Origin of the sequence: uncultured Georgenia sp., from assembly GCF_937958535.1 — a bacterium.
Classification (GTDB): Bacteria; Actinomycetota; Actinomycetes; order Actinomycetales; family Actinomycetaceae; genus Oceanitalea.
The window spans coordinates 1-57,472 of record NZ_CALGNQ010000033.1 but is presented as its reverse complement, the minus strand read 5'-3'; the positions used below and the strand labels follow the sequence as shown (position 1 = coordinate 57,472).

The following is a 57,472-nucleotide window of genomic DNA, read 5'->3' as shown; positions in this document are numbered from 1 at the left end:
CGCGCAGGGCGGCGACGTGGCCCTGGGCCTGGACGTCGTACTGGGCGGAGCGGATCGTGCCGTCCGGGTCGATGACGAAGGTGGAGCGGTGGACACCGTCGAAGGTCCGTCCGTCGACCGTCTTGGGCCCCCACGTGCCGTAGGCCTCGGCCACGGCGTGGTCGGCGTCGGAGAGCAGCGGGAAGGTGAGGTGCTCGGCGGCGGCGAAGGCCCGGAGGTCGGGGATCGGGTCGGTGGAGACCCCCAGCACGGTGTAGCCGGCCCCCTTGAGCGAGGCGAGGTTGTCGCGGAAGTCGCAGGCCTCGGTGGTGCAGCCGGGGGTACCGGCCTTCGGGTAGAAGTACACGACGACGCCCTCGCGTGCCTCGGCCAGGACGTCGGCCAGGGCGACGGTGCTGCCGTCGGCGGCGGGCAGGGTGAAGTCGGGGGCGGTGTCGCCGGGGCTGAGCCGGGTCATCGGCGGTCCTCCTCGTGGGACGGGACGGTCTGGACGGTGCGCTCCGCGCGGTGGAGCAGGGTGCCGGCGGGGGTTTCGGTGACCTCCCGGCCGCGCAGCAGGGTGCGCCGTACCGCGCCGGTGAGCTCGCGGCCGGCGTAGGGGGTGACCGGGTTGCGGTGGTAGAGCCGCGCCGGGTCGACCACCACGCGCTCGTCGGGGGCGAAGACGACGAGGTCGGCGTCGCGGCCGGGGGCGATGGCTCCCTTGCGGGACAGTCCGACGAGGTCGGCGGTGCCGGCGGACATCCACTGTACGACCGACTCCAGCGGCACTCCCCGGCGGCGGGCCTCGGTCCACACGACCGCGAGGCCGAGCTGGAGGGAGGCGACCCCGCCCCACGCCGTGCCGAAGTCGCCGGTGTCCAGCGCCTTGAGGTCGGGGGTGGACGGGGAGTGGTCGGTGACGACGACGTCGATGACACCGTCGAGCAGGCCCTGCCACAGCCGGTCGCGGTTGTCGGTGCCGCGGATGGGCGGGCAGCACTTGTAGGAGGTCGCGCCGTCGGGCACGTCCTCGGCGCAGAGCGTGAGGTAGTGGGGGCAGGTCTCCACGGTGACCCGCACGCCGTCGGCGCGGGCCGCCGCGACGAGCGGCAGGCAGTCGGCGTCGGACAGGTGGAGGATATGGGCCCGGCCGCCCGTGGCGCGGGCCGCCTCGAGCACGAGGGCGACGGCCGAGGACTCCGCCGCCGGGGGCCGGGAGGCGAGGAAGTCGGCGTAGCGGCGGCCGTGCGGCTGCGGGGCGCCGGCGACGGTGGCCGGGTCCTCGGCGTGGACGATGAGCAGGGCGCCCAGGTCGGTGAGCGTCTCCAGGGTGGTGCGCAGCTCCGCGGGCGACAGGTGCCCGAACTCGGGCACCCCGGAGTCGATGAGGAAGCACTTGAAACCGAAGACGCCGGCCTCGTGCAGCGGGGCCAGGTCGGCGTTGTTGCCGGGCACCGCCCCGCCCCAGAAGCCGACGTCGACGTGGGCCGAGCGCGCCGCCCGCTCCCGCTTGACCTCCAGGTTCGCCACGGTGGTGGTCGGGGGGATGGAGTTGAGCGGCATGTCGATGATCGTCGTCACCCCGCCGGCGGCGGCCGCGCGGGTGGCGGAGGCGAAGCCCTCCCACTCGGTACGGCCCGGCTCGTTGACGTGGACGTGGGTGTCGACCAGACCGGGCAGGAGCACCTCGTCGGCGGCGAGCTCGAGGGTGTCGCTGCCGCGCAGTCCCGCACCGAGCGGGGTGACGGCGGTGATCCGCCCGCCGTCGACGCCGACCTCGACGCCGCGAACCCCCTCCGGGGTGACGGCGCGGGCGGCGCGGACGACGAGGTCGTGGTCGGTGCTCATGGCGTCTCCGTGGGGACGAGGTGCTCGGTGGCGATGGTGGCCGCGAGGCGCTCGAGCAGCGGCCCGGCCGCGGCGATGGAGCGGGTGGTGTCCGGCTCGAGCGTGCTCAGAGCGTAGACGGACCGCAGGCCCGCGGCGCGGGCCTGGGCGGCGGTGAGCGTGGACCGGCCGCAGACGGCGACCGTGGGGACCCCGGCCCGGGCGGCGGCGCGCGCCACCCCGACCGGGGCCTTGCCGTGGAGCGACTGCTCGTCGAGGCTGCCCTCGCCGGTGACGACGAGGTCGGCCCCGGCGAGGCGGTCGGCGAAGCCGGTGAGCGCGAGGACCTCCTCGATCCCCGGTCGGCGGTCGGCGCCGAGGAGGAGGCAGGCGTACCCCACTCCCCCGGCGGCGCCCGCGCCGGGGGCCTGCGCCAGGTCGCGCGCGCCGGGGACCCCGGCGCGCTCCAGGGCGGTGACGAACGCCGCGAGCCCCGCCTCCAGCGCGGCGACCCCGGCCGGGTCGGCCCCCTTCTGTGGTGCGTAGACGGCCGCGGCCCCGTCCGGGCCGAGCAGCGGGTTGTCCACGTCACTGGCCAGCCTCACGGTCGCCTCGGCCAGGCCGGGGTGGAGTCCGGTGAGGTCGACGGCGACGACGTCGCGCAGGTGGGCGCCGCCGTCGGGCAGCGGCCCGTGGGGGCCGGTGAGGCGGGCGCCGAGCGCGGCGAGCATCCCCGCCCCGCCGTCGGTGCTCGCCGACCCGCCGATCCCGACGACGACGGTCCGGGCCCCTGCGTCCAGGGCGTGGGCGATGAGCTCGCCCACGCCGCGGGAGGTGGCCGCCCCGGCCGTCGCCGGCGTGGGGTCGACCATCTCCAGCCCGCTCACCGCGGCCATCTCCACCACGGCCGTGTCGCCGCGGCGCGCGTACCGGGTGGCGACGGGCACCCCGAGCGGTCCGGTGGCCCGGAGCTCGACCGGCGTGTAGCCGGCGGCGAGGGCGGCGGCGACCGTGCCCTCGCCGCCGTCGGCCACGGGCAGCTCGTCCACGGTGGTGCCGGGCGCGGCGCGGCGCAGGCCGGCGGCGAGGTGGGCCGCGACCTGGGCCGCGGTGAGCGAGCCCTTGAACTTGTCGGGGGCGAGCAGGACGTGGGTCATGTCAGTCGAGCAGGGCGATGGCGGTGGGTGAGTCGGAGGCCGACAGGGCGAGGTCCTCGAACTCGTTGACGCCGTCGAGCTCCACCCCCATGGCGATGTTCGTGACCCGTTCGAGGATGACCTCGACGACCACCGGCACCCGCAGCTCCTCGGCCATGGCCTGGGCGGTGAGCAGGGCGGGCTGGAGGTCCTCGGGGTCCTTGACCCGCAGCGCCCGGCAGCCCAGCCCCTCGGCGACCTTGACGTGGTCCACGCCGTAGCCGTCGGTCTCCGCGGAGTTGATGTTCTCGAAGGCGAGGGAGACCTGGTAGTCCATGTCGAAGGCGCGCTGCGACTGCCGGATGAGGCCGAGGTAGGCGTTGTTGACGACGACGTGGACGTAGGGCAGGTGGTGCTGCGCCCCGACGGCCAGCTCCTCGATCATGAACTGGAAGTCGTAGTCGCCGGACAGCGCCACGACGTTCTTCCCCGGCAGCGCGGTGGCCACCCCGAGGGCGGCCGGGCCGGTCCAGCCCAGCGGCCCCGCCTGGCCGGCGTTGATCCAGTGGCGGGAGGCGTAGGTGTGGAGGAACTGGGCGCCGGCGATCTGCGACAGCCCGATCGTCGTGACGTAGACGGTGTCGCGGCCGAAGGCCCGGTTCATCTCCTCGTAGACCCGCTGCGGCTTGATCGGCACCTGCGTGAAGTGGGTCTTGCGGTACATCGTGCGCTTGCGCTCCTGGGCACCGGCCACCCACGCCGACCAGTCCGGCAGGCTGCCGGCCGCGCGCCGCTCCCGGGCCACCTCCAGCGCGGTGCGCAGGAATGCCCCGGCGTCGGAGACCACCCCGTAGTCGGGGGCGAAGACGCGCCCGATCTGGGTGGGCTCGATGTCGACGTGGACGAAGGTGCGGCCGCGCCGGTAGGTGTCCAGGCCGCCGGTGTGCCGGTTGGCCCAGCGGTTGCCCACGCCCAGGACGAAGTCCGACTCGAGGAAGGTCGCGTTGCCGTACCGGTGGGAGGTCTGGATGCCCACCATGCCGGCGGACAGCGGGTGGTCGTCGGGGATGGCGCCCCAGCCCATGAGGGTGGAGACGACCGGCACGCCGAGGGTCTCGGCGAGCTCGACGAGCTCGGCCTCGGCGCCGGCGTTGACGATCCCGCCGCCGGCGACGACGAGCGGGCGCTGGGCGGCCTGGAGCATGTCCAGCGCCTTCTCCACCTGGGCGCGGGTGGCTTCCGGCCGCACGACGGGCAGCGGGGTGTAGGTGTCGGGGTCGAACTCGATCTCGGTGAGCTGGACATCCAGCGGCAGGTCGATGAGCACCGGGCCGGGGCGGCCGGAGCGCATGAGGTGGAAGGCCTGCTGGAAGACGCCGGGGACCTGGGCGGCCTCGAGGACGGTCTTGGCCATCTTCGTCACCGGTGCGGCGATCGAGGCGATGTCGACCGCCTGGAAGTCCTCCTTGTCGAGCTTGGCCACCGGTGCCTGGCCGGTGATGCACAGGATCGGCACGGAGTCGGCCCAGGCGGCGTACAGGCCGGTGATCATGTCGGTGCCGGCCGGTCCCGAGGTGCCGATGCACACGCCGATGTTGCCGTGCGCGGCCCGGGTGTAGCCGTCGGCCATGTGCGAGGCGCCCTCGACGTGGCGGGCGAGGACGTGGCGGATGCCGCCGTGCTTACGCATGGCGTCGTAGAAGGGGTTGATGGCCGCGCCGGGCAGCCCGAAGGTCTGGGTGGCGCCCTCCTTCTCCAGGATGGCGACGGCGGCGTCGACCGCTCTCATGCGGGGCATGGTGTCTCCTCAGGGGTGGTCACTCGCGCCCGGAGAGGCGGGAGGTGGTGCGGAAGAGGCCGGAGTGGTCCAGGGACCCGTCGCCCGCGGCGCGGGCGGCGGCCATGAGCTGGGCGACGAGGGCGCCCATCGGGGCGACGACGCCCTGCTCGCGGGCGGCGGAGGTGAAGATCCCCAGGTCCTTGTGGTGGAGGTCGATGCGGAAGCCCGGCTCGAACTCGCGGTCGAGCATCTTGCCCGCCTTCTGGTCGAGCACGGCCGAGCCGGCGAGCCCACCGCCGAGCACCTCGATCGCCGCGGTGGTGTCCACGCCGTAGGCCTCGAGGAAGACGACGGCCTCGGCGAGGAGGGCGATGTGCCCGGCGACGATGAGCTGGTTGGCGGCCTTGACGGTCTGCCCGGAGCCGGACGGGCCGACGTGGACGACCGTCCTGCCGACGGCCCCGAAGATCTCCTCGGCCGCGGCGAAGTCCTCCTCCGTGCCGCCGACCATGATCGACAGCGCCGCGTTCTTCGCGCCGGCCTCGCCCCCGGAGACGGGGGCGTCGAGGTAGCGGAAGCCGCGCTCCCGGGCCTGCTCGGCGAGCTGGACGGTGACGTCGGGCCGGATGCTGGAGAAGTCGATGACCAGCGTGCCGGGGCGGGCCGCGGCGAACACCCCGTCCTCACCGGTGAGGACCTCGGTGACGTCGGGAGAGTCGGGGACCATGACGGCCACGACGTCGGCGTCGGCCACCGCCTCGGCGACCGAGGAGGCGGCCCGGCCGCCGGCCGCGACGAGCGGCCCGGTCTTCTCCGGGGTGCGGTTGTAGCCGATGACGGTGTGGCCGGCGTTCTGCAGGTGGACGGCCATCGGGCTGCCCATGATGCCGAGGCCGATGAAGGCGATGGTGCTCATGTCGCGTCTCTTCCGTAGGTCGGGTCCGGGCGGCTCAGCGCGCCGCGCGCTCCGCGCGCGGGAGCCAGGCGAAGGGGTCGGGGTCGGCGGTCTTGTACTCCAGGCCGATCGGGCCGGTGTAGCCGCCGGCGCGCAGGTCCTCGATCCAGCGCCGGATCGGCAGCTCACCGCTGCCGGGGGCGCCCCGGCCGGGGGCGTCGGCGATCTGGACGTGGGCGATGCGGTCGCGGTAGGCGGACATCTCGGCCTCGACGTCGGCGCCGTTGACGGCGAGGTGGTAGACGTCGAGGAGCAGCCCGAGGTTGGTGGCGCCGTGCTCGTCGCGCACCCGGTCCAGCACCGCGACGACGTCGCCGGAGGTGCGCAGCGGGTAGGCGTCGGCGCCGGAGACCGGCTCCAGCAGCACCGTCCCGCCGATGCGGGCGACGGCCCGGGCGGCGAGGGCGAGGTTCTCCGCCCCCAGCGCGTCCTGGGCCGCGGGGTCCTCCCCGGCGACCCGGTTGCCGTAGAGCGCGTTGAAGGCGCGGCAGCCGGTGCGTTCGCCGATCTCGGTGACGACGTCGAGGTTCTCGCGCAGCTCGGCCGAGCGCGCCGGCCACGAGACCAGGCCCCGGTCACCGCCGGGCATGTCGCCGGCGTTGAAGTTCAGCCCGGTGAGCTGGACGCCGGCGTCGCGGATCGCGCGGACGAAGGCGTCGACCTCGTCGGCGGCGGGGGTGGAGGTGGCGAAGGGCCACCACAGCTCCACGCCGTCGAACCCCGCCGCCCGGGCCGCTGCGGGCCGCTCGTGGAGCGGGAGGTCGGTGAGGAGGATCGAGCAGTTCACCGTGTACGGGATGTGCTGCGCCATCGTCGGCACCTTTCGCATTGTGGAACTTTGATTCCCTATATCGAAACACTACTGGGTGGTGCGGAGACGGTCAAGAGCCCCGCGCAGGCGGGCCTGCGCGGGGCTCGTCGCCACCTGGGCCGGTCGGTCGGTGAGGTCGGCGGTGAGGTCGGGCCGGCCGGCGGTCAGGCGCGAGGGCGAGGTCGGGCGGTGCAGCCGCTCGGGATGGCGAGGCCGGCGGCGGGGAGGTGGCCCGGTCAGGCCGGCGGCGGGCCGGAGATGGCCCGGTCAGGCCGGCGGCAGGCAGGCCCGGTCAGGCCGGTGACCGTCCCAGCAGCCCCGCGAGGTCGGCCGGGCCGCAGCCGGCGTGCTCGGCCAGCTCGGCGGTGGTCAGCGCGCCGCAGTCCAGGCCGCGCTGGAGGAACCACGCCAGCGCCTTGGCGGTGGCGGGCTCGTCCATGACCCCGCCCTCCTGGCCGTGGAGGTAGGCCCGCAGCCGCTGGGCCGCCGGGGCGAAGCCCTCGCGGTAGAAGGCGTAGGTGGCGGCGAACCGGCTCGGCAGGTGCCCGGGGTGCATGTCCCAGCCCTGGTAGTAGCCCCGCGCCAGCGAGCGCAGGACGAGGCGCCCGTGGTTGGCCCACGCGGCGTGCACCTGGTCCACCTCCCCCACCGGCAGCACGTTGGTCGAGCCGTCGGACAGCCGGACACCGGTGCCGGCGGCCGCCAGCTGCATGACCGCCTTGGCGTGGTCGGCGGCCGGGTGCTCCAGCGTCTGGTGTGCGGCGGCGATGCCGAGGGAGGCGGAGTAGTCGTAGGTGCCGTAGTGCAGGCCGCTCACCCGGCCCCGGCTGCCGTGGAGGATCCGGGCCACCGTCGCCGTGCCGTCGGCGCCGAGGATGACCTGGGGGGTCTCCACCTGCACCTCGAAGCGGAGTCGCCCCGCGGGCAGGCCGAGCGCCTCCTCCAGGCGCTCGCACACGAGCACCATGGCCTCGACCTGCTCGACCGTCGTCACCTTCGGCAGGGTGAGGACGAGGCCGTCGGGCAGCTCCCCGCTCGTGGCCAGCGCGCTGACGAACAGGTCCAGGGTGCGCAGCCCGCGGCTCCGGGTCGCGCGCTCCAGGCACTTGACCCGGATGCCGAGGAACGGGGTCGCGGTGCCCGCGGTGAGCTCCTCGCGCAGCCCGGCGGCCGCCGCGAGGACCGCGCGGTCCTCCTCCTCGTCGTCCCGGGTGCCGTAGCCGTCCTCGAGGTCGACCCGCAGGTCCTCCACCGGCTCGCGGGCGAGCTTGTCCTCCACCAGGGCGCCGACGGACTCGCGCAGGTCCTCCCGGACGCCGACGGCCGCGAGCAGCGCCTGGGTGCCGCCGTTGGCGGCGAGGATCTCCCGCGCCCGGTCGCCCCACGCGCGGGCCAGGCCGGCGTGGTAGCGGTCGGCGGGGACGTAGACGGTGTGGACGGGCTGGCGCGAGCCGTCGTCGCCGGGGTAGCCGGTGGCCAGGTGCCGGTCGGTGGCGGCGAGGTGGGACTCGACGGTGTCGAGCGTGGCGGGGTCGAGGGAGGTCCTCATCGGCCGACCCGGTTGAGCTGGTCGTAGTCCTGCGGCTCGGCGCCCCGCGCGGCGACCTCCTTGCGTCCCTCCGCCGCCACGGCCTCGGCGACGGCCTCGGCCACCCGGCTGTCGAAGACGCCGGGGATGATGAAGGCCGGGTTGAGCTCGTCCGGGCCGACGACGCCGGCGATCGCCACGGCGGCGACGCGCAGTATCTCGTCGGTGATCTTCGCCGCGCCGGCGTCGAGCAGGCCCCGGAAGAGGCCCGGGAAGGCGAGGACGTTGTTGATCTGGTTGGGGTAGTCGCTGCGGCCGGTGGCGACGACGGCGGCGGTCTCCCCGGCCTCGAGCGGGTCGACCTCGGGCACCGGGTTGGCCAGGGCGAAGACGACGGCGCCCTCGTTCATCCGGGCGATGTCGGCGCCGGTGAGGATGTTGCCCGCGGACACCCCGATGAAGACGTCGGCACCGACGAGGGCCTCCCGCAGCGTGCCGGTGAAGGCGGACGGGTTGGTGTGCTCGACGATCCACTGGCGGTAGACGTCCGCCCCGGCGCTCTGTACGGTCAGTGCCCCGTTGCGGTCGCACCCGATGACGTCGCGGGCGCCCTGGGCCATGAGGAGCTTGATGATCGCCGAGCCGGCGGCACCGACGCCGGAGACGACGATCCGCACGTCCTCGATCGACTTCCCCACCACGCGCAGGGCGTTGATGAGCGCGGCGAGGACGACGATGGCGGTGCCGTGCTGGTCGTCGTGGAAGACGGGGATGTCCAGCTCCTCGCGCAGCCGGGCCTCGATCTCGAAGCAGCGGGGGGCGGAGATGTCCTCGAGGTTGACGCCGCCGAACCCGGGGGCGATCGCCTTGACGACGCGGATGATCTCCTCGGTGTCGGTCGTGTCGAGCGCCAGCGGCCAGGCGTCCACCCCGGCGAACTGCTTGAACAGCGCGGCCTTGCCCTCCATCACCGGCATCGCCGCGGCCGGGCCGATGTCCCCGAGGCCGAGCACCGCGGTCCCGTCGGTGACGACGGCGACGGTGTTGCGTTTGATGGTGAGCCGGCGGGCGTCCTCCGGCTGGTCGGCGATCGCCAGGCAGACGCGGGCGACACCCGGGGTGTAGGCGCGGGAGAGGTCGCGGCGGGTCTTGAGCGGGACCTTGGGGTTGACCTCGATCTTCCCGCCCAGGTGCATGAGGAAGGTCGAGTCGGACATCTTGAGCACCCGCACGCCCTCCAGGGCATTGAGCGCGTCCACGACCCGCTGGCCGTGCTGTCCGTCCACCGTGTCGCAGGTGATGTCGACGACGAGCGTGTCGCTGGTCGACTGGGCGATGTCCACGCCCATGACCAGGGCCCCGGCGGCGGTCACCTCGTGGACGACGTCGCCCGTGGCACGCTGCGTGGCCGGCACCTCCACCCGCATGGTGACCGTGTAGCTGGGACTGGGCAGTGCCATGGGAGCTCCTTCGTCGTGGTGTCAGCGGGTGCCCGGCACGCCGGCCGGGACGCGGTCGGGCAGGGCGGCGTCGCGGGTGCTCCGCCGGAGGATGTCGGGGACGCCGTCGGCGTCGAGGTCGAGCGCGGACAGGCAGCCCGAGCGGCGGCCGTGGCCGTGGCGCACGCGCGCCCGCACGTCGGCGTTGAGGCGGGCCCGGTGGGCGGCCCGGCGGTCGGCGTCGAGCCGGTCGACGTACTCGGCGCGCCGGCGCTCCTGCTCCTCGGCGACGCGCAGCCGGGCGGTGGACCCGGCGGTGAACACCGAGGGGTGGGCGCGCCGCCCCCAGCGCAGCTCGTTGAAGAGGATGTTGAGGAGCACCGCGACGACCGAGGCGGCGGAGATCCCGGAGTGGAAGACCATCCCCACCCACTCGGGGAAGCGGTCGTAGAACTGCGGGACGGCGATCGGGATGACGCCGAAGGAGATGGCCACCGCGACCAGGGTGAGGTTGAGGTTCCCGTCGTACTCCACCCGGGACAGGGTGCGGATGCCCGAGGCGGCGACCGAGCCGAAGAGCACGAGGCCGGCCCCGCCGAGCACGGGCATCGGGATGGCGGCCACGACCCGGCCGAGCACCGGCAGCAGGCCCAGGACGAAGAGCACCGACCCCCCGGCGGCCACCGCCCAGCGGGACCGGATGCCGGTGATCGCCACCAGGCCGACGTTCTGGGCGAACGCCGAGGCCGGGAAGGTGTTGAGCACCGGGGCGAGGGTGGTGGCGGCCATGTCGGCGCGCAGCCCGTCGCCCACCCGGCGCGCGTCCACCTTGGTGCCGACGATCTCACCGACGGCAATGATGTCGGCGGTCGTCTCGGTCATGATGACGAGGACGACGATGGTCATCGAGATGACTGCCCCGACCTGGAAGGTCGGCAGCCCGAACGCGAACGGGCTGGGCAGCGCCACCGCGGCCCCCTCCCCGACCGTGGAGAAGTCCGCCATGCCGAACGGCAGGGCGAGCACGGTGCCGATGACGAGCCCGAGGAGGATCGACAAGCGCGAGATCGTGCCCTGGAGGAACCGGCTGAGCGCCAGCACGATGACCAGCGTGACGACGGCCAGGGTGATGTTGGGGACCGAGCCCCAGTCCGCGGCCTCGGCGTTGCCGCCCATCATCCAGCGGACGGCCACGGGGAGCAGGGAGATGCCGATGACTGTGATGATCGTGCCGGTGACGACGGGTGGGAAGAAGCGGATCACCTGGGCGAAGAACGGGCTGATCGCCAGGCCGATGGCACCGGCCACCATGATCGAGCCGAAGACCGCCGGGAGCCCGCCGTCCCCCGTCGCGACCGCCACCATCGTCGAGACGGACGCGAAGGAGATGCCCTGGACGAGGGGCAGCTGGGAGCCGAAGAACGGGATCCCGACGGTCTGCAGGATGGTGGCCGCCCCGCTGACGAGCAACGCGGCGGAGACGAGGATGCCGATCTGCGCGGCGTCCAGCCCCGCGGCCTGACCCACGATGAGCGGTGGGGCGATGACGCCGCCGTACATCGTCATGATGTGCTGCAGGCCGTAGAGGTAGGTCCGGCCCAGGGGGTACCGCTCGTCCTCCGGCCGTCGGTCACGGGGCACGTCCGGCGCCGTCGGCGCCGCTGGCGTCGCTGTCATGTCGTTGCTCCTTCGCGCGGGACGCGTGCGGCTCAGCAGAAGCCGGGCACCGTGTTCCAGGCGCGCGGCTCGGCGGCCACGCCCTCCCGGCGGACCTCGGCCTCGATCTTTCCGTAGGGACGGTCGGCGATGTAGAAGACCTCGTTCGGGTTCTCCATGCCGAAGGGCGTGAAGTCGACGAGGAAGTGGTGCAGGTTGGGCATCGAGAAGCGGATCTCGGCGATCTCGGGGTGGGCCTCCAGGGCCGCCTTGCCCATGTGGAACAGCGTCTGCTGCAGGGCCAGGGAGTGGAGGTCGGCGAAGGACTCCAGCAGCACCCGGCGGACGTCGTCGTAGACGACGTTGAAGTCGATGTCGGTCGTCGTGTAGCGCCACCGGGCGGTGACGGACGTCGCCAGGATCCGGTCGGTGGTCTCCTGCAGGGTGGTGAAGCGGTCCTTGGGGAAGCCGTGGAACTCCGAGCCGGTGGACTTGAGCACGCGCAGGTCCTCCAGGCCGGCGAGGACGAAGACCTCGTCGCCGTAGCGCTGGACAAGGGCGGTGCGGGTCTCGGTCCCGCCCTTGACGAAGGCGTGGTCGTGCTCGCCGTCGGTGACGTTGTTCGTCAGCGACGAGGGGATGTGCTCCCAGGTGTACTCCTTGATCTCCCAGCGCCCGCCGGCGACCCAGTCGAAGCTGCTGGTGAAGTGCTCGGAGAGCCGGATGGCGAACTCCTCGGGGGAGGAGATGCCGTCCTTGGCGAAGGCGAAGACGGTGTTCTTCTGGGTGTCGGTGGGCACGACCCTGCCCTGGTCGCCCACGGTGTGGGCCTCGGTGAAGTCCCCCCGCAGCTGGGAGGTGACGGACAGCTCGGTGATGCGGTGGCGCGGCTGGTCGCGGTCCACCTTCATGAGACGGACCTCGGCCTTGCCGTACTGGTTCTCCCCGAGGACGATCGTCCCGGTCCGCTCGCTGGTGGCGGTCATGGCTGGCTCCTTCGGTGTGTGATGTGGGCGGGTGCGGCCGGCGGTGGCGCCGGCCGCGGGACGGGGCGGTCAGCTGCCCCGGTAGGTGGAGTAGGCGAACGGGCTGAGGAGGCAGGGCACGTGGTAGTGGGCGCGCCCCTCCTCGACGAGAAAGTCGATGTTCACCGAGGGGTAGAAGGTCGCGACGCCCCGGGCGGCGAAGTACTCCCCCGTGGCGAAGCTCATCCGGTAGACGCCCGGCTCCAGACGCTCGGGGCCGAGCTGCCGGTTGCGTCCGTCGTCGTCGGTGACCCCGGAGGCGAGGACGGTGGCGGTCTCGCCCTCCACCCGGGAGAGCGTGACCCCGACGCCGGCGGCGGGGACACCCGTCGTGGCGTCCAGGACGTGGGTGGTGACGTGGGAGGTCATGCAAGCTCCTTCTCGAGTCGGAGGACGGCGATCTCGCGCAGCTGCTCGGCCACGACCCGGCGCTCGGTGGCGGGGTCGTTGCCCAGCCGCTCGTCGAGGGCGGACAGGATCTCCGCGGCGCTGCGGCCCGCGGCGCGGATGAGGAAGACGTGGCCGAACCGCTCCTCGTAGGCGCGGTTCCCGGCGCGGAGCCGCTCGGCGACGTCGGCGTCGGAGGTGTCCACCCCGGACTGCTCGCGGCGGGAGTGGGCGGCGTCGGCGTCCTGCCCCTCGGCGCGCTCCCCGATCCGCGGGTGGCGGGCCAGGGCGGCGTCGACCTCCTCCTCGGTCCACGGGGAGGCGGCCGTGCGGGCGGCGTCGAGCAGTGCGTCCCGGGAGGCGTAGGGCCGGCCGGCCGCGACGGCGCGCGCCCAGCGCGGCACCGCGGCACAGGCCAGGAGCAGCCGCTCGGCCGCGTCCTCCTCAGCGCTGTTGAACTGCTCGAGCGTCATCCTCGTCATCGAGATTCACCCTCCAAGGCTTCCGCCTGTTGAAAGTGGAGTTCCGTCACATGACATTAGGGCGTGCCAGGTCCGTGTGTCAAGGGGGGCACGCCGGACCGGCGGCTAGCCGGAGCCGACCATCCGGCGGGCGGCGGCCGAGTGCTCGGCCACGAGCGCCGGGAGGTCGAGCCCGGGGATCGTCCCGTCGACCACGCGCCACTGCCCCGCCACCATGACCCGGTCGGCGGTGTGCGCCCCGCACAGCACGAGCGCGGCGAGGGGATCGTGGCTGCCGGAGAAGCGCAGCTCGTCCAGCCGGAACAGCGCGAGGTCGGCCTGCTTGCCGACGGCGACCTGCCCGAGGTCGTCCCGGCCGAGGGCACGGGCGGACCCGTGGGAGGCCCAGCGCAGCGCCTGCTCCGGGCTCACCGCCGCCGCGCCGTAGCGCAGCCGCTGGACGTAGAGCGCCTGGCGCACCTCCTCGATCATGTTCGAGGAGTCGTTGGACGCCGAGCCGTCGACGCCGATGCCGACCGGGGCGCCCGCCGCCTCGAGCTCCAGCACCCGGCAGGTGCCCGAGGCGAGGCGCATGTTCGACGTCGGGCAGTGCGCCACGGCGGTGCCGGCGGCCCCGAGGCGGGCGATCTCGCCGTCGTCGAAGTGGATGCCGTGGGCGAGCCAGGCGCGGTCGCCCAGCCAGCCGACCGACTCGAGGTAGTCCACGGTGCGCATACCGAACATCTCGAGGCAGAAGTCCTCCTCGTCGAGGGTCTCGGCGAGGTGGGTGTGCAGCCGCACGTCCAGCTCCTCCGCCAGGAGGGCGGAGTCGCGCATGATCTCCCGGGTCACCGAGAACGGGGAGCAGGGCGCGAGCGCCACCTGGATCTGCGCCCCCTCGCCCCGTTCGTGGTACGTCGCCACGAGCCGCCGGGAGTCCTCGAGGATGGTCTCGGCGTCCTGGACCACCGACTGGGGAGGCAGGCCGCCGTCGTCCTGTCCCAGGCTCATCGAGCCCCGGGTCAGGTGCGCCCGCACGCCCAGGCGGCGGGCCACCGCGACCTGGACGTCGATCGCCTCGTCGAGGCCGCCCGGGAAGAGGTAGTGGTGGTCGGCGGCCGTCGTGCACCCGGACAGGAGCAGCTCGGCCAGCGCGACGGTGGTGGCGAGCTCGAGGTCGCGCGGGGTGAGCCGGGCCCACACCGGGTAGAGGCTGGTGAGCCAGGGGAAGAGCTCGACGCTGGCGACCGGCCCCCAGGCGCGGGTGAGCGTCTGGTAGAAGTGGTGGTGGGTGTTGATCAGCCCGGGGACGACGACGTGCTCGCTCGCGTCGACGACCTCGTCGCACGGCGCGGCCGGCTCAGTACCGGCGGGCAGCAGCTCCACCACCCGGTCCCCCTCGACGACGATCCCGCCACTGGCGTCCTCGCCGTCGGGGGTGAGCACGGCGAGCGGGCGGCGGATCCACGTGCGGCCGCTCATCGGCCGCCCCCGCGCTCGTCCCGCTGCTCGCCGGCCGGGCCGTGGCGGCGCTCCTCCGGGCGGGCGCCGTCGCCGGTGAGGATCGGCACCTCGGCACCGCTGGCGTCGACGAGCTTGCCGTCGCGCACGTAGTCGCCCTCCTCCAGCGCCTCGAGCACGACGGGGCTGACGTACCGCGCGCCGCGGGCGGCGAGCACCGACGGCTGCGCCGGGGTGCCGGCGCGCAGGTGGTTGAACAGCAGGTTGAGCACGACGGCCATGACGGCGGCGGAGGAGATGCCGGAGTGGAAGATCGTGGTGAACCAGTCGGGGAACGCGTCGTAGAACGTCGGCGCCACGATCGGGACCATCCCGAAGGCGAGCGACGAGGCGACGATGACGAGGTTCATGTTGCCCTCGTAGTCGACCTTGGCCAGGGTGCGGATCCCGGCCGCGGCGACGGTGCCGAAGAGGACGACGCCGGCGCCGCCGAGCACCGGGGTGGGGATGGCCGCGACGACCCGGCCCAGGACGGGCAGCAGCCCGAGGGTGAACATGATGACGCCGCCGGCGGAGACGACGAAGCGGGACTTGATTCCGGTGATGGCCACGAGGCCGACGTTCTGGGCGAAGGCGGTCTGGGTGAAGGAGTTGAACACCGGCGCGACCGTGGAGGAGAGCATGTCGGCGCGCAGGCCGTCGGCGATGCGCTTGGAGTCGGTCTTGGTGCGGACGATCTCCCCGACGGCAAGGATGTCGGCCGTCGTCTCGGTCATCGTCACCAGGACGACGATGATCATCGAGATGATCGCGGCGACCTCGAAGGTCGGGGGGCCGAAGGCGAAGATCGCCGGGACGGCGATCGTGGGGCCCTCGCCCACGCCGGAGAAGTCGGCCATCCCCAGGACGGCGGCGACGAGCGTGCCGATGATGATCGACAGGAGGATCGAGAGCCGGGAGATCGTCGCGACGCCGACCTTGGACAGCACGAGGACGATGACGAAGGTGAGGAAGGCCAGGCCGATGTTCGCCGTCGAGCCGAAGTCCTCCGAGCCCTGGCCGCCCATCGCCCACCCGGCGGCGACCGGCATGAGGGTGAGCCCGATCGTCGTGATGACGACACCGGTGACCACCGGTGGGAAGAAGCGGATGATCTGGGCGAAGAAGGGTGCGGCCACGAGGCCGAACGCGCCGGCGACGAGGACGGCGCCCATGACGGCGGGCAGCCCGCCGCCGCCGGCGAGGATGGCGAGCATGGTCGCCACCCCGGCGAAGGAGACGCCCTGGACGAGCGGCAGCTGGGAGCCGAAGAAGGGGACGCCCCAGCTCTGCAGGACGGTCGCGGCGCCGCCGACGAACAGGGCGGAGGCGATGAGCACGGCGACGTCGCTGTCGCTCAGGCCGGCGGCCTGCCCGACGATGAGCGGCACGGCGATGATGCCGCCGTACATCGTCAGCACGTGCTGCAGGCCGTACATGAACGACCGGCCGAGCGGCAGCCGCTCGTCCTCCGGCCGGGCGGCCGTGGTCACTGCTCTCTTGCGCATGGGTCTCTCCTCGTCGAGGACGGTGTCCGCACGGGTCCACCGGCCTGGGCCGGTGGCCTGCGCGGGCAGGCGGACATGTCTCGGCGGTCAGCCGATGACGTCGTGGAGCTCGGGGACGTGGTGCGGGCCGTCGGGGTCGGCGTCGGCCGCGAGCCGGGCCAGGAGGTCGGCGGCGACGGAGACGGCGATGACGGCCGGGGACTTGCCGGTCAGGCCGGGCAGGCCGATGGGACAGGTGATGGCGTCGACCGCAGCCGCAGGGTGCCCGTCCTCGACGAGGCGCTTGCGGAAGCGGGCCCACTTGGCGCGGGAGCCGATGAGGCCCACCTCCAGGTCCCCCCGGCGCAGGGCGGCGTCGCACAGGACCATGTCCTCGGCGTGGTCGTGGGTCATGACGTAGACGTGGGCGCCGGAGGGCAGGGTCTCCAGCACGGTCTCCGGGGCCGGTGCGTGGTGCAGGTGGACGCCGGCGACCTGGCCGGTGAGCTCGCGGGCGCCGTCGAGCTGCCCGGCCCGCGAGTCGACGAGGTGGACGGTCAGCGGGTGCCGGGCGAGGATGCGTGCGAGCTCCAGGCCCACGTGCCCGGCCCCGAAGACCGCGACGGTCGGGCGGGCGGGCAGCGGCTCGAGCAGCACGGTGACCTCCCCGCCGCAGCACTGGCGCCCGTGGCGGGTGGTGACGCGGTCGTTGAGCGGGAGCACGAGGGTCTCCGGGGCGCGGGTCCCGGCGGCGAGCAGCTCGCGGGCGCGGTCGACGACCGTCGCCTCGAGGTTTCCGCCCCCGATGGTGTCGTGGGTGCCCGCGGAGGTGACGACCATCTTCGCCCCGGCCTCCCGGGGGGCGTGCCCGCGCACCGCGGAGACGGTGGCGAGCACGGCGGAGGTGCCCTCGGCTCGCGCGCGGGCGAGTGCGTCGAGCCAGTCCATCAGCCGTCCGTGCTCCGGGCGACCGTGGCGCTGCTGCCGGCCGACCCCGCACCGACGGTGCGGTGCCCGGTGTCGCGGGCGCCGTCGCCGTCCCCCGCGAGGCCGCTGCCCCCGTGGGCCGTGCGGCCCGGGCGTCCGGCCGCCACGGCGTCGCCCGCGGCGACCAGGCCGACGTTGTCGGTCTGCGGCTCCTGCTCCTCCTCCGAGGCCGGGGCCCCCTCCTGCGGTGCGGTGCGCGCGGCCGCGGCCGCGCGGGCGTCCTCGACCGCCCAGAAGACCGCCTCGGGCGTGGCCGGGCTGGCCAGCTCCAGGACGTGGTCCGGCGGCCCGAACGCCTGGGCGGCCCGGCGCAGCGCCTCCCGGACGGAGAAGGCGAGCATGAGCGGTGGCTCGCCCACGGCCTTGGAGCCGTAGACGACGCCGGACTCGGTGGCCCGCTCGTAGAGGTGGACGTTGAGCACCTCGGGCATCTCGGAGAAGGAGGGCAGCTTGTAGGTGCTCGCGGCCTGGGTGGCCAGGCGCCCCCGGCCCGGGCCCTGCGAGACGTCCCAGCGCAGCTCCTCGAGGGTGAGCCAGCCGGCGCCCTGGACGAAGCCGCCCTCGATCTGCCCGATGTCGACGAGCGGGGAGAGGGAGTCGCCGACGTCGTGGACGATGTCGGTGCGTAGGAACCGGTAGGCCCCGGTGAACCCGTCCACCTCGACCTCGGTGACGGCGGCGCCGTAGGCGAAGTACTTGAACGGCTCGCCCTGCATCCGGGTGGAGTCCCAGTGCAGGCCCTCGGTGCGGTAGTACCCGGCGGCGAAGAGCGGGACCCGCTCGAGGTAGGCGGTGCGGACCACCTCGGCGAAGGTGAGCTCGGGGTCGGTGAACCCCAGGCCGGTGACCCGGCCGTCGACGAAGCGCACGTCGTGGGGGTGGATGCCGAGCTTGCGCGCGGCGACCTCGGCGAGCCGGTCGCGGATCTGGTCGCAGGCGTTCTTCACCGCGGCGCCGTTGAGGTCGGCGCCGGAGGAGGCCGCGGTCGCGGAGGTGTTGGGCACCTTGTCGGTGCGGGTGGGCGCCAGCCGCACCGTCTCCAGCGGCACCCCGAGGGCGGTGGCGGCGACCTGGCGCATCTTGGTGTGCAGGCCCTGGCCCATCTCGGTGCCGCCGTGGTTGATGAGCACCGAGCCGTCCTTGTACACGTGGACGAGCGCGCCGGCCTGGTTGAAGGCGGTGAGGTTGAAGGAGATCCCGAACTTCACCGGGGTCATCGCCAGGCCGCGCTTGACGTGGCGGTGGGTCCGGTTGAACTCGGCCACCTCGGCGCGCCGGCGGGCGACGTCGGCGCGCTCGCTGAGCTGGTCCCAGATCTCGTGCAGCCGCTCGGCGTGCCGCACCGGCTGGCCGTAGGGGGTGGTCTGGCCGGGCTGGTAGAGGTTGCGCCGGCGCAGCTCGTCGGGGTCGACCCCCAGCGCGGGGGCGCACCGGCCGAGGATGTCCTCGATGACGAGCATGCCCTGGGGTCCGCCGAAGCCGCGGAAGGCGGTCTGGGAGGTCTTGTTCGTCCGCGCGATGCGGCCCAGCACCTCGATGTCCGGGATGAAGTAGGCGTTGTCGATGTGGCACAGCGCCCGGCCCAGGACCGCCTGGGAGAGGTCGAGGGACCAGCCGCCGTCGGCCGTGATCGTCGCCTGGAGGGCCAGCAGGCGCCCCTCCTCGTCGAACCCGACCTCCCAGCGGGCGTGGAAGGGGTGCCGCTTGCCGGTCATCGTCATGTCCTGCGTGCGGTTGAGCCGCAGGCGCACCGGGCGGCCGGTGAGCACCGCGCCGAGCGCGGCGACGGCGGCCAGGCCGTGGGGCTGCATCTCCTTGCCGCCGAACCCACCGCCCATGCGCAGCTGCTGGACGGTCACCTCGGAGGAGGTCAGGCCCAGGACGTGGGCGACGATCTCCTGCGTCTCGGAGGGGTGCTGGGTGGAGGAGTGGACGAAGACCTGCCCGGACTCGTCGACGTAGGCGAGCGAGGCGTGGGTCTCCAGGTAGAAGTGCTCCTGCCCGCCGAACTCGAACTCGCCGGTGAACCGGCGCGGGGCCCGCTGCAGGGCCCCGGCGGCGTCGCCGCGGGAGACGGTGGGCTGCGCGCCCTGGAAGGACCCGGCCTCGATGGCCTCGGAGAGGCTGAGGAGGGCGGGCAGCGGCTCGTACTCCACCTCGACCGCCTCGGCGCCGAGCCGCGCGGCCTCCAGGGTCTCCCCCAGCACCCAGCACACGGCGTGGCCGTAGTACTGGACCTCGCCGGGGAAGAGCGGCTCGTCGTGGTGGATGCCGGCGTCGTTGACACCCGGGACGTCGGCGGCGGTGAGCACCTTGACCACGCCCTCGACGGCGTAGGCCGGCTCGGTGCGCAGCGCGGTGACGCGGGCGTGGGCGTGCGGGGCCTGCAGCGGCCAGGCGTGGAGCACCCCGTGGGTGCGCACGACGAGGTCGTCGGTGTACAGCGCCTCGCCGGTGACGTGCAGGTCCGCGCTCTCGTGGGAGACGGCCAGCCCGACCACGGGGTTGACGGGGCGCTCGGCCAGGGAGCTCATCGGGCCACCTCCAGGGCCTCCGAGGGCTGGGTCTGTGCGTGGAAGCGCAGCAGCGACTGCTCGAGCATCGCGGTGCGGTAGCGGGCCGAGGCCCGGTGGTCGTCCAGCGGGGTGCCCTCGCCGGCCAGCGTGGCGGCGGCCCGGGCGGCGGTCTGCGCGTCCCAGCCGGCGCCGGTGAGCAGCTCCTCGGTGGCGGTGGCCCGGACGGGGGTGGCGGCCACGCCGCCGAGCCCGATGCGCACCCGCGCCACGGTGTCGCCGTCCAGGTCCATGGCGATGGCCACGGCGACGGAGGAGATGTCGTCGAAGCGCCGCTTGGCGATCTTGTAGAAGGCGCTGTGCTGGGCCGGTGGCAGCGGGACGCGCACGGCCCGGATGATCTCCCCGGGGCGCCGGACGGTCTGCCGGTAACCGGTGAAGTAGTCGGCCAGCGGGACCTCGCGCTCACCCTCGGCGGAGGCGAGGACGAGGGTGGCCTCCAGGGCGAGCAGGACCGGGGCGGAGTCGCCGATGGGCGAGGCGGTGCCCAGGTTGCCGCCGAAGGTCGCGCTGTTGCGGATGAGGCGCGAGGCGAACTGCGGGAAGAGCTCCTCGAGCAGGGGCACCCGCCCGGCCAGGCCGCGCTCCACCTCGCTCAGGGTGAGGGCCGCTCCGATCTCCACCGCGTCCGGTCCGACGTCCAGGGTGCGCAGCTCGGGGAGCCGGTCGACGGCGAGCACGAGCGGCGGGCGGGCATGCCGGATGTTGACCTCGACGCCGAGGTCGGTGGCCCCGGCGACGAGGGCGGCCTCCGGGTGCTGCGCGTACCGGTCGAGCAGCTCGGCGAGGGAGGCCGGCCGGACGAACTCGGTGTCCTCGGTGACGACCCGCGTGGGCAGCGGCGGCGGGGCCGGCAGCGTGCGGCGCGCCGCGAGCCGGTCCTCCTCCTCGGGCAGGCCGACGGCGAAGGCGGCGTCGCGGATGGGCCGGTACCCCGTGCAGCGGCACAGGTTGCCGGACAGGGCGTGGAGGTCGAAGCCGTTGGGGCCCACCTCGTGGCTGTGCGCCTCGCCGTCCGCGGCCCCGGCACGCTCCGGGCGGTAGTACTCCGCCGCCATCGAGCAGACGAACCCGGGGGTGCAGTACCCGCACTGGGAGCCGCCGCGGGCGGCCATCTCGCGCTGGACCGGGTGGAGGTCGCCCTCCCGGCCCGCGCCCGGCGCCCGGCCCAGGCCCTCCGCGGTGACGATCTCCTGGCCCTCGTAGGCGAGCGCGGGTGGCAGGCACGCGTTGACCGCGGTCCACCGGGTGCGCTCCTCGCCGTCGGGACGGGCGACGAGCACGGCGCAGGCACCGCACTCCCCCTCCGCGCACCCCTCCTTGGCGCCGGTCAGGCCCTGCTGTCGCAGGTAGTCCAACAGCCGGACGTGCGGGGACACGTCCACCGTCATGGTCCGGCCGTTGACCGTCATGGTCCTGCGAGCCATGTCTCACTCCCCAACGAGTCTGCACCTCACCGCGCGTGCGACGGTGTGACCAGGACCATAGTCCTCCCGCGAGCCGGACACAACCAATTCGGAAATCGGATTTCACTATGCGGTAGTGTGAACCTCGCCGTCCACCGCCGCACGCACGCCCGAAAGGACCCCTGGCATGACCGAGCGCACCTACTGGGCCACCCACGGCGGGCACCCGCCGCAGACCGACCTGCTCACCGACCGGGCCATGTTCCGCGAGGCGTACGCGGTCATCCCGCGCGGCACGCAGCGCGACATCGTCACCTCCAACCTCCCCCACTGGCAGGGCACCCGGCTGTGGGTGCTGGCCCGGCCGCTCACCGGCTTCGCCGAGACCTTCTCCCAGTACCTCATGGAGGTCACCCCCGGTGGCGGCTCCGACGCCCCGGAGGACGACCCGGACGCCGAGGCGGTGCTCTTCGTCCTCGAGGGCGAGCTCACCCTGACCGTCGGCCGCCCCGGCGCGGCCGGACGCCCTGCCGCGGGCGAGCACCGCATGTCGCCGGGCGGGTACGCGTTCCTGGCCCCGGGCGAGCACTGGACCGCCTGGAACCGGGGCGCCGAGCCGGTGCGGTTCATGTGGGTCCGCAAGGCCTACCAGCCCGTGACCGGCATCGAGGCGCCCGAGTCCTTCGTCACCAACGAGCAGGACGTCGTGCCCACCCCGATGCCGGGAACCGCCGGCCGGTGGGCGACCACCCGGTTCGTCGACCCCGACGACGTGCGCCACGACATGCACGTCAACATCGTCACCTTCCAGCCGGGCGGGATCATCCCCTTCGCCGAGACCCACGTCATGGAGCACGGCCTGTACGTCCTGCAGGGCCAGGCCGTATACCGGCTCAACGAGGACTGGGTGGAGGTGCAGGCCGGCGACTTCATGTGGCTGCGCGCCTTCTGCCCCCAGGCCTGCTACGCCGGCGGGCCCGAGCCGTTCCGCTACCTGCTGTACAAGGACGTCAACCGGCACGTGCCGCTGCGGCTCGGCGGCGCCGCGGCGCACTGACGCCGCGCCGGGAACCGCGCCGCCGCTTCCCGGGATAGGCTTTTCACAGTGCGGAAGACGTGGCTCCGGCCGCGTCCTCGGGTACCGACAAGGAGGCGTCGTCATGGCGAACGGTTCCACCGTCCAGTCCGTGGACCGGGTGATCGACCTGCTCGAAGGGCTGACCGACCTGGGCGGCTCGGCCGCGCTGAGCGAGCTGGCCGAGGCCTCCGAGCTCCCGCTGCCGACCATCCACCGGCTCATGCGCACCCTCGTCGTGCGGGGCTACGCACGGCAGCTGCCCTCACGGCGCTATGCCCTGGGCCCCCGGCTCATCCGCCTCGGGGAGAGCGCGGGACGCCAGCTCGGCGCCGGTACCCGCCCCCACCTGGAGCGGCTCGCCCGGGAGCTGGGGGAGAGCGCCAACATGGCGATGATCGACCGCGACATGGCCGTCTACGTCGCCCAGGCCTCCTCCACCCACTCGATGCGGATGTTCACCGAGGTGGGCCGGCGCGTCTACTGCCACTGCACCGGCGTGGGCAAGGTCGTCCTGGCGCAGCTGCCCGACGAGACGGTCCGGGAGATCGTCGGCCGGGTGGGGATGCCGCCGGCCACCGACCGGTCGATCACCACGCTCGACGCGCTGCTGGAGGAGATGGCCCGCGTGCGCGAGCAGGGCTATGCCGTCGACGACGGCGAGCAGGAGGTCGGGGTGCGCTGCTTCGCCGTGCCCGTGCCCGACGCCCCCACCCCCACCGCACTGTCCGTCTCCGGTCCGGCCGCGCGCGTGACCTTCGAGTTCGGCGAGGCCGCCCTGCCGCTGCTGCACGAGGTGGCCGCGGACATCTCCGCCGAGCTGCTCTCGGTCGGCTGAGATGCCCTCCGCCGCGCTGCCTTCCCGGTTCACCGAGCTCGTCGCCGAGTTCCACGCGCTGCCACCCGCCGACCGCCTCCAGCTGCTCGCCGAGCTGGGTGACGAGCTGCCCGAGCTGCCCGCGCACCTGCGCTCCCACCCGCTCGAGCGGGTGACCGAGTGCCAGTCGCCGCTGTCCGTGCTGGCACTCGTCGAGGGCGAGGGGAGCGCGGCGGTGGTGCGGCTGCACTTCGCCGCACCACCGCACGCGCCCGTCACCCGCGGGTTCGCCGGGGTGCTCCACGCCACCCTCGACGGCGCCCCCGCGGGTGAGGTCCTCGCCCTGCCGGCCGACGCCACCGCCTCCTTCGGGCTGGAGGGTGTGGTCAGCCCGCTGCGGCTGCGCGGCTTCGCCGCCCTGCTGGCGCGGGTCCAGCGGCAGGTGGCCGCGGGTACCGCCGGCTAGATGTCGAAGAAGATGTAGCGCACCGCCAGCAGCGCGGCGACGAGGTAGAGGATCGGGTGGACCTTGCGGACCCCACCGGTGAGCGCCCGGATGACGCAGTAGGAGATGACCCCGAGGCTCACCCCGTTGGCGATGGAGAAGGTCAGCGGCATGGCGATGATCGCGAGGAAGGACGGCACCCCCTCGGCGACCTCCTCCCAGGCGATGTGACGGATGCCGTCCATCATCATGGCGCCGACGAGGACGAGCACCGGCGCCGTCGCGGCCCCGGGGATGGCGCCTGCCAGCGGCCAGAGGAACATCGCCACGAGGAAGAGCAGGCCGGTCACCGAGGACGTCACCCCGGTGCGCCCGCCGTCCTGGATGCCCGAGGCGCTCTCGACGTAGGTGCCGGTGGTCGACGTGCCCATGAACGCACCGACCATCGAGGCGACCCCGTCCATCGCGAAGGTCGTCTTGGCCCGGGGCATGTCCCCGCGCTCGTCGAGGTAGCCCATCTTCTGGGTGAGACCGGTCAGCGTCCCGGTCGCGTCGAAGAAGTCGACGAAGAAGAAGGTGAAGACGACGGTGAACAGCCCCAGCCCGAGCGCGCCGCCGATGTCGAGCTGCCCGACGAGCTCCGCGGGCCAGACCGGGGCGGCGACGACGCCGTCGGTGAACCCGGGGAAGGCCTGCAGCGCCCCGTCCGGGCCACCGGCGTAGACCTCGGCGCGGGTGAGGATCGCCAGCAGCGAGCCGGCGAGGATGCCCCACAGCAGCGCCCCCCTGACCTTGAGCTGGAGCAGGACCGCGGTGACGAGCAGCCCGACGACGGCCACCCACGCGGTCGGGGCCCCGAGGTCGCCGAGCGCGACGAGCGTCGCCTCGTTCGTGACGACGATCCCCGCGCTGCGTAGCCCGAGGAAGGCGAGGAAGCAGCCGATCCCGGCCATGATGGCGAGCTTGAGGCTGTGCGGGATCGCCATGACGATGGCGCGGCGGGCCCCGACGACGCTGAGGACGACGAAGAGCAGGCCGGAGATGAACACCGCCCCCAGCGCGGTGCGCCACGGCACGCCCATACCGAGGACGACGGTGAAGGAGAAGAAGGCGTTGAGGCCCATCCCCGGGGCCTGGGCGAAGGGGTAACGCGCGACCAGCCCCATGAGTAGGCAGCCGACGCAGGCGGCGATCGCCGTCGTCATGAGCAGCTGGACGGGCGCGTCGGGCACGTCGATGGCCGCGCCGAGGACCTGGGGGTTGACGAAGAGGATGTAGCTCATCGTCAGGAAGGTGACGACACCGGCGCGGACCTCCCGGGGGAGGGTGGACCCGGCGGCGGTGATCCCGAAGTAGCGGTCGAGCAGGCCGCCGGCGGTGCCGCGCGGTGCGGGCGGGGCGTCGCGCCCGGTCTCCTTGGTGGTGCTCATGATGTCTCCTGTGTCTCGGCGGCGACCGGCTCCGGTCGGGCCTCGGCGACGGGGTCGCCGCCGACCCAGACGGCGACGACGTCCGCGGGGGTACCCAGGGAGAAGAGCTTGGCCAGCGCGTCGGTCGGGCTGCTCGCGTGCCGCAGCGCGACCTCGAGCGTCCCTCCCGCCTGCGGACGGACCCAGACGGCGTCGAGCTGCTTCCCGGGTGAGAGGTCGCCGACGTCGTCGGCGAGCCCCAGCGCCTGGGCGCCGGAGCGGGTGGCGAGGTGGAGCAGGTCGGCGGGGCCCAGGGCCACACCGGCGGGGCCGAGCAGGCGCTGCATGAAGTAGGCCTGCAGGCCCTCCTTGAGCAGGCAGAACCCGGTGCCCGCGCCGACGTCGGAGCCGAGCGCGACCCGCACCCCGGCGTCGAGGTGACGGCGCAGCGGGAACAGGCCGCTGCCGAGGGAGGAGTTCGACGTCGGGCAGTGGGCGACGGCGGCGCCGGCACCGGCGAGGACGGCGAGCTCGCGGTCGGTGGGGTGGACGTCGTGGGCGAAGACGGACCGTTCGGTCACCAGCCCGTGCCGGTCGTAGCTGTCGAGGTAGTCCGCCGCGTCGGGGAAGAAGGCGGCGACCTGGGCGATCTCGTCGGGGTTCTCGTTGAGGTGGGTGGTGAACCACCGTCCGTCCCCGCCGTCGGCGAGCAGCGCGGCGCAGACCTCGAGCATCTCGTCGGTCGTGGAGAGCGAGAAGCGGGGGGTGACCGCGTAGCGGAGGCGGCCGCGGCCGTGCCAGCGGGCGGCCAGCTCGCGGCCGGCGGCGAGCGCGTCGGCGGGGGTCTGGAGCAGCTCGGCGGGCAGCACCCGGTCACTGAGCACGAGCCCGGAGGTGACCCGCAGGCCCACCGCCTCCGCCTCGGCGAACAGCACGTCGACGGCGGCCGGGAAGTGCGACCCGAAGACGAGCGCCGTCGTCGTCCCGGAGCGGGTGAGCCCGCTGAGGAAGTCGCGGGCGACGGCGCGCGCGTAGCCGGGGTCGGCGAGGCGGATCTCCTCGGGCAGTGCGCACTCGCGCAGCCAGTCGAGCAGGGGCATGCCCAGCCCGCCGATGGCCCGCACCTGCGGGAAGTGGACGTGGGTGTCGACGAAGCCGGGGAGCAGCAGCCCGTCGCGCAGGTCGACGACGTCGTCGTCCGGCCACGCCGCCCGGGCGCGGGCCGGGTCGGTACGGGCGACGATGACCCCGTCGTGGACCACGAGGGCACAGTCCTCCTCGGCCCGCAGGCCGTCGGTGTCCCCCAGCTCTCCTGGGGTGTCCAGGACGGTGGCCCGGTAGATCGTCACCGATGCTCACTTCCTCGTCGAGCCCGGCACACAGCGCTGCGCTGTCGCTCACCCACCCCGGTCGCCGACCGGAGGCATGGTTTCGGTCCACTCGTCGGGTCGCCGGTTATCCATGCCGAACGACGACGCCGATGCCCCCGGACCCTACCGGCGCCGGGCGCCGGTGACAAGCATTTTGGAAGACGACTTTCACTTCGTGGATTCTGGCGGGCGCCCGGGTCAGCCGCCGGCGAGGTCCACCGCCCGTCGCACCGCCGGTGCGAACCACCGGGCCCAGGCCCGGCCGGGGGCGAGCAGGTGGTCGGCCACCGCCCGGAAGAGGAGCGCGCGCACGAGGAGCTGGGGGAAGGCGGGGCCCTCCGCGGCCGCCGCCCGGGCGAGGAGACCGGGCGGGGCGCCGCGGAAGACGACGGCGTCGGCCGCGACGACCGCCGTGGCCCAGCCGACCGGCCGCCAGTACGCGGTGAGGTCGAGGACCAGCGGCGGCCGTGCCGGGTGGAGGTGGACGTTGTCGGTGAGGTCGCCGTGGACCACCTGGGCGGGGGCGTCGACGGGGCGCCGGGCTCGTGGCGCCAGGCGGTCCAGCCGCCGACGGCGAGCCGGCCGTCCGCCGCCCGCACGGGTGGTGCCACCCGGACGTCGCGGGCGCCGTCGACGGCGGTGAGGACCGCGGCCTGCCAGGCCAGCTCCTCGTCGGACACGTCGAGCGGCTTGAGCACGGTGCCACCCGCTCGCCACACGGTGCGCTGCCCGCCCCGCAGCGGGACCGGCTCCGCGGTCACCCCGAAGGCGGTGAGCACCTCCGGGGGTGGGGCACCGGGCGCGCCGCGGCCCGTCTCGGACTCCCCCGGCGCGCGCACCGCCTCAGCCCAGGTCGAGGGCGAGGAGGTCCTCCTCGCTCTCCGGGCGGACGACGAACCGGGACTGCCCGTCCCGCACGGCGAGCACCCCGGGCCGGGGCACGAGGTTGTAGTTCGAGGCCATGGAGCGTCCGTAGGCGCCGGTGGCGGGCACCGCGAGGAGGTCACCGGGCGCGACGTCCGCGGGCAGCAGGACGTCCCGCACGACGATGTCACCGCTCTCGCAGTGCTTGCCCACCACCCGCGACAGCACGGCGGGTGCGGTGCTCCGGCGGTTGGCGAGCGCCGCGGTGTACTCCGCGTCGTACAGCGCGGTGCGGATGTTGTCGCTCATCCCGCCGTCGACCGAGACGTACCGTCGCTCGCCGCCGCCGTCGAGGACGACCGGCTTGACCGTGCCGACCCGGTAGAGGGTGAGCCCGGCGGGACCGGCGACGGCGCGGCCGGGCTCCACGGAGACCCGCGGCGGGGGCGTGCCGAGCTCGGCGCTCGCCCGCCGCACGACGTCGGCCAGGGTGGTGGCGACGCGGTCGGGCGCGGGCGGGGCGTCGGCACCGGTGTAGGAGATCCCGTAGCCGCCGCCGAGGTCGAGCTCGGGCATGAGCGTGCCGGTCTGGTCGGCCACCTCGGCGCGCAGGCGCAGCAGTGCCGCCGCGGCGACCTCGAAGCCGGACAGGTCGAGGATCTGGGAGCCGATGTGGGAGTGGAGGCCCAGGAGGGTGAGCTCGGGCCGGGCGAGGACCGCGTCCACCGCGGCGCGGGCCGCCCCGCCGGCGAGGGAGAGCCCGAACTTCTGGTCCTCGTGGGCGGTGGAGATGTAGTCGTGGCCGCCGGCGTGCACCCCGGTGGTCACCCGCACCATGACCGGGGCGCGCAGCCCGAGCCGGCCGGCCAGGTCGGCGACGCGGTCGACCTCGCCGAGGGAGTCGAGGACGATCCGGCCCACCCCGGCCCGCAGCGCGCGCTCGAGCTCGGCGTCGGACTTGTTGTTGCCGTGCAGCGCCAGCGCCTGCCCCGGCACGCCGGCCCGCAGCGCGACGGCGAGCTCCCCGCCGGTGGAGACGTCGACGTGCATACCCTCCTCGTGCACCCACCGCAGCACGGCGACCGAGGCGAAGGCCTTGCTCGCGTAGTAGACGTCGGCGCCGGCGAGGTCGGCGAACGCGTCACGGAACGCGGTGACGAAGGTACGGGCGCGGGCCCGCAGGTCGGACTCGTCCAGGACGTAGACCGGGGTGCCGTGCTCGGCGGCGATGTCACGCACGTCCCGGCCCCCGACGGCGAGACTGCCGTCGGCGGTCCGGCGCACGGTACGCGACCACGGGCTGCGCCGGTCCCCCGGGGCGGGCTCGGGGGCCGTCGTCGGGGTGCTCACATCCGCTCCGGGGCGCTGACGCCGAGCAGGTCCAGGCCGGTGGCCAGCACCTGGGTGGTGGCGTCGTTGAGCCACAGCCGGGTGCGGTGTGCGTCGTCGACCGGCTGCTCCCCGCGCGGGGTGACCCGGCACTGGTCGTACCACTTGTGGTAGGTCGCGGCGAGCTGCTCGAGGTACCGGGCCACCCGGTGGGGCTCGCGCAGCTCGGCGGCCTGCTCGACGATCTCCGGGAAGCGGGCGAGCGCCCCGAGCAGCGCGCCGTCGGCCGGGTGGTCGAGCAGCTCCGGGCGGAAGGCGTCCTCGCGGCGCACCCCGTGCGCGGCGGCGTTGCGCGCCACGTTGCGGGTCCGGGCGTGGGCGTACTGGACGTAGTAGACCGGGTTGTCGTTGGAGTGCTGGACGAGCAGGTCCAGGTCGATGTCGAGCATCGTGTCCGTCGAGGAGCGGGCCAGGGCGTAGCGGGCCGCGTCCACCCCGACGGCGTCGACAAGGTCGTCGATCGTCAGGACGTTGCCGGCGCGCTTGGACATCCGCAGCGGCTCGCCGTTCTTCAGCAGGTTGACCAGCTGGCCGATGAGGATCTGCAGGTTCTCCCCCGGCGTGTCCCCGAAGGCGGCGCACACCGCCATGAGCCGGCCGATGTACCCGTGGTGGTCGGCGCCGAGCATGATGATGACCTGGTCGAAGCCGCGCTCGCGCTTGTCGAGGTAGTAGGCGATGTCGCCGGCGATGTAGGCCGCCTCGCCGTCGGACTTGATGACCACGCGGTCCTTGTCGTCGCCGAAGGTGGTCGTGCGCAGCCAGACCGCGCCGCCCTCCTCGTAGATGTGACCGGCCTCGCGCAGCCGTGCCACGGCCCGCTCCACCGCCCCCGAGGAGTGCAGCGACTCCTCGTGGAAGTAGACGTCGAAGTGGACCCCGAAGTTGTGCAGCGAGGCCTTGATCTCCTCGAACATGCGGGCCACGCCCCGGGCGCGGAAGACCTCCTGCGCCTCCTCGTCCGGCAGCGTGCGCGGGTCGGGCTCGCCGTCGGCCAGTGCGTCGGCGATGACCGCGGCAGCGATGTCGTCGATGTACTGGCCGCCGTAGCCGTCCTCCGGCGCGTCCTGGAAGCGGGCACGGGCAAGCAGGGAGCGGGCGAACCGGTCGATTTGGGCGCCGTGGTCGTTGAAGTAGTACTCGCGGGTGACGTCGGCGCCGGTGGCCTCGAGCACCCGGGCCAGGGAGTCCCCGACGGCCGCCCACCGCACCCCGCCGATGTGGATCGGGCCGGTCGGGTTGGCCGAGACGAACTCGAGGTTGACCCGGGTGCCGCGACGGGTCTGGCTGCGGCCGTAGGCGGGCCCCGCGGAGACGATGGTGCGGGCCAGCTCCCCGGCGGCGCCCGCCTCGAGGCGGACGTTGAGGAACCCGGGGCCGGCGACGTCCGCGGCGGCGATGCCGGGCTGGGTGCGCAGCCGCTCGGCGAGCAGTTCGGCCAGCGCCCGGGGCGTCGTGCCGGCCTTCTTGGCCAGCTGCATGGCGACGTTGGTGGCCCAGTCGCCGTGCTCCCGCTGCCGGGGTCGCTCGACCTTGACCTCGCCGATCGCGTCGGCGGGCAGCTGGAGGCTGCCGTCCGCGGCGGCGGCCTCGAGGGTGGAGCGGATGAGGGCGGCGAGTTCGGTCGGAGTCACGCGGGCCAGCGTACCCGCGCCGGGTCCCGGACCGGCGCCCCTGACCGGTCCCCGGCGCCGTGCGGCGTCAGATCGGCAGGCTGGTGAAGAAGGCGTCGATGTGGTCGGTGCTGCCGGTGATCTGGAGCACGTGCCCGTTGTCGGTGGTCCAGATGTACATCCCGCGGTCCTCGTCGAGCGCGAACGCCCAGTAGGTCCCCATCCCGTTCGTGTAGGTGTCGCCGGTGCGCGGGTCCGTGCCGTCGACCTGGTCGACGAGCTCGGCGGCGAAGGCGTCGGCTGCCTCGTTGGCCGGCCACAGCGTGGCGAGCATCTCGATCTCGTAGTCGCCGCTGACGTAGGTGCCGCGCCACGCCTCGAGCGCGCCCTCGATCTCCTCGTCCGCGGTGAAGCCGTCCTCCGACAGCGTGAAGGTGAGGTCCCCGACGGCGACGGTCTCGTCGAGGTCCTCGAGCAGCTCGGTGGACGCGGTGGGCTCCGGCGTCGGCTCGGCGGTGGTGGGCTCGTCCGTGGGCTCGGCCTCGGCGGTGGTCTCCTCCTCCGCGGGCGTGCTCGCCTCCGGGGCGCTGGTCTCCGCCGTGGGCTGCGGGCTGGGGTCGGCGGACGGGTCCTCCTCCTCGCCGCCGAGCAGCAGCGCCAGGGCCACCCCGCCGGCGACGACGAGCACGACGACGACGGCGACGACGGGCAGCAGCCAGCGGGGGCGCTCGCGACCGGGGGCGGGCCGCTCGTCCTCCCCCGTCGGGTCGGTGGGGCCGGCGTCGGAGTAGATGGTGCGGGTGGGGTCGGGGGCCTGGCCGTAGCCCGGGTAGGCGGAGGTCCCCTCCGGCTCGGGCTGCGGCTCGGGGACGTCGTAGGGCGACTCCTCCAGGCGCTCGGTCGGCTCCGCGCCCGCGTCCTGTCCGGGGGTGCGGGGGGCGTCGTCGTCGGACGGACCCGACGCGCCGGTCGGCCCCGTCGGCGGCTGCTGGCTCATGTCGTCTCCTCACCTCCTGCGACGGGGCCACCGGCCCCGGCACACTGCGGCGTCAACACTAGGGCGTCCGGTCCCGCCTGTCGCTCCACCGGGGCAGAACGTGGCGGGCGCCACGGTCTGCCGATGTCGGTCCACGGCCCGGACCCTGATAGAGTCACCGGGCGTCAAGGCCCCTGTAGCTCAGTGGATAGAGCGTCTGCCTCCGGAGCAGAAGGTCGCTGGTTCGAATCCAGTCGGGGGCACTCACCCTCCCGCGCCGTAGGTGTGGATGCGGGCGCCCGAGGCGTCGAAGATGCTGATCGTCTCCGCCGGTCGGGTGCCGACGGCGCTCATCGCGTGCGGCACCGCCGTGTCGAACTCGGCGGCCTCGCCGCGCTCGACGACGACGTCGTCCTCGCCCAGGCGCAGCCGCACCCGTCCGGTGAGGACGTAGAACCACTCGAATCCCTCGTGCACCCGCAACGGGGGCAGCTCCCGCCGCGGCGGGTAGGTGATCCGGTAGGTCTGCACCGGCGAGTCCTCCGGCGCGAGCGGCACGATGACGAGCCCGTCGCGGTGGATGACGCCGCGCCGCACGCGCGGGTCGGGGCGGCGGGGCGCCACGAGGTCGTCGATCCGGATCCCCAGGCGGCGGGTGAGGGGGACGATGAGCTCCAGGCCGGCCTGCCGTTTGCCGGACTCCAGCCGCGAGAGCGTGCTCGGGGACATCCCGGCCGCGTGGGCCAGCTCGGTGAGCGTCCAACCGCGTGCCTGGCGGGCGGCCCGCAGCCGCCTGCCCACCTGCCCCAGGTCGGTCTCCACGTCACCTCCGTGCGGTCCGTGTTTGCTGTTTCCGCAAGAACCCTTGCCATCCTGCCACGGCGGCGCGCACGCTGCTCGGCATGGACATGGACACCCCCTGGGACGCCGTCGTCGTCGGCGGCAGCGCCGCCGGCCTGGCCGCCGCACTCACCCTCGCCCGCTCCCGGCGCCGCGTGCTCGTCGTGGACGACGGGCAGCCGCGCAACCGCTTCTCCCCGGCCGTGCACGGCGTCGTCGGCCACGACGGCCGGCCGCCGGGTGAGCTGCTCGCCGCGGCGCGGGCCGAGGCGGCCGGATACGGCGCCGCCTTCCGCACGGGCACCGTCACCACCGTGCACCGCGCCGGCACCACGCTCACCGTCGTCCCGGAGGCGGGCGACCCGCTCGCCGCACGGGCGCTCGTCGTCGCCTCCGGGATCACCGACCGGCTGCCCGACGTGCCGGGCCTCGCGCCGCGGTGGGGCCGCAGCGTGCTGCACTGCCCGTACTGCCACGGCTGGGAGGTGCGCGACCGGCGCCTCGCCGTGCTCCTCACCTCCCCGCTCCAGCTGCACCAGGTCGAGCTCGTCCGGCAGCTCAGCGCGGACGTCGTCGTGTGCACCGGCGGCCTCGGGACGCTCGACCCCGAGGTCGAGCGGCGGTGGCGGGCCCGGGGCATCACGCCGGTGGCCGACCCGGTCGTCGAGGTGCTCGGGCAGGGCCACGTGACCACCGGTCTGCGGACCGCGTCCGGGGACGTCGTGCCCGTGGACGCCGTCTTCGTCGCCCCGACCCCCGTCCCGCGCGACACCTTCCTGGCCGGGCTGGGCCTGCGCCGGGCCGAGCGGGCCGGCGTCAGCCTCCTCGCCGTCGACGGCACCGGCCGGACCAGCGACGACCGTGTGTGGGCGGCCGGCAACGTCGTCGACCCCGGTGCGAACGTCGCCGGCTCCGCGGCGGCCGGCACCCTGGCGGGGGCGGCGGTCAACCTCGCGCTCGCCGGCGCCGACACCGACGCCGCGCTCGAGGCGGTGGTCGGGCGTGGCTGAGCAGCGACCGGCCGACTTCTGGGAGACGCACTACGGGGCGGTGGACCGCGTGTGGTCCGGTCGCCCGAACACCGCCGTCGTCGACGTCGCCGGTGGGCTGCCACCGGGCCGGGTCCTCGACCTCGGCTGCGGCGAGGGCGGCGACGCCGTGTGGCTCGCCGGGCGGGGCTGGGACGTCACCGCGGTGGACATCTCCCCCACGGCGGTCGACCGGGGACGTGCCGCTGCCGCGGCGGCGGGCGTCGCGGTCCGCTTCGTCGTCGCCGACCTCACGACGTGGGAGCCGGACGCCTCCTACGACCTCGTCACCGCGTCGTTCCTCCAGTCCCCGGTCGCGCTCACCCGCGGCGAGATCCTGCGCCGGGCCGCGGCGCGCGTCGTCACCGGCGGGCACGTGCTGCTCGTCTCGCACGCCGCTCCCCCGCCATGGGCCCACCACCACGACGGGCCGAGCCGCCTGCTCACCCCGAGCGAGGAGCTGGCGGAGCTGGCGCTGCCCGACGGGTGGGAGGTCGTGCTGGCCGAGTCACGCACCCGCGAGGTCGACGGACCGGACGGTGCGCCGGCGGTGCTGGAGGACTCCGTGGTGCTCGTGCGCCGGGTCAGCGGCCCCGCCACCACGGCGGCAGCGCCGACATGATCTCCCGGGACCGCTGCTCGGAGTCGACGGCGTCCTGCTCCGCCCACACCCCCATGGCGCCCGCGCAGGCCGCGCCGACGATCCGGGCACCGGTCTCCGCGTCGATGGGGATCTCCCGCCCGCGGGCGACGAGGCGCTCGTGCGCCTCGTGGGCACGCGTGGTCATGACGTCGGCGACGATCCGCTGGAACTGGTGGTCCCCACCGCTGGCGAACAGCCGGCGGTAGGCGCGGCGGTTCTGCGCGATGTGGTCGAGCATCCCCTGCAGGGCGCGGCGGTAGTGCTCCGGCACCTCCTCCGCGGACGGGGGCAGCTGCTCCTCGTCGACCCGGGCGAGGTCGTCGATGAGCGTGGAGTACATGTACGCCGCGAACTCGGCGACCGAGGAGAAGTGCTTGTAGAAGGTGGTGCGGTGGATGCCCGCCACCCGGCACAGCTCCGAGACGTTGATGTCGGTGATCGACTGCGTCTCCAGCAGGGAGCTCATGGCACGTTCCAGGAGCGCCAGGGTGCGCCTGGTGCGCGGGTCCGAGGGCGTCTCGTGGAGGGTCATCGCCCAATTGTGCACCTTGGAGGCCTCCGTGGGCCGTGTTCACAGCTCCGTTCTCGACGGGGCCGGATCGGCCTCGACCCACTCCCCCCGGGCACGCAGCACGGCGCGCAGCACCGTGGGACGGTCCGTAACCAGGCCGTCGACCCCGAGGTCGAGCAGCCGGTGCATCGTCGGCGCGTCGTCCACCGTCCACACGTGCACGGCCAGCCCCAGCCGGTGGGCGCGGCGGACGAAGGCCGGGGTCACCACCCGCACACCCCGGAACTCCACGGGCACCTGGACGGCCATCGCGCGCCGCGCGGGGCTGCCGTGCGGGGTGGGCACCCCGCTCGCCGGGCCGCCGTTGGCCGCCACGAGGAGCCGGGCCGTCTCGCGCTGCCCGAGGCTGGTGGCCACCCGGCCCCCGGTGAGACGGCGCACCACGCGCAGCCGCCGGTCGGAGAACGAGGCGAGGCACACCCGGTCCCACGCACCGGCCGCGGCGACCACCCGCAGGGTGGCGGCGACGGCGGCGTCCTCCTTGAGGTCGATGTTGAACCGCAGCCCGGGGTAGTCGGCCAGCGCCTCGTCCAGCCGCACGAGCCGGTCCCCGGAGCGGTCCCGCAGGCGGGCGGCCTGCTCCCAGGTGAGGTCGGCCAGGCGGCCGCGTCCGTCGGTCGTGCGGTCGACGGTGTCGTCGTGGAGCAGCACGACGACACCGTCGGCGGTGCAGTGGACGTCGGTCTCGAAGTACCGCAGCCCCAGCCGGGTGACGTGCTCGAGCGCGGCGCGGGAGTTCTCGACCACCTCACCGCACCCGCCGCGGTGGGCCAGGGCCAGCGGGCCCGGCCAGCTCAGGTAGGCGCACCCACCGAGCCGGCCACCGGTCAGGGTGTCGTGCACTGCCCGGGGGCGACCATGGTCAGGCCGAGCGAGGCGAGGAAGGACACCGGGTCCACCGTGGTGCCGTAGGCCCGGGTCGGGAACGGCGTACGGGGCCGCGACTCGCGCTCGCCGGGCTCGTCCGTGGGCTCCTCGCTCGGCTCGTCGCTCGGCTCCTCCGTGGGTTCCGCGGTGGGCTCGGGCGTGGGGGCCGGGGTGGGACTCGGCTCCGGGGTGGGCGTGGGCTCCGGCGTCGGGCTCGGCTCGGGCGTGGGCGTCGCGCCGTCGGTCGGCTCCTCGGTGGGCTCGCCGTCGGTGGGCTCCTCGGTCGGCTCCCCGTCCGTGGGCTCCTCGGTGGGCTCACCGTCCGTCGACTCCTCGGTGGGCTCCCCGTCCGTCGGCTCCTCCGTGGGCTCGCCGTCCGTCGGCTCCTCCGTGGGCTCGCCGTCCGTCGGCTCCTCCGTGGGCTCCCCGTCGGTGGGCTCCTCGGTGGGTTCCCCGTCGGTGGGCTCGTCCGTGGGCTCCGGGTCCGGGTCGCCCAGCCCGAAGGACGGGTCGTCGGACGGGTCGGGCTTCGGCACGACGCGCAGGACCAAGGAGGTGGGCGTCTTCGGCGGGGCGGTCTTCTCCAGCCCGATGGCGTCGGAGATGTGGATCTCGAAGTGGAGGTGCGGCCCGGTGGAGTTGCCGTTGTTCCCCACCTCGGCGATGACCTCGCCGGCACGCACCCGCTGCCCCGGCTCGACGAACACACCGTCGGGGTACATGTGGACGTACCAGCTGTAGAACGTGTGGCCGGCGACCTCGTGCTCGATGATGACGAGCTCGCTGGAGCGGCCCAGGCGTCCCGGCCCGGTGTAGACGACAGTGCCGTCGGTCAGCGCGTGGATCGGCGTCCCCAGCGGGGCGGCGTAGTCGTTGCCGGTGTGCATGCTCCACGTGCCGAAGATCGGGTGCACCCGGTAGCCGTAGGGCGAGGTGAGGCGGAAGCGGCCTGGCTCGATCGGGTAGCTCACGCACACCGGGGTCTCGGCGCTCGGCTCGACCTCGGACTTGGCCGTCTCGAGCTGCCGGCTGACGAGGCGCAGCCCGCTGGCGGCCGACACGCCGGCCTTCTCGGGCGGGGGCGGTGGGGCGGCCTCGAGACGCAGGTCGGTGCCCTTGAGGAACTCCCCGGTGGAGTCCTTCACCGGGCTGGGGGCAGGGCCGGCGTTCGTCAGCACGCTGACGCCGAGGAGCAGGGCGGCGCAGCCGACGACTCCGGCCCGGCGCAGCCGCCCCACCAGGTGGGCGTCACGGCGCAGCCCGACAGACGACAGCGGGCGACGGCCGGTGCGGCCGTCGCCTCCCGGGGCAGAGACGTCGGCGCCGGTGGCCGGCGACTCCCCTGCATGCCCTGGCATCCGCTTCCCCTCGGCTCCGTCACCCCCGCGTCGACACGCGGTCCGTCATAGGGTAACGGAGGTCACTGCGCCGGGCTAACGCCCGTGGGGAGCTCGGGTCTCAGCAGTCCGCGGCGAGGACGGCGGCGTCGTGGTCGGCGAGGAAGGCGCCGGGGTCGGTCGTCGTGCCCTCGGTGTCGAGGTGGATCTCCAGGTGGAGGTGCGGGCCGGTGGAGTTGCCGTTGTTCCCCACCTCACCGATGACCTCGCCGGCACGCACCTGCTGGCCCTCGGAGACGAAGACGCCGTCCGGGTACATGTGGACGTACCAGCTGTAGAAGGTCTGGCCGTCCAGCTCGTGCTCGATGATGACGAGCATGCTCGAGCGGCCGTCGATGCCCTCCCCCGCGTGGACCACGACGCCGTCGGCGACGGCGTGGATGTCGGTGCCCAGTGGGGCGGCGAAGTCGAGGCCGGTGTGCATCGACCAGCGGCCGTTGATCGGGTGGACGCGGTTGCCGTAGAGCGAGCTCTGCGTGTACGAGCCGGCGACGAGCGGCATGACGAGGCCGGGCTCGCCGCGCAGGGCCGCCCCGGCACCGTTGGCGCCGCTGCCCGCGGCGACCGTGCAGACCGCGGCGTCGCGGTCGACGCTGCGCGAGCTCTGGACGAGGGCGCGGGCCGTGGCCCCGGTGTCGGCCAGCAGGGCGGCCGCGCTCCCGGCGCTCTCGCTGTCGAAGCGGCCGGCGGCGGCGTCCAGGTCGTCGAGCAGCGTCTGGCCGGAGGGGACGGCCGCGACAGCGGTGCGCTGCTCGTCCTGGGGCTCCCCCGTTCCGGCGAAGCCGGTGAGCGGGGCGACGATGGTCGCGGCGCCGAGGACGCAGACGACAGCGGCCCGCGGGACCCAGCGCGGCGCGTGGAGGTGTCGGCGCGCGGCGGCACGCTCGGCGGCACGGAGCTCGGCCCGGCTGCGGAACGGTCGCCCGTCCGCCGTGCGGGCGGGGGCGAGGGTGCCGTCGAGCGGGATACGGGCGACCGGTTCGGCGTCCTCCGTCTCGCGCGCGGTCCGGGCGACCGCCTCGGTCGGCGCGTCGGCGGTCGCGGGCGTCGGGTCGACGGCTGCCGGCTCGGCCGGGGCCGGGGCCGGGGGCGCCGGGCGGTCGGTGACCGGGGCGAGGGTGCCGTCGAGCGGGATGGTGGCGAGGTGGGACCCGGACAGCGAGGCGGCCGCGCGGGCGGCTGCCTGCCGGATCGCCGCCTGCTCGGCGCGGCGCTCCGCCTCCCGGATCTGTCGTCGCGTCAGCGGTGCCGTGTGAGGCATCGCGGCGCGCGCGGGCATAAGGACCCTTTCGGCTGGGGGCGGAGGGGGACACGGCCGAGGCCGGCACATGTGTCACGAAACAGTAACGACGCCCAGGCGGCGAGTCCACAATCGCGTCGGAACCTGTGCAGAGGTGGTTCAGGGGCGCGCACTGTGGCGCTGCATCGAGTCAGAGACCTCCCCGACGAGCTCCTCCAGGATGTCCTCGAGGAAGACGACGCCGAGGGGGACGTCGGTCCCGTCCGCCACCGCGGCGAGGTGGGTGCCGGTGCGCTGCATGACCCGGAGCACCTCCTCGATCTCCTCCGACGGCGCCACTCTGGGCAGGGCGCGCAGCCGCCAGCGCGGGACCGGGACGTGACGTGCCGCCTCGTCCTCGTGGAGGACGTCCTTGATGTGGAGGTACCCGTCGACAACGCCGCGGGAGTTGCGCACGGGGAACCGGGAGAACCCGGTGCGGGCGACGGCCGCCTCGAGGTCCGCGGGGGTGGCGCCGGCCTCCAGCGTGACGAGGTTCTCATCGGCCACCATGACCTCCGCGGCGTCCTTGGCGGAGAACTCCAGCGCCCCGGACAGGAGCCCGAGCTCGTCCTGGAGCACCCCCTCCCGCTGCGAGCGCTCGATGATCGCGGCGACCTCCTCGGCGGTGAAGGCGGAGGTGACCTCGCTCTTCGGCTCGACCCCGAAGAGCCGCAGGACGAGGTTGGCCAGCTCGTTCATCGCCCAGATGACCGGGGACAGCGCCCGGGAGATGAGGACGAGCGGCGGGCCGAACCACATGGCGGCCTTCTCCGGGCTGGTGACGGCGAGGTTCTTCGGCACCATCTCCCCGACGACGACGTGGAGGTAGATGACCACGGCCAGCGCGACGGCGAAGCCCACGACGTGGGAGGAGGCCGCAGGCAGCCCGAGGTCGGTGAGCGGGCCCTCGACGAGCCGGGCGATCGCCGGCTCGGCGACCGCCCCGATCCCGGTCGAGCACACCGTGATACCGAGCTGGGCGCACGCCATCATGAGCGTCGCGTGCTCCATCGCCCACAGCACGGTGCGGGCCCGGCGCGAGGTGGCGGCCAGCGGCTCGACGCGGCTGCGCCGGGCGGACATGATCGCGAACTCGGCGCCGACGAAGAACGCGTTCGCGGCGAGGAGGACGAGCCCGATGAGGAGCGCGGTACCCGAGCTCACTGCGCCACCTCCACGCTGCGCACGCGGAGCACCTCGATGCGCCGTCCGTCCATCTGCTCGACCCGCAGCACCGCACCGGGCAGCTCCACCTCGTCGCCCACCCGGGCGATGCGGCCGAGCCGGGTCATGACGAGGCCGCCGAGGGTCTCGTAGGGCCCGTCGTCGGGCACGACGATGTCGGCCACGTGGGCGAGCTCGTCGGGCCGCATGACGCCGGGCACCACCCAGCTGCCGTCGGAGGCCGCGTGGGCGCCGGTGCGGCGGCGGTCGTGCTCGTCGGAGACCTCGCCGACGATCTCCTCCACGGCGTCCTCGAGCGTGACGATGCCGGAGGTGCCGCCGTACTCGTCGACGACCACCGCCATCTGCATCCCGCCGTCGCGCAGGGAGACGAGCAGGGCGGCCAGCCCGAGCGTCTCCGGGACCCGGGGCGCGGGGATCATGAGGCTGGTCGACGTCACCGGCACCTCCGCCCGGCGCTCGTAGGGCACGGCGATCGCGCGGCGCAGGTTGACCAGCCCGACGACGTCGTCGTGGTCGTCACCCACGACCGGGAACCGGGAGTGCCCGGTGGTCCGGGCGGCGGCCACGACGTCCGCGGCGGTGGCGGTTCGGGGCAGCGCGGTCATCCGCACCCGGTCGGTCATGACGTCGACGGCGGTGAGGGCGCCGATGCCGATGGACCGGGTGAGCAGGGTCGCGGTGCCGATGTCGAGGGTGCCCTGCTCGGCGGAGCGCCGCACGAGCGCGGCGAGCTCGCTCGCCGAGCGGCCACCGGCGAGCTCCTCGGCCGGCTCCACGCCGAACCGGCGCAGGATCGCGTTGGCGTGCCCGTTGAGCACCGAGATCACCGGCCGCAGGAGCCGGGTGAAGCCGCGCTGGAGCGGGGCGACCACCCCGGCGGTGGCGAACGGGTCGGCCAGCGCCATGTTCTTCGGCACCAGCTCACCGAAGAGCATGGAGAAGCCGTTGACCAGGGCGAGGGACAGGACGACGGCGGTGGCGCCCGCTGCGGCGGTCGCCAGCCCGGCCGAGCCGAGCGGCCCGGTGAGCAGGGTGACGAGCGCGGACTGGGCGGTGTAGCCGAGCAGGACGGTGGTGAGCGTGATGCCCACCTGCGCGCCGGACAGCTCGGTGGACAGGTTCTTCAGCGCGCGCTGGATGCCGACCGCGCGCCGGTCGCCGGCGGCCACGCGCCGGTCGACGGTGGCCGGGTCCATGGCCACGAGGGAGAACTCCGCGGCGACGAAGACCGCGGTGCCGGCGGTGAGGACCACGCCGAGCAGGATCATCAGCCACTCGGTCAGCACCGGCACGCTCCGGGCTGCGCGGGGACGGCCGGACGGCCGCCGGGACTTCGGGGCTCGGCGTCGGCGTCACCCGCGGGGGCCTCGGGGGCGGCGGGCTCGCCGGGACTTCGGGGCTCGGCGTCCGGTTCGGACGCGGACGCGACGGAGGGTCGACCGGGTTGTCGCTCGGACATAGTGGCCCCACGATACCGGGCGGCACGTCCCGGTGGGGGCCGGTGTGCCAGAGTGCACCCATGAGCTCCACCGGTCCCCCGACCCCTGATGTCACCCGGGTGCTCGTCGTGGAGGACGAGCCGGACATCGCCGCCCAGATCGCCCACCGGCTGTCCGCGGAGGGCTGGCGCGTCGAGATCGCCGGCGACGGCCCCGGCGGCGTGGCCGCGGCGCGGGCCTTCCTGCCCGACGTCGTCGTGCTGGACGTCATGCTGCCCGGGATGGACGGGCTGGAGGTGTGCCGGCGGATCCAGGCGGAGCGGGAGGTCCCGGTCCTCATGCTCACCGCGCGCGACGACGAGACCGACATCCTCGTCGGGCTCGGTGTGGGCGCCGACGACTACATGACCAAGCCGTTCTCGATGCGCGAGCTGCTCGCCCGCCTCAAGGCGCTGCTGCGGCGGGCCGAGCGGGCGCGCCGCACCGCCGCGCAGGAGACGGCCCCGGCGGCGCAGCCCCCGCTCGTGCTCGGTGACCTCGAGGTCGACCGGGGGCAGCGGCGGGTGCGGCGGGCGGGCACGGAGGCCCACCTCACCCCCACCGAGTTCGACCTGCTCGTGTGCCTGGCGTCCAGCCCGCGCACCGTGTTCTCCCGCGAGCGGCTCCTGGCCGAGGTGTGGGACTGGGTCGACGCCTCCGGCACGCGGACGGTCGACTCCCACGTCAAGGCGCTGCGTCGCAAGCTCGGTGCGGACCTCATCCGCACCGTCCACGGTGTCGGGTACGCCCTGGAGCCGGCGGAGGACGGCGCGGGGGCGCGATGAGCGGGACCGGCGGGGGCATCCGGCACGCCCGCGGTGGGCTGCGCATGTCGCGGCCGCTCGACCGCTTCCGGTCGCTCAAGCTCAAGCTCGGGGTGCTGGTCGCGGTCACCGTGACGGCCGCGGCGTTCATCACCTGGCTCGGGCTGCGCTACGAGCTCGGCCCCACCCGCACCTTCCCGCTGGCCATCGTCTCCGCGCTCGTCGTCACCCAGGTGCTCGCCCACGGCATGACGTCCCCGCTACGGGAGATGACCGCCGCCGCGCGGGCCATGGCCCGCGGCGACTACTCCCGGCGGGTGACGGCGTCGAGCAGCGACGAGGTCGGCGAGCTCGCCCGCGCGTTCAACCAGATGGCGCACGACCTCGCCTCGGTCGACACCGCCCACCGGGAGATCGTCGCCAACGTGTCCCACGAGCTGCGCACCCCGGTCGCGGCGCTCCAGGCGCAGCTGGAGAACCTCGCCGACGGCGTCGTCGCACCGACCCCGGAGGCGCTCGAGGGGGCGCTGCGCCAGACCCAGCGCCTGGGCCGCCTCGTGGGCTACCTCCTCGACCTCTCCCGGGTGGAGGCCGGCGTCGTCGGCCTGGAGCTGGAGGAGGTCTCGGTGCGCGAGCTCGTCGACGAGACCGTGGCCGAGGCCGCCGCCGCCGCGAGCGCCGCGGGGCGGGACGTGCGCTGGGAGGTGCGGGTGGACCCGCCCGAGCTGCGCTTCCGCGTCGACCGGGTGCGCATCTCCCAGGTGCTGGCCAACCTCCTGGACAACGCCGTCCAGCACACCCCGCCCGGGACGGTGGTCTGGGTCCGGGCGTCCTCGGCGGCGCTGCGTGGGGAGGTGGTCATCGACGTCGTCGACTCCGGGGCCGGGATCCCGCCCGCCGACCGGGAGCGGGTCTTCGAGCGGTTCCAGCGGGGCAACAGCCCGGCCCTCACCGGCAGGACGAGCACCGGCGGGACCGGGCTGGGCCTGGCCATCTCCCGGTGGGCGGTGACGATCCACGGCGGCACCATCCAGGTGGTCGACTCCCTCGCCGGCGAGGGGGCGACGGTGCGGATGCGGCTGCCCGTCCGCGGCCCGCGTGGACCACGGACCGTGGGGACGATGCAGAGTCCCGGGTGACACTGCCTTGACCGCGGGTTGGGACTGTGCTCCGCGGGCCGCCGGATCGGGTCCCGATCCGGGTGATTCGGGCCTCCCCGCTCGGTTCCCGTGGGGTCGATCACCTACGCTTGAAGAGCACTTTCTCTCCACCCATACCGTCTCGGAAGAGGGCGATCCCCGAAGTGTCCACTCAGGAGCACCCTGACTCTGTCGCCGCCACGTTCGGCGCCAACGAATGGCTCATCGAGGAGCTGTTCGAGCAGTACCAGAAGGACCCCGCGCTGGTCGACCCGGCGTGGTGGGACTTCTTCAAGGACTACCAGCCCGGCAACGGCGCCGCTGACGGAGGTGGAACGACGGCTCCCCCGCCCCCCAGCACCGCGGAGCGCACGGCGGCCGCACCGGCGGCCCCCGCCGCACCCGCCGCGGAGCAGGCCCGGCCTGCCCCGGCCGCGAAGCAGCCCGGACCGGTCGCCCGGCCGGGGTCCGACACCACCGCGCGCGGCCCGGCGCCGACCCCGCGTGCCCACGAGGTCGCCGAGGCGCTGACCTCCGAGCCGGCCCCCGAGGCCACCGCCCAGCCCGCAGTCGCGGGCTACACCTCCCGTCCCGCCTCCCGCCAGACCGTGCCGGACATCGAGGACGGCACCGTCAAGCTGCGCGGCCCCGCCGCCCGGGTCGTGCAGAACATGGAGGCCAGCCTCGAGGTCCCGACCGCCACCAGCGTGCGGGCGGTGCCCGCCAAACTGCTCGTCGACAACCGCATCGTCATCAACAACCACCTCGCCCGCGGGCGCGGTGGCAAGGTGTCCTTCACCCACCTCATCGGCTACGCCGTCGTCGAGGCGCTGAGCAAGCTGCCGGAGATGAACGCCTCCTACACCGAGGTGGACGGCAAGCCCGGGATGACCCAGCCGGCCCACGTGAACTTCGGGCTGGCGATCGACCTGCCGAAGCCGGACGGCACCCGCCAGCTCCTCGTGCCCTCGATCAAGAAGGCCGAGGAGATGGACTTCGACCAGTTCCGCATGGCCTACGAGGACCTCGTCCGCAAGGCCCGGAACAACAAGCTCACCGTCGACGACTTCATGGGCACGACGATCACGCTGACCAACCCCGGCACGATCGGCACGGTCCACTCCATGCCCCGGCTCATGGTCGGCCAGGGCACGATCATCGGCGTCGGCGCGCTGGACTACCCGGCGGAGTACAAGGGGGCCTCGGCGGAGACCCTCGCCCGCAACGGCGTGTCGAAGATCCTCACGCTCACCTCGACCTACGACCACCGGATCATCCAGGGGGCGGCCTCCGGTGAGTTCCTCCGCCTGCTGGAGGAGAAGCTCCTCGGCCTCGACGGGTTCTACGACCGCGTCTTCGCCGCGCTGCGCGTCCCCTACGAGCCGGTGCGCTGGCAGCGCGACGTCGACGTCGACGCCGAGTCGGAGATGGGCAAGCCGGCACGGATCGCCGAGGTCATCCACGCCTACCGCTCGCGCGGCCACCTCATGGCCGACACCGACCCGCTGACCTACCGCCAGCGCCGTCACCCCGACCTCGACATCGCCAACCACGGCCTGTCCCTGTGGGACCTGGACCGCACCTTCCCCACCGGCGGCTTCGCCGGCACCTCCCGCCTGCCGCTGCGGGACATCCTGGGGATCCTGCGCGACACGTACTGCCGCACCGTCGGCATCGAGTACATGCACCTGGCCGACCCGGTGGAGCGGCGGTGGATGCAGGCCAAGCTCGAGACCCCGTACCAGAAGCCGAGCACCGAGGAGCAGCTGCACATCCTCCACAAGCTCGGTCAGGCGGAGGCCTTCGAGACGTTCCTGCAGACCAAGTACGTCGGGCAGAAGCGGTTCAGCCTCGAGGGTGGGGAGTCGCTCATCCCGATGCTCGACACCATCCTCACCGAGGCCGCCCGCGACGGCCTGGACGAGGTGGCCATCGGGATGGCCCACCGCGGCCGGCTCAACGTGCTGGCGAACATCGCCGGCAAGTCCTACGCCCAGATCTTCTCCGAGTTCGAGGGCAACCAGGACCCGCGGTCCATCCAGGGCTCCGGCGACGTCAAGTACCACCTCGGCACGGTCGGTCAGTTCACCGCCCACACGGGGGAGCAGACGAAGGTCTACCTCGCCGCCAACCCCTCCCACCTGGAGGCCGTCAACGGTGTCCTCGAGGGCATCACACGCGCCAAGCAGGACCGCATCGACCTGGGGCAGCAGGGCTTCTCGGTGCTGCCGATCCTCGTCCACGGCGACGCCGCCTTCGCCGGGCAGGGTGTGGTGACCGAGACGCTCCAGCTCTCCCAGCTGCGCGGCTACCGCACCGGCGGCACGGTCCACATCATCGTGAACAACCAGATCGGCTTCACCACCGGTCCGGCCAGCTCGCGCTCCACCTACTACCCCACCGACGTGGCCAAGGGGCTGCAGATCCCCATCTTCCACGTCAACGGGGACGACCCCGAGGCCGTGGCCCGCGTCGCCCGGCTGGCCTACGAGTACCGGCAGGAGTTCCACAAGGACGTCATCATCGACCTCGTGTGCTACCGCCGTCGTGGCCACAACGAGGGCGACGACCCGTCGATGACCCAGCCGGTCATGTACTCCCTCATCGAGAACAAGCGCAGCACGCGCAAGCTCTACACCGAGGCGCTCGTCGGCCGCGGGGACATCACCCCGGAGCAGGCCGAGCAGGCGCTGCAGGACTTCCAGGCCGAGCTGGAGAAGGCGTTCACCGAGACCCGCCAGTCCGGCTGGCGCCCCCCGGTGCACGACGACGAGCAGGTCGCCGGGCTCGAGCTGCCGGAGTCCCAGCAGGTCGACGCCGGGATGATGGTCGGCTGGGAGACCGCCGTGCCCGCCCCGGTGCTCGAGCGCATCGGCAAGGCGCACGTGCGCCCGCCGGAGGGCTTCACCGTCCACCCCAAGCTCGCCAAGCTCCTGGAGCGGCGCGAGGAGATGTCCCGCACGGGCGACATCGACTGGGGCTTCGGCGAGCTCCTCGCCTTCGGCTCGCTCCTCATGGAGGGCACGCCGGTGCGGCTGGCCGGGCAGGACTCCCGCCGTGGCACCTTCGTCCAGCGCCACGCGGTGCTGCACGACGCCAAGACCGGTGCCGAGTGGACCCCGCTGATGTACCTCACGGCGGACCAGGCCAAGTTCTGGGTGTACGACTCCTCGCTGTCGGAGTACGCGGCGATGGCCTTCGAGTACGGCTACTCGGTGGAGCGGCCCGACGCGCTGGTCCTGTGGGAGGCCCAGTTCGGCGACTTCGCCAACGGGGCGCAGATCGTCGTCGACGAGTTCGTCTCCTCCTCCGAGCAGAAGTGGGGCCAGCGCTCCTCCCTCGTCCTGCTCCTGCCGCACGGCTACGAGGGCCAGGGCCCGGACCACTCCTCCGCCCGGATCGAGCGGTTCCTCCAGCTGTGCGCCGAGGACAACATGATCGTCGCGCAGCCGAGCACGCCGGCGAACCACTTCCACATGCTGCGCCGCCAGGCCTACAGCCGCCCACGCAAGCCGCTGGTCGTCTTCACCCCGAAGCAGCTGCTGCGGCTGCGGGCCGCGGCCTCGCCGATCGAGGCCTTCACCAGCGGGACCTTCCAGCCGGTGATCGGTGACCAGGGCGGCGCCCAGGGCGAGGTCCGCCGCGTGCTGCTGTGCTCGGGCCGGGTCTACTACGACCTCGCCGCCCAGCGGGAGAAGCGCGGCGACACCAGCACGGCGATCATCCGGGTCGAGCAGCTCTACCCGCTCCACCAGGACGCGATCCGCGCCGAGCTCGACCGCTACCCGGGCGCCGAGCTCGTGTGGGTGCAGGACGAGCCGGCGAACCAGGGGCCGTGGACCTTCCTGTCCGACCACCTCACCGCCCAGACCCTCGGCGGCCGGGAACTGCGCCTCGTGTCGCGTCCGGCGGCGGCCTCCCCCGCCACCGGCATCGGCCGGGTGCACAAGCAGGAGCAGGCCGAGCTCCTCGAGGCAGCCTTCGGCTGATCCCCAGCGCGCGACGCGGGCCGGGTCCCTCGGGACCGGCCCGCGTCGTTGTAGGTTCGGTGTGGCAGACGAAGGGAGTGACGGTGGGCGGTCGAGAGCTACGCATCTGCGTCGTCGGTGACGAGCTGTCCGCGGGCATGGGCGATGCCCGGGGCCTGGGGTGGGTCGGCCGTGTGGTGGCCCGCACCCAGAGCGAGGAGCCGATGTTCGTCACCTCGCTCGCCGTACCGGAGGAGACGACCACCGCGCTGTCGGCGCGGTGGGAGGCCGAGTGCCGGCGTCGCTTCGCCCCCGGCTGCGACAACCGTCTCGTGGTCGCGCTCGGGTCGGCCGACCTCGTCGCGGGGCTGTCGCTGGCCCGTAGCCGGCTCAACCTCGCCAACATCATCGACAGCGCCCGCTCCGAGCAGGTCGGTGTCTTCGTCGTCGGGCCCCCGCCGCGTCCGGACGTCGACGGCGACGCCCTGGCGGCGCTGTCCGCCGCCTTCGCCGACGTGTCGGGCCGGCGGCAGGTCAGGTACGTCGAGACCTTCGCCCCGCTGCGCACCCACGACCAGTGGCACGCCGACGTCGCCGCCGGTGACGGCGTGCACCCGGGCCAGGCCGGTTACGGCCTGCTGGCCTGGCTGGTGCTCCACAACGGTTGGCACGACTGGCTCGCGCTGCCCGAGCCGGACTGACCCGCCGCCCGGCGGCTCGGCCAGCTGCGCACCCGGCCGGCCGGGTGCGGGCGGCTCAGTTGCTGCGCACCCAGCCGGGCAGCCCCATCGGGTCGATCGTCGACCCGTTCTTCCACACCTCGAAGTGGACGTGGCAGCCGGTGACCCGCCCGGTCTGGCCGGTCCAGCCGATGAGGTCGCCCTGCCTGACCGACTGGCCGGGCCGCACGTTGAAGCGGCTCAGGTGGTTGGTCACGGTGACGTAGCCGCTGCCGTTGATACGGCCGTGGTCGATGATCACCTGGTTGCCGTGCGAGCCGTTCCCGCGGGCGGGGACGGTGGCCTTGACCGTGCCGCTCGCCGCGGCGTACTGCGGGTTGCCGCACGCGGAGCGGATGTCCACGCCGGCGTGCCACCAGCGGTAGCCGGCGATCGGGTGGATCCGGTAGCCGTAGGGCGAGGTGACGTACAGCGGGTTGGGCACCGGTGGGGTGAGCGCGGCGGAGCCCCCGCTGCCCCCGCTGCCCCCGCTGCTGCTGCGGTTGCCGCTGTTGCCGCCGCTGCCGTTGCTGGGGGCGCTGCGCGAGGCGTTGCGGCGCTCACGCTCCTCCCGCTCGCGCCGCTCCCGCTCGCGCTCCTCGACGGTGCTCGCCCGCTCGGACTCGATCTGGGCGATGATCCCGGCGAGGCGGTCGTCGTCGGCCTGCTTCTGGGCGAGGTCCTCCTCCAGCTGCCCGCGGAGGGCCTCGAGCTCGGCGGCCAGCGCCGTCTGCTCCTCCCGGATGGCGATGATCTCGGCGCGGTGTGCCTCGGCGGCAGCCCGGGCCTCGTCGGCGGCGGCGACCGCCTCCTGGGCCTGGACGTGCAGCTCGTCGATGCGGTCGCGCACCGCCTGCTGCCGCAGCTCGCGGTTGCGGTTGACGGCGGTGATGGTCTCCAGGTCGGTGATGACCTTGGTCTGCGTGCGCACGGCGGTGTCGACGATCGCGGCCTGCCGGATGAACTCCTCGCTGGAGGTGGCGTTCATGACCACCGCCAGCCCGTTGAGGGAGGGGCCGCCGCGGTAGGTGCTGCGGGCCAGCTCGCCGATGGAGGAGCGGGACGCCTCGATCTGCGACTCCCCTGCGGCGAGCTCCTCCGCCAGGGTCTCCAGCTCACCCTCGGCGACGGCCAGCCGGTCGGCCACCGCCTGCTCCTCCCGCTCGGCGGCGGCGAGGTCCTCCTCGGCCTGGGCCAGCGCCGCCTCGGCGACCGGCAGCCGGGCGTTGGCGTCCTCCAGGGCGAGGTAGGCCGCCGCCAGGTCGGCGTTGGTGCCCTCGAGTCGGGACTCGACCTGCTCGCGCTCGCGGGCCAGCCGCTCGCGCTCCTCGCGCTGCTCGCGCAGCTGGCGGTCGTAGCGGGCGATGTCGTCGTCGTAGTCGGCGACGGCGGTGCTGCTCCCGGCGAGCAGCCCGAGGGCGAGCGCCGCGGTCAGCAGCGTGCGCACCAGGCGGGGGCGGCGGCGGGTCGTCGTCGTCATCTCACACCCTTGTGTAACGGCTCAGGGACACGATGGAGCTGATCCCGGCGAGGAGGATAGCGGCGAGCACGAGGAGCGGGGCGATGACCAGGACGTCGCCCGTGTCGACGAACTGCACCCACTGGAACTCCTGTGCGAGCCACCCCTCGACGAGGTAGCGCGCAGCCAGCCACAGCCCGCCGACGGCGAGCGCCGCACCGGCGAGTGCGGCGAGCGCTCCCTCGAGCATGAACGGCAGCTGGATGAAGAGGTTGGACGCGCCGACCAGGCGCATGATCGAGGTCTCCCGCCGCCGGCTCATCGCCGAGAGCCGGATCGTCGTGGTGATGAGGAGGACGGCCGCCACGGTCATCACCCCGCCCAGCGCGACGGCCAGCAGGGTGGCCCGGTCGAGGATGAGGAAGAGCGGCTCCAGCAGCGCCCGCTGGTCCACGACCTCCTCCACGCCCGGCCGGCCGCTGAGCTCGTCGGCCACCACCTGGTACTGCTCGGGGTCGACGAGCTTGATGCGGAAGGAGACCTGCATCTGGTCCGGAGTGAGGGACTGGGTCCACACCGAGTCCGGCATCTGCTCCTGAAAGGCCTCGTAGGCCTCCTCCTTGGTCTCGAAGTAGACCTCGTCGACGTAGGGGGCCAGGCCGTCGGAGGCCAGCAGGTCCTCGATCGCGGCGAGCTGCTCGTCGGTCGCCTCCCCGGCCGCGCAGGTGGGGACGGCCGAGTCCGCCGGGCACATGAACACCGAGACCTCGACCCGGTCGTACCAGTCGTCCTTCATGTTGTCGATCTGCATCTGGAGCAGGAGGGCAGCCCCGACGAAGACGAGGGAGATGAAGGTGACGAGGACGACCGAGACGGTCATCGACACGTTGCGCCGGAGGCCCGACGCCAACTGGGACAGGACGAACCGCAGTCGCATGACAGCCCCCTACCGTGCCGCGCCGTAGACGCCGCGCGACTGGTCGCGCACGGTCCGGCCGTCGTCGAGCTCGATGACCCGCTTGCGCATCTGGTCGACGATCTCGTCGTCGTGGGTGGCCATGACGACGGTGGTCCCGGTCCGGTTGATCCGGTCCAGGACGCGCATGATCCCGATCGACGTCGTCGGGTCGAGGTTGCCGGTGGGCTCGTCGGCGAGGAGGATCGCCGGCCGGTTGACGAAGGCGCGGGCGATCGCCACCCGCTGCTGCTCACCGCCGGACAGCTCGTGGGGCATGCGCCGCTCCTTGCCCTCCAGGCCGACCATCTCGAGCACCTCGGGCACGGTGGTCAGCACGTGGTGGCGCGGTCTGCCGATGACCTGCAGGGCGATCGCGACGTTGTCGAAGACCGTCTTGTCCGGCAGCAGCCGGAAGTCCTGGAAGACCATGCCGATCTGCCGGCGCAGGTGGGGCACGCGCCACTGGGAGACCTTGGCGAGGTCGCGGCCCAGCGCGAAGACCTGGCCGGAGGTCGCGCGCTCCTCGCGCAGCACGAGGCGCAGGAAGGTCGACTTCCCGGAGCCGGACTGCCCCACGAGGAAGACGAACTCACCGCGCTCGATCTCCAGGGTCACCTGGTCCAGCGCAGGCCGGGCGCCTCGGGCGTAGACCTTGGAGACGTTGTCGAATCGGATCATGTCTGCGGCCAGTCTCGGAAGTGGGGAAGGATGGAACTCTGGCCCTCGGTCGAGAGTAGGCACGCGGCTCCCCGCTGCCCGTGGCGACACGCCGACGGCGCGACGCGCGTGACGTGCCGTGCAGCACCGGTCCGGGACCGCGCCCGGCCGAGCCGGGGCCAAGGCCGGAGGCGGACTCAGCCGTCGAGCTCGTGCTGCTTGCGCCAGCGGATCCCGGCCTCGATGAAGCCGTCGATCTCGCCGTCGAACACGGCGCTCGGGTTGCCCTCCTCGTACTCGGTGCGCAGGTCCTTGACCATCTGGTAGGGCTGGAGGACGTAGGAGCGCATCTGGTCGCCCCACGAGGCCTTGACGTCGCCGGCGAGCTCCTTCTTCTTCGCGTTCTCCTCCTCCTTGCGCAGCAGGAGGAGACGGGACTGGAGCACGCGCAGCGCCGCCGCCCGGTTCTGGATCTGGGACTTCTCGTTCTGCATCGACACGACGATGCCGGTCGGCAGGTGGGTCATCCGCACCGCGGAGTCGGTCGTGTTGACGCTCTGCCCACCGGGGCCGGAGGAGCGGAAGACGTCGACCTTGATCTCGTTCTCCGGGATCTCGATGTGGTCGGTCTGCTCGATGAGCGGCACCACCTCGACCGCGGCGAACGAGGTCTGCCGCCGGCCCTGGTTGTCGAAGGGCGAGATCCGCACGAGGCGGTGGGTGCCGGCCTCCGCGGCGAGGGTGCCGTAGGCGTAGGGCGCCTTGACCTCGAAGGTCACGCTCTTCAGCCCGGCCTCCTCGGCGTAGGACGTGTCGAGCACCTTGGTGGGGTAGCCGTGCCGCTCGGCCCAGCGCAGGTACATCCGCATGAGCATCTCGGCGAAGTCGGCGGCGTCCACACCGCCCGCCCCGGCACGGATCGTCACCACCGCCTCGCGCTGGTCGTACTCACCCGACAGCAGGGTGCGCACCTCGAGGTCGGCGAGGTCCTTGCGGATCTTCGCCAGCTCGGTGGCGGCGTCCTCGAGGAAGGCGTCGGCGTCGGCGCCCTCCTCCTCCTCACCGAGCTCGACGAGGGCCTCGAGGTCGTCGATCCGCTCGCCCATCCTCTCCACGCGGGCCAGCTCGGCCTGCGCGTGGGAAAGCCGACTCGTGACCTCCTGCGCCCGGTCCTGGTCGTCCCACAGGTCGGGAGCGGCCGCCTGCTCCGACAGCTCGGCGATCTGCGCCCGCAGCGCGTCGGGGTCCGTCACCGCGCTGATGGACCGGTAGGTGTTGCGCAGGTTCTGGATCTCGGTCGGGAAGTCGATTGCCACGGTAACCCAGGCTACGCGATGACCGCGCCGCCCGGCCCCCGGGGCGGGCGGGCGTCGGGAGCGTCACAGCGTGTAGGCCACGACGAGCATCCCGATGAGGAGCAGGGCGATGACGGCGGAGGTCACCCGCCACCACAGCGGCTGCACCCGCCGGTGGCCGATGCCGTCGTCGCGGAGCTCGGGAGGCAGGTCGTCCCTCATGGGCTCTCCTTCCGTCGGTAGGCGGGGGTGCCGGTGGCCAGGACGAGCAGTGCCACGGCCATGACCCCGAGGATCACCGTAGCCATGGCGACACCGTCCTCGCCGAGCAGCCCGACGAGCGGGCTGACCGCACCGGCGATCCCGGCCTGCAACGCCCCGATGACGGCGGCTGCCGCACCGGCCCGTTCCCCGTGGCGGCTCAGGGCCAGCGCGCTGGCGTTGGGCGGGAGCACGGCGTTGACGGTGATGAGCAGCCACAGCGGCACGGTCAGGCCGACGAGGCCGCCGAGGTCGCGCGCCGCCACGAGCAGGAGGAGGAGGGCGAGGCCGAGCGCGACGGGCACACCGACCCGCATGAGCTGCAGCGGCGCGAAGCGGCGCACCAGGGAGGCGTTGACCTGCGACCCGAGCACGAGACCGATGCCGTTGACGGCGAAGAGGAGCGCGAACTGTGCCTCGCTCAGGCCGTACTGCTCCTGGAAGACGAACGGGGAGCCGGCGACGTAGCACATGAGCGCCCCGAGCCCGAGGCCGGGTAGGACGGCGAGCGCGAGGAACTGCCGGTCGCGCACCAGCACTCCGTAGCCGCCGAGGACCCCGGCCGGCCCGTCGGTGCGGCGGCGGGCCGGGGGGAGGGTCTCGGGCAGGAAGCGCCACACGACGGCGGCGAGCCCGGCGCCGAGGGCGGCGAGGACGCCGAAGACCGCACGCCACCCCGCGAGGTCGGCGACCAGGCTGCCCGCCAGCGGGGCGAGCAGCGGGGCCAGGCCGATGACGAGCATGAGCCGGGAGAGGATCGCCGAGGCGGTGGCCCCGCTGTACCGGTCCCGGATGACCGCCATGGCGGTGGTCGTCGCGGCGGCGTTGCCGATCCCCTGGACGACGCGCAGGGCGAGCAGCGGCACGATCCCGGCGGCGACGACGCACAGCAGCGAGGCGAGGACGTGGAGCGCCACCCCGACGAGGACCGGCCGGCGGCGCCCGAAGCGGTCGGACAGCGGCCCGACGAGCAGCTGGCCGACGGCGCCGCCGACGAGCACGCCGGTGATGGTCGCCTGGACGAGCGCCGGTGAGGTGTCGAGCTCGGAGACCACCACCGGCAGGGAGGGCAGGTACATGTCGGTGGTCACCGCCGGCAGCGCGGCCATGGCGCCGACGAGCAGGACGAACCGCGCACTGGGGCCGGGTGTCCGGGCGAGGCTCGTCACCCCGTCATGGTGCCGCACCGGGGCGGCGTGGGGCGCAGGCGTCTCAGCCGGACACCTCGCGGAGCGCGGCCGTGAGCCGCTGCTCGATCTCCTCCTCGGTGAGCCGGCCGGCCTCGACGGTGCGGTCGGCGGCGACGTAGTAGAACGCGGCCCCGACCTCCTCCAGCGGCCGGCCGGTGCGGCGGGACCAGGCCAGGCGGTAGAGGGCGAGCTGGAGCTCGCGGGCGGCGAGGGTGGCGGCGTCGCGGGGCGGTGCGCCGGTCTTCCAGTCGACGACGTGGACCCCCTGCTCGTCGTCGAAGACGGCGTCGACGCGGCAGCGGACCACTGTGCCGGCGACCGCGGTCTCGAGGTCCACCTCCACGGCCACCGGGGTGCGGGCCGCCCACCGCGAGGCGGTGAAGGTGCGCTTGAGCGCGGCCAGCTCGGGCGGTGCACCGCCGCCCCACGCCGCCGGCTCGTCGTCGCCGAGCAGGTCCTCGGCACCGTCGACGTCGAGCAGGCTCGGGGCGCCGAAGTACTCCTCGACCCAGGCGTGGAACAGGGTGCCCAGGGTCGCCCGGTCGCTGGGGGCCTGCGGCATGGGGCGGCGCCGGTCGAGGGCGAAGCCGCGGGGGTCGTGGGCGAGGTCGACGACCCGGGAGGCCGACAGGTGGCGGCCCAGCGAGACCTCCAGCGACGCACCGCGCTGCTCGGCCCGCTCGCGCAGGAGGAGGTCGGCGTCGCGCAGCCAGCGGCGCACGTCCGGCGGGGACTCCTCCGGCGGCGGCAGCGGACCGGCGGTGCGGACGGCCACCGCAGCCGCCTCCAGCCGGTGGCGCCGCTCCCCCAGCGGGTCGAGCGGCCACGTCGCGGACACGACGCGCTCCAGGCTGGGGTTGACGGCGTCGGCGGCGGGTTCGGGCGTCCAGCCGAGCGGGGCCTTCTCCACGAGCCCGGCGTCCCGCGGCTCGGCGAGGAAGCGTGAGGGGGGCAGCGGTCTCTTGCCGGTGCGGAACCAGGACCCGGTGAGGAGCAGGGTGTGCCGGGCCCGGGTGACCGCGACGTAGGCGAGCCGGCGCTCCTCGGCGACGGTGTGCCGGCCGCTGTCGCGGCGCAGCGCAGTGAGCGCCTCGCGCACGTCGGCGTGGGTGGGGGCCGGGGGCAGGTCGAGGGCGGGCAGGCTCGCGGCGTCGCCGCGCAGCGGGTAGGGCAGCGCGGTGCGGTCGGTGAGCCAGCCGGAGGTGGAGACGGCGCCGTCGGCGGTGGGTCTGCCCTGGTAGCTCGGGAACTGGGACTCGACGAGGCCCGGGACGGCGACGACGTCCCACTCCAGCCCCTTGGCGGCGTGGACGGTGAGCACCTGCACCGCCCCGGGCTGCGGGTCGGCGTCGACGGGCTCCAGGCCGCGCTCCCGCTCGTCGGCGGCGTCGAGCCAGCCGAGGAAGGTGCCCAGCCCGGCTCCGCCGGTGTCGGCGGCGAAGGAGGCCGCGACGTCGACGAAGGCGTCGAGGTTGGCCCGGGCGTGCGCGGCGACGCGGCCGGCACGGGCCGCCACCTCGATGTCCAGGCCGAGCAGGGTGATGGTGTGGGACACCACCTCGGGCAGCGACAGGTAGCTCAGCGAGCGGACCTGGCGCAGCAGGTCGCCCAGCCGCTCCACCCGGCGGCGCCCGTCGGCGGTCAGCGCGGGCCCGGACGGGGCGCGCCATCCCGCGGGGGGCGGGGTGTCGACGGCCTCGACGAGGCTGGCGTCGGCGCGGCTGTCCCCCGCCAGCTCGCGCGCCCACGCGCCCAGCACGTGGAGGTCGGCGGCACCGATCCCGGCCCCGGTGAGCAGCCGCATGACGGAGTCGCCGCGGGAGGCGTCGTGCGCGGCCTCGAGCGCGGCCCGCACGTCGACGACCTCGGGTGCGGCGAGCAGCCCGCCCAGCCCGAGCACCTCGACCGGGACGCCGCGCTCGCGCAGCGCCTCGACCACCGGCCCGAACTGGGAGCGGGTGCGGCACAGCACCGCGGCGGTGCGGTCCGGGCTCCACCGCTCGGCGAGGAAGTCGGCGACGGCGGCGACCTCCTCCTCCACGGAGGCGGCGTAGCCGGCCAGCACCCGGCCCTCCTCCGCGCCGGGCCGGGCCACGAGCTCGGGGACCTCGACCGGGGCGGGGGTGGTGTCGTCCGTGCGGCGCAGCGGACCGGAGATGCGGTTGGCGACGGCGAGCACGGCGGAGTCGTTGCGCCACGAGGTGCGCAGGTAGCGGGTGGGGGTGTGCTCCTGGCCGGCGCGGCCGAGGCTCGGGAAGTGGGTGGGGAACTCGGCCAGGGCGGCCGCGGCCGCGCCCCGCCAGCCGTAGATCGCCTGGTTCGGGTCCCCGACGGCGGTGACGGCGTGGCCGTTGCCGAAGATCGCGGAGAGCAGCCGGAGCTGGGCCACGGAGGTGTCCTGGTACTCGTCGAGGAGGACGAGGGGGTACTGCTCGCGCAGCGCCTGCCCGACGGCGGGGACGGTCTCGGCGATCCGGGCGGCCATGGCCACCTGGTCGGCGAAGTCCATGACGCCCTCGTCGCGCTTGGCGCGGGCGTAGGCGTCGACGAGGTCGAGCAGGGCGAGCCGTTCGCGCAGCGAGGCGACGACCTTGCGGGTGTCGGCGTAGGGGGCCTTGGCACGCCCGGCCGGAGCGGCGTCGGTGAGCGAGTCGGCGAGCCGGGCGAGCTGTTCGCGGGCGTCCTCGGTGGTGAGGAGGTGCTCGGCGAGCGCACCGGACAGGGAGAGCACCGCCTCGGTGACCGACGCGGGCGAGGCGTCGACGTCGAGCGCGCCGTGCCAGCCCTGGACGACCCGGTCGGCCAGCTGCCACGCCCCGGCCTCGGTGACGAGCCGGGCGTCGGGGTCCATCCCCACCCGCAGCGCGTGCTCCTTGGCGATGTCGGCGGCGAAGGAGTTGTAGGTGGCGATGGTGGGCCGGTCGACGTCCATCCGGGACTCGGCGTCCTCGAGCAGGCCGGCGCGGCGCAGCTGGCGCAGCCGCAGCCGGACCCGGTCGGAGAGCTCGGCGGCGGCCTTGCGGGTGAAGGTGAGGCCGAGCACCTCGTCGGCGCGCACCTGCCCGTTGGCGACGAGGTGGACGACGCGCGCCGACATCGTCTCGGTCTTGCCCGACCCGGCGCCGGCGACGACGAGCTGGGGTGCCAGCGGGGCCTCGATGACGGCCTGCTGCTCGGGGGTGGGGACGTGCTGGCCCAGTGCCCGGGCGATGTCCGCGGGGCTGTACCGGGTGGTGGGGGTGAGGAGCTCGCTCACTGGGTCACCCGCCGTCCTTCGTCCTGGAGCGGGCAGCTGCGGCGCACCGGGCAGTGGTCGCAGCCGGGGTTGAGCCGCGCCTCGAAGTGCGCACCGGCCATGGTCTCGGCGACGCGGGCGACGAGGTCGTGGGCCCACTGCGGGTCCTGCGCCTCGCGCGGGGGCACCTGCTGCCGGGTGGTGGGGCCGGTGCTGCCCGTGCCGAGGTAGACCAGGCGCGCGCCGGCCGGGGTGGCCGGGCCGTCGAGCCCGCCGGCCTCGACGGCCACCTGGTAGGTGGCCAGCTGGGCGTTGGTGCGGGCCTCCTCCTCGCTCACCGGGTTCTTCGAGGTCTTGAGGTCGACGACGCGCACGCGCTCCTCGCCGTCGTCGATGAGCCGCTCGACCCGGTCGATGCGCCCGACGAGGCGGGCGCGGCCGACGTCGGCCTGGAAGGAGCGCTCGACCTCGACCTCGCCGGGGACGCCGGCGAGGTAGTGGGCGAGCCGCTCGACCATACGCTCGGCCTCGGCGCGCTGCCGGCGTCCCACCCAGCCGTCACCCAGGCCGAGGGAGGCCCAGCGGGCGTCGAGCGCGGCGCGCAGCTCCTCGAGGGTGCCGTGCGGGTGGGCGGCGGCGATCTCGTGGACGAGGTTGCCCAGCGACTGGTCCAGGGAGTCCTCGCGCCGGCCACCGGCGGTCTGCAGCGCCCAGCGCAGCGGGCAGCGGTCGGCGGTCTCGACGGCGGAGGGTGAGACCCGCACCGGCTCCTGGGGGGCGACGAGCGGTGCGGTGCTGCTCGGGGCGGCCAGGCCGTGCCACTCGCCCGGGTCCGCGCCCGGCACCTCCTCCGCGGCGAGGCGGGCGAGCAGCGCTGCGGCGGCCTCGCGGCGTGCCGCGGGCCCGGGCCCCTCGGCCGTGACGTCCTCCTCGATCGCGGCCCGCAGCTCGGCGACCAGGCCGCGCAGGTCGAGCGCCGGCGGGACGTGGTCGACGGTGTGCTGCTCGGCGTCCCCGCCGAGCAGCTCGAGGAAGGAGGAGGGGCGGTCGTCCAGGTCGAGGACGGCGGTGGCCACGACCCGTCGGGTGGCGCGGGAGACGGCCACGGCGAGCATCCGCAGCTCGTCGTCGAGCACGGCGCGCCGGGCCTGGCCGCGGGGGACCGCGGCCCCCGGCTCGCGCCGGCCCGCCGCGATCTCGGCGAGCTCACCGGCCCCGAGCAGGGTGTCGCGCAGCCGCAGGTCGGGCCACACGTCCTCCTGGAGCCCGGCGAGGACGACGACCTCCCACTGCCCCCCGCCGGTGCCCGCGGGGGTGAGGATGGCGACGCTCTCGGTGCGCTGCGCCTGCGCCGCCAGGGTGTCGGCGGCGATGTCCTGGGCGAGGAGCTCGGCGACGAACCCGGCCGCGCCGGCGCCCGTCTGCCGCTCGTCGAGCTGCTCCGCCGCGCGGAAGAGCGCCATGAGGGCGTCGAGGTCGGCGTCGGCCCGTTCCCCCTGGGGGCCGCCGGCCAGCGCCCGCTGCCGCCACGGCTCGGCGAGCCCGGCCGCGTCCCACAGGGCCCACAGCACCTCGGCGGCGCCCCCGCCCCGCCGGTGCGCCTCCCGGCCGGCGGCGAGCACCCGGGCCACGCGC

The 57,472-nt window shown here is 74.1% G+C and carries 47 protein-coding genes and 1 tRNA gene; 10 read left to right on the top strand and 38 right to left on the bottom strand.

From position 1 onward, the window contains the following. From bcp to Q0195_RS01690, 17 genes are all read right to left on the bottom strand, one after another. A partial coding sequence (bcp, locus tag Q0195_RS01770) for a thioredoxin-dependent thiol peroxidase (RefSeq protein WP_299273737.1) occupies positions 1 to 457 on the bottom strand: 457 nt, incomplete at its 3' end. After that, a complete protein-coding gene (gene allB / locus Q0195_RS01765) occupies positions 454 to 1,830 on the bottom strand; it encodes an allantoinase AllB (RefSeq protein ID WP_299273735.1) in 1,377 nt (458 codons plus the stop codon). The genes allB and bcp, both read right to left, overlap by 4 nt. Next, on the bottom strand, positions 1,827 to 2,966 hold the full coding sequence (locus Q0195_RS01760; protein ID WP_299273732.1) for a glycerate kinase: 1,140 nt from the start codon (positions 2,964 to 2,966) through the stop codon (positions 1,827 to 1,829). The genes allB and Q0195_RS01760 overlap by 4 nt, the downstream gene beginning before the upstream one ends. 1 nt (position 2,967) lies before the next feature. After that, positions 2,968 to 4,743 (bottom strand): glyoxylate carboligase, encoded by a 1,776-nt coding sequence (gene gcl / locus Q0195_RS01755; protein ID WP_299273729.1) that lies wholly within the window; start codon positions 4,741 to 4,743, stop codon positions 2,968 to 2,970. A 19-nt stretch (positions 4,744 to 4,762) separates the two neighbouring features. Then, entirely contained in the window at positions 4,763 to 5,641 is an 879-nt protein-coding gene (locus tag Q0195_RS01750) for a 2-hydroxy-3-oxopropionate reductase (RefSeq protein ID WP_299273726.1), read from the bottom strand. 34 nt (positions 5,642 to 5,675) lie between these two features. Next, positions 5,676 to 6,479: a TIM barrel protein gene (locus Q0195_RS01745; protein WP_299273742.1), complete on the bottom strand. Its 804-nt coding sequence runs from the start codon at positions 6,477 to 6,479 to the stop codon at positions 5,676 to 5,678. A 304-nt stretch (positions 6,480 to 6,783) separates the two neighbouring features. Further along, positions 6,784 to 8,040 (bottom strand): aldolase/citrate lyase family protein, encoded by a 1,257-nt coding sequence (locus Q0195_RS01740; RefSeq protein WP_299273724.1) that lies wholly within the window; start codon positions 8,038 to 8,040, stop codon positions 6,784 to 6,786. Next, a complete protein-coding gene (locus Q0195_RS01735) occupies positions 8,037 to 9,479 on the bottom strand; it encodes an NAD-dependent malic enzyme (RefSeq protein WP_299273722.1) in 1,443 nt (480 codons plus the stop codon). The genes Q0195_RS01740 and Q0195_RS01735 overlap by 4 nt, the downstream gene beginning before the upstream one ends. A gap of 21 nt (positions 9,480 to 9,500) precedes the next feature. After that, positions 9,501 to 11,135 (bottom strand): nucleobase:cation symporter-2 family protein, encoded by a 1,635-nt coding sequence (locus Q0195_RS01730; RefSeq protein WP_299273719.1) that lies wholly within the window; start codon positions 11,133 to 11,135, stop codon positions 9,501 to 9,503. Positions 11,136 to 11,167: 32 nt separating this feature from the next. Then, a complete protein-coding gene (gene pucL, locus Q0195_RS01725) occupies positions 11,168 to 12,100 on the bottom strand; it encodes a factor-independent urate hydroxylase (protein ID WP_299273716.1) in 933 nt (310 codons plus the stop codon). Positions 12,101 to 12,169: 69 nt separating this feature from the next. Further along, positions 12,170 to 12,508, bottom strand: a complete 339-nt coding sequence (uraH, locus tag Q0195_RS01720; protein ID WP_299273714.1) for a hydroxyisourate hydrolase — start codon at positions 12,506 to 12,508, stop codon at positions 12,170 to 12,172. Next, positions 12,505 to 13,008, bottom strand: coding sequence for a 2-oxo-4-hydroxy-4-carboxy-5-ureidoimidazoline decarboxylase (gene uraD / locus Q0195_RS01715; RefSeq protein ID WP_366518067.1), 504 nt, complete (start codon positions 13,006 to 13,008; stop codon positions 12,505 to 12,507). Before uraD ends, uraH begins: the two co-directional genes overlap by 4 nt. Positions 13,009 to 13,113: 105 nt before the next feature. After that, a complete protein-coding gene (locus tag Q0195_RS01710) occupies positions 13,114 to 14,469 on the bottom strand; it encodes an 8-oxoguanine deaminase (protein ID WP_299273711.1) in 1,356 nt (451 codons plus the stop codon). Then, positions 14,466 to 15,995, bottom strand: a complete 1,530-nt coding sequence (locus Q0195_RS01705) for a nucleobase:cation symporter-2 family protein (RefSeq protein WP_299273708.1) — start codon at positions 15,993 to 15,995, stop codon at positions 14,466 to 14,468. Before Q0195_RS01705 ends, Q0195_RS01710 begins: the two co-directional genes overlap by 4 nt. A gap of 87 nt (positions 15,996 to 16,082) precedes the next feature. Continuing rightward, a complete protein-coding gene (xdhC, locus tag Q0195_RS01700; protein WP_299273705.1) occupies positions 16,083 to 16,922 on the bottom strand; it encodes a xanthine dehydrogenase accessory protein XdhC in 840 nt (279 codons plus the stop codon). Continuing rightward, positions 16,922 to 19,495, bottom strand: coding sequence for a xanthine dehydrogenase molybdopterin binding subunit (xdhB, locus tag Q0195_RS01695; RefSeq protein WP_299273703.1), 2,574 nt, complete (start codon positions 19,493 to 19,495; stop codon positions 16,922 to 16,924). The genes xdhC and xdhB overlap by 1 nt, the downstream gene beginning before the upstream one ends. Then, on the bottom strand, positions 19,492 to 20,961 hold the full coding sequence (locus tag Q0195_RS01690) for an FAD binding domain-containing protein (protein ID WP_299273700.1): 1,470 nt from the start codon (positions 20,959 to 20,961) through the stop codon (positions 19,492 to 19,494). Before Q0195_RS01690 ends, xdhB begins: the two co-directional genes overlap by 4 nt. A gap of 166 nt (positions 20,962 to 21,127) precedes the next feature. On the opposite strand from Q0195_RS01690, the gene Q0195_RS01685 reads away from it, so the two are divergent. The 3 genes from Q0195_RS01685 (at position 21,128) to Q0195_RS01675 (ending at position 23,298) form a co-directional block, all read left to right on the top strand. Beyond that, positions 21,128 to 21,997 carry a bifunctional allantoicase/(S)-ureidoglycine aminohydrolase gene (locus Q0195_RS01685; RefSeq protein ID WP_299273697.1) on the top strand — a complete coding sequence of 290 codons (870 nt, stop codon included), beginning with the start codon at positions 21,128 to 21,130 and terminating at the stop codon, positions 21,995 to 21,997. A gap of 103 nt (positions 21,998 to 22,100) precedes the next feature. Beyond that, positions 22,101 to 22,853: an IclR family transcriptional regulator gene (locus Q0195_RS01680; RefSeq protein WP_299273695.1), complete on the top strand. Its 753-nt coding sequence runs from the start codon at positions 22,101 to 22,103 to the stop codon at positions 22,851 to 22,853. Position 22,854: 1 nt separating this feature from the next. After that, a complete protein-coding gene (locus tag Q0195_RS01675) occupies positions 22,855 to 23,298 on the top strand; it encodes a SufE family protein (RefSeq protein ID WP_299273693.1) in 444 nt (147 codons plus the stop codon). Here Q0195_RS01675 and Q0195_RS01670 read toward each other — a convergent pair. The 6 genes from Q0195_RS01670 to Q0195_RS01645 form a co-directional block, all read right to left on the bottom strand. Then, positions 23,295 to 24,707 (bottom strand): NCS2 family permease, encoded by a 1,413-nt coding sequence (locus Q0195_RS01670; protein WP_299273690.1) that lies wholly within the window; start codon positions 24,705 to 24,707, stop codon positions 23,295 to 23,297. The two genes, Q0195_RS01675 and Q0195_RS01670, sit on opposite strands and share 4 nt — an antisense overlap. Continuing rightward, the gene (gene guaD, locus Q0195_RS01665; protein ID WP_299273689.1) at positions 24,704 to 26,035 is read right to left on the bottom strand and encodes a guanine deaminase; all 1,332 of its coding nucleotides are present in this window, start codon (positions 26,033 to 26,035) and stop codon (positions 24,704 to 24,706) included. The genes Q0195_RS01670 and guaD overlap by 4 nt, the downstream gene beginning before the upstream one ends. A 219-nt stretch (positions 26,036 to 26,254) precedes the next feature. Further along, on the bottom strand, positions 26,255 to 26,569 hold the full coding sequence (locus Q0195_RS01660) for a hypothetical protein (RefSeq protein ID WP_299273686.1): 315 nt from the start codon (positions 26,567 to 26,569) through the stop codon (positions 26,255 to 26,257). Between the two features lie 330 nt (positions 26,570 to 26,899). After that, positions 26,900 to 28,270 carry a diaminopimelate decarboxylase gene (gene lysA, locus Q0195_RS01655; protein WP_299273683.1) on the bottom strand — a complete coding sequence of 457 codons (1,371 nt, stop codon included), beginning with the start codon at positions 28,268 to 28,270 and terminating at the stop codon, positions 26,900 to 26,902. Beyond that, positions 28,267 to 29,943: an arginine--tRNA ligase gene (gene argS / locus Q0195_RS01650; protein ID WP_299273681.1), complete on the bottom strand. Its 1,677-nt coding sequence runs from the start codon at positions 29,941 to 29,943 to the stop codon at positions 28,267 to 28,269. Before argS ends, lysA begins: the two co-directional genes overlap by 4 nt. A 67-nt stretch (positions 29,944 to 30,010) precedes the next feature. Then, positions 30,011 to 30,919 (bottom strand): hypothetical protein, encoded by a 909-nt coding sequence (locus tag Q0195_RS01645; protein ID WP_299273678.1) that lies wholly within the window; start codon positions 30,917 to 30,919, stop codon positions 30,011 to 30,013. A 169-nt stretch (positions 30,920 to 31,088) separates the two neighbouring features. On the opposite strand from Q0195_RS01645, the gene Q0195_RS01640 reads away from it, so the two are divergent. Then, positions 31,089 to 31,161: transfer RNA gene (locus Q0195_RS01640), tRNA-Arg, on the top strand. Position 31,162: 1 nt separating this feature from the next. On the opposite strand, the gene Q0195_RS01635 is transcribed toward Q0195_RS01640, so the two are convergent. Beyond that, a complete protein-coding gene (locus tag Q0195_RS01635; RefSeq protein ID WP_299273676.1) occupies positions 31,163 to 31,720 on the bottom strand; it encodes an XRE family transcriptional regulator in 558 nt (185 codons plus the stop codon). A gap of 80 nt (positions 31,721 to 31,800) precedes the next feature. On the opposite strand from Q0195_RS01635, the gene Q0195_RS01630 reads away from it, so the two are divergent. Then, positions 31,801 to 32,748, top strand: coding sequence for an NAD(P)/FAD-dependent oxidoreductase (locus Q0195_RS01630; protein WP_299273673.1), 948 nt, complete (start codon positions 31,801 to 31,803; stop codon positions 32,746 to 32,748). Continuing rightward, a complete protein-coding gene (locus tag Q0195_RS01625) occupies positions 32,741 to 33,388 on the top strand; it encodes a class I SAM-dependent methyltransferase (RefSeq protein ID WP_299273670.1) in 648 nt (215 codons plus the stop codon). Before Q0195_RS01630 ends, Q0195_RS01625 begins: the two co-directional genes overlap by 8 nt. Here the strand turns inward: Q0195_RS01625 and Q0195_RS01620 are convergent. From Q0195_RS01620 to Q0195_RS01595, 6 genes are all read right to left on the bottom strand, one after another. After that, a complete protein-coding gene (locus tag Q0195_RS01620) occupies positions 33,351 to 33,941 on the bottom strand; it encodes a TetR/AcrR family transcriptional regulator (RefSeq protein ID WP_299273668.1) in 591 nt (196 codons plus the stop codon). The two genes, Q0195_RS01625 and Q0195_RS01620, sit on opposite strands and share 38 nt — an antisense overlap. A 39-nt stretch (positions 33,942 to 33,980) precedes the next feature. Beyond that, positions 33,981 to 34,823 (bottom strand): glycerophosphodiester phosphodiesterase, encoded by an 843-nt coding sequence (locus tag Q0195_RS01615; RefSeq protein ID WP_299273665.1) that lies wholly within the window; start codon positions 34,821 to 34,823, stop codon positions 33,981 to 33,983. After that, on the bottom strand, positions 34,808 to 36,205 hold the full coding sequence (locus Q0195_RS01610; RefSeq protein WP_299273664.1) for a peptidoglycan DD-metalloendopeptidase family protein: 1,398 nt from the start codon (positions 36,203 to 36,205) through the stop codon (positions 34,808 to 34,810). The genes Q0195_RS01615 and Q0195_RS01610 overlap by 16 nt, the downstream gene beginning before the upstream one ends. A 100-nt stretch (positions 36,206 to 36,305) precedes the next feature. Then, complete coding sequence (locus tag Q0195_RS01605) at positions 36,306 to 37,505, bottom strand: M23 family metallopeptidase (RefSeq protein ID WP_299273661.1); 1,200 nt, start codon at positions 37,503 to 37,505, stop codon at positions 36,306 to 36,308. Between the two features lie 138 nt (positions 37,506 to 37,643). Continuing rightward, the gene (locus tag Q0195_RS01600; protein ID WP_299273659.1) at positions 37,644 to 38,690 is read right to left on the bottom strand and encodes a hemolysin family protein; all 1,047 of its coding nucleotides are present in this window, start codon (positions 38,688 to 38,690) and stop codon (positions 37,644 to 37,646) included. Continuing rightward, on the bottom strand, positions 38,687 to 40,000 hold the full coding sequence (locus Q0195_RS01595) for a hemolysin family protein (protein WP_299273656.1): 1,314 nt from the start codon (positions 39,998 to 40,000) through the stop codon (positions 38,687 to 38,689). Before Q0195_RS01595 ends, Q0195_RS01600 begins: the two co-directional genes overlap by 4 nt. A 233-nt stretch (positions 40,001 to 40,233) precedes the next feature. Here Q0195_RS01595 and Q0195_RS01590 point away from each other — a divergent pair, with 233 nt between their 5' ends. The 4 genes from Q0195_RS01590 to Q0195_RS01575 all read left to right on the top strand — a co-directional run bounded on the left by Q0195_RS01590 (position 40,234) and on the right by Q0195_RS01575 (position 46,764). Next, positions 40,234 to 40,977, top strand: coding sequence for a response regulator transcription factor (locus Q0195_RS01590; protein ID WP_299273654.1), 744 nt, complete (start codon positions 40,234 to 40,236; stop codon positions 40,975 to 40,977). Continuing rightward, positions 40,974 to 42,095, top strand: a complete 1,122-nt coding sequence (locus Q0195_RS01585; protein WP_299273651.1) for a HAMP domain-containing sensor histidine kinase — start codon at positions 40,974 to 40,976, stop codon at positions 42,093 to 42,095. The genes Q0195_RS01590 and Q0195_RS01585 overlap by 4 nt, the downstream gene beginning before the upstream one ends. 164 nt (positions 42,096 to 42,259) lie before the next feature. Further along, positions 42,260 to 46,084, top strand: a complete 3,825-nt coding sequence (locus Q0195_RS01580) for a multifunctional oxoglutarate decarboxylase/oxoglutarate dehydrogenase thiamine pyrophosphate-binding subunit/dihydrolipoyllysine-residue succinyltransferase subunit (RefSeq protein WP_299273648.1) — start codon at positions 42,260 to 42,262, stop codon at positions 46,082 to 46,084. Between the two features lie 83 nt (positions 46,085 to 46,167). Continuing rightward, on the top strand, positions 46,168 to 46,764 hold the full coding sequence (locus tag Q0195_RS01575) for a GDSL-type esterase/lipase family protein (protein WP_299273646.1): 597 nt from the start codon (positions 46,168 to 46,170) through the stop codon (positions 46,762 to 46,764). 55 nt (positions 46,765 to 46,819) lie between these two features. Here Q0195_RS01575 and Q0195_RS01570 read toward each other — a convergent pair whose 3' ends face one another. The 8 genes from Q0195_RS01570 to Q0195_RS01535 all read right to left on the bottom strand — a co-directional run. Continuing rightward, positions 46,820 to 48,262: a M23 family metallopeptidase gene (locus Q0195_RS01570; protein ID WP_299273643.1), complete on the bottom strand. Its 1,443-nt coding sequence runs from the start codon at positions 48,260 to 48,262 to the stop codon at positions 46,820 to 46,822. 1 nt (position 48,263) lies between these two features. Beyond that, positions 48,264 to 49,178 (bottom strand): permease-like cell division protein FtsX, encoded by a 915-nt coding sequence (gene ftsX / locus Q0195_RS01565; protein ID WP_299273641.1) that lies wholly within the window; start codon positions 49,176 to 49,178, stop codon positions 48,264 to 48,266. Positions 49,179 to 49,187: 9 nt separating this feature from the next. Then, entirely contained in the window at positions 49,188 to 49,877 is a 690-nt protein-coding gene (gene ftsE / locus Q0195_RS01560; RefSeq protein ID WP_299273638.1) for a cell division ATP-binding protein FtsE, read from the bottom strand. A 176-nt stretch (positions 49,878 to 50,053) separates the two neighbouring features. After that, a complete protein-coding gene (gene prfB, locus Q0195_RS01555) occupies positions 50,054 to 51,172 on the bottom strand; it encodes a peptide chain release factor 2 (protein WP_299273635.1) in 1,119 nt (372 codons plus the stop codon). 63 nt (positions 51,173 to 51,235) lie between these two features. Further along, complete coding sequence (locus tag Q0195_RS01550) at positions 51,236 to 51,373, bottom strand: hypothetical protein (RefSeq protein ID WP_299273633.1); 138 nt, start codon at positions 51,371 to 51,373, stop codon at positions 51,236 to 51,238. Further along, on the bottom strand, positions 51,370 to 52,581 hold the full coding sequence (locus Q0195_RS01545) for a multidrug effflux MFS transporter (RefSeq protein ID WP_299273630.1): 1,212 nt from the start codon (positions 52,579 to 52,581) through the stop codon (positions 51,370 to 51,372). Before Q0195_RS01545 ends, Q0195_RS01550 begins: the two co-directional genes overlap by 4 nt. A gap of 43 nt (positions 52,582 to 52,624) precedes the next feature. Next, complete coding sequence (locus tag Q0195_RS01540) at positions 52,625 to 55,858, bottom strand: ATP-dependent DNA helicase (protein WP_299273627.1); 3,234 nt, start codon at positions 55,856 to 55,858, stop codon at positions 52,625 to 52,627. Then, positions 55,855 to 57,472: PD-(D/E)XK nuclease family protein (locus Q0195_RS01535; protein WP_299273624.1), on the bottom strand; the 1,618-nt coding region annotated here is incomplete at its 5' end. The genes Q0195_RS01540 and Q0195_RS01535, both read right to left, overlap by 4 nt.

What these genes read in the sequence shown, in the direction of transcription:
- Q0195_RS01690 (WP_299273700.1), bottom strand. Translation starts at nt 20,961, where the DNA reads ATGGCTCGCAGGACCATGACGGTCAACGGCCGGACCATGACGGTGGAC.
- Q0195_RS01610 (WP_299273664.1), bottom strand. Translation starts at nt 36,205, where the DNA reads ATGCCAGGGCATGCAGGGGAGTCGCCGGCCACCGGCGCCGACGTCTCT.
- Q0195_RS01550 (WP_299273633.1), bottom strand. Translation starts at nt 51,373, where the DNA reads ATGAGGGACGACCTGCCTCCCGAGCTCCGCGACGACGGCATCGGCCAC.
- Q0195_RS01590 (WP_299273654.1), top strand. Translation starts at nt 40,234, where the DNA reads ATGAGCTCCACCGGTCCCCCGACCCCTGATGTCACCCGGGTGCTCGTC.
- allB (WP_299273735.1), bottom strand. Translation starts at nt 1,830, where the DNA reads ATGAGCACCGACCACGACCTCGTCGTCCGCGCCGCCCGCGCCGTCACC.
- Q0195_RS01675 (WP_299273693.1), top strand. Translation starts at nt 22,855, where the DNA reads ATGCCCTCCGCCGCGCTGCCTTCCCGGTTCACCGAGCTCGTCGCCGAG.
- ftsE (WP_299273638.1), bottom strand. Translation starts at nt 49,877, where the DNA reads ATGATCCGATTCGACAACGTCTCCAAGGTCTACGCCCGAGGCGCCCGG.
- Q0195_RS01645 (WP_299273678.1), bottom strand. Translation starts at nt 30,919, where the DNA reads ATGAGCCAGCAGCCGCCGACGGGGCCGACCGGCGCGTCGGGTCCGTCC.
- Q0195_RS01760 (WP_299273732.1), bottom strand. Translation starts at nt 2,966, where the DNA reads ATGACCCACGTCCTGCTCGCCCCCGACAAGTTCAAGGGCTCGCTCACC.
- Q0195_RS01705 (WP_299273708.1), bottom strand. Translation starts at nt 15,995, where the DNA reads ATGCGCAAGAGAGCAGTGACCACGGCCGCCCGGCCGGAGGACGAGCGG.
- Q0195_RS01740 (WP_299273724.1), bottom strand. Translation starts at nt 8,040, where the DNA reads ATGAGGACCTCCCTCGACCCCGCCACGCTCGACACCGTCGAGTCCCAC.
- Q0195_RS01680 (WP_299273695.1), top strand. Translation starts at nt 22,101, where the DNA reads ATGGCGAACGGTTCCACCGTCCAGTCCGTGGACCGGGTGATCGACCTG.
- Q0195_RS01710 (WP_299273711.1), bottom strand. Translation starts at nt 14,469, where the DNA reads ATGAGCGGCCGCACGTGGATCCGCCGCCCGCTCGCCGTGCTCACCCCC.
- Q0195_RS01585 (WP_299273651.1), top strand. Translation starts at nt 40,974, where the DNA reads ATGAGCGGGACCGGCGGGGGCATCCGGCACGCCCGCGGTGGGCTGCGC.
- Q0195_RS01605 (WP_299273661.1), bottom strand. Translation starts at nt 37,505, where the DNA reads ATGCCTCACACGGCACCGCTGACGCGACGACAGATCCGGGAGGCGGAG.
- Q0195_RS01670 (WP_299273690.1), bottom strand. Translation starts at nt 24,707, where the DNA reads ATGAGCACCACCAAGGAGACCGGGCGCGACGCCCCGCCCGCACCGCGC.
- Q0195_RS01620 (WP_299273668.1), bottom strand. Translation starts at nt 33,941, where the DNA reads ATGACCCTCCACGAGACGCCCTCGGACCCGCGCACCAGGCGCACCCTG.
- ftsX (WP_299273641.1), bottom strand. Translation starts at nt 49,178, where the DNA reads ATGCGACTGCGGTTCGTCCTGTCCCAGTTGGCGTCGGGCCTCCGGCGC.
- Q0195_RS01730 (WP_299273719.1), bottom strand. Translation starts at nt 11,135, where the DNA reads ATGACAGCGACGCCAGCGGCGCCGACGGCGCCGGACGTGCCCCGTGAC.
- Q0195_RS01630 (WP_299273673.1), top strand. Translation starts at nt 31,801, where the DNA reads ATGGACATGGACACCCCCTGGGACGCCGTCGTCGTCGGCGGCAGCGCC.
- uraD (WP_366518067.1), bottom strand. Translation starts at nt 13,008, where the DNA reads ATGACGAGGATGACGCTCGAGCAGTTCAACAGCGCTGAGGAGGACGCG.
- Q0195_RS01685 (WP_299273697.1), top strand. Translation starts at nt 21,128, where the DNA reads ATGACCGAGCGCACCTACTGGGCCACCCACGGCGGGCACCCGCCGCAG.
- xdhC (WP_299273705.1), bottom strand. Translation starts at nt 16,922, where the DNA reads ATGGACTGGCTCGACGCACTCGCCCGCGCGCGAGCCGAGGGCACCTCC.
- Q0195_RS01570 (WP_299273643.1), bottom strand. Translation starts at nt 48,262, where the DNA reads ATGACGACGACGACCCGCCGCCGCCCCCGCCTGGTGCGCACGCTGCTG.
- xdhB (WP_299273703.1), bottom strand. Translation starts at nt 19,495, where the DNA reads ATGAGCTCCCTGGCCGAGCGCCCCGTCAACCCCGTGGTCGGGCTGGCC.
- Q0195_RS01750 (WP_299273726.1), bottom strand. Translation starts at nt 5,641, where the DNA reads ATGAGCACCATCGCCTTCATCGGCCTCGGCATCATGGGCAGCCCGATG.
- uraH (WP_299273714.1), bottom strand. Translation starts at nt 12,508, where the DNA reads ATGACCTCCCACGTCACCACCCACGTCCTGGACGCCACGACGGGTGTC.
- pucL (WP_299273716.1), bottom strand. Translation starts at nt 12,100, where the DNA reads ATGACCGCCACCAGCGAGCGGACCGGGACGATCGTCCTCGGGGAGAAC.
- gcl (WP_299273729.1), bottom strand. Translation starts at nt 4,743, where the DNA reads ATGCCCCGCATGAGAGCGGTCGACGCCGCCGTCGCCATCCTGGAGAAG.
- Q0195_RS01735 (WP_299273722.1), bottom strand. Translation starts at nt 9,479, where the DNA reads ATGGCACTGCCCAGTCCCAGCTACACGGTCACCATGCGGGTGGAGGTG.